Origin of the sequence: Radiobacillus sp. PE A8.2 (genome assembly GCF_045635475.1) — a bacterium.
In the GTDB taxonomy this organism is placed as follows: Bacteria; Bacillota; Bacilli; order Bacillales; family Amphibacillaceae; genus JBJGXI01.
In genome coordinates this window covers 1-57,671 of the sequence record NZ_JBJGXI010000003.1, presented here as the reverse complement: position 1 = coordinate 57,671, position 57,671 = coordinate 1, and the positions used below count along the sequence as shown (strand labels likewise).

Annotated in this window: 63 protein-coding genes, 1 pseudogene and 1 other annotated feature (1 of these 65 running past the window's edge); of the genes and pseudogenes, 49 read left to right on the top strand and 15 right to left on the bottom strand. The window is 37.3% G+C overall.

Annotated elements, in window-relative coordinates; translation table 11 throughout:
• The 7 genes from lpdA to ACI6MV_RS02505 all read left to right on the top strand — a co-directional run.
• Positions 1-471: the 3' end of a dihydrolipoyl dehydrogenase gene (lpdA, locus tag ACI6MV_RS02535; protein ID WP_407268307.1), read on the top strand. The gene continues 954 nt to the left of window position 1, outside the view; the window shows 471 of its 1,425 coding nt (coding positions 955-1,425); the start codon falls outside the window, past its left edge; its stop codon occupies positions 469-471.
• Between the two features lie 11 nt (positions 472-482).
• Positions 483-1,481 (top strand): thiamine pyrophosphate-dependent dehydrogenase E1 component subunit alpha, encoded by a 999-nt coding sequence (locus ACI6MV_RS02530; RefSeq protein ID WP_407268305.1) that lies wholly within the window; start codon positions 483-485, stop codon positions 1,479-1,481.
• Between the two features lie 13 nt (positions 1,482-1,494).
• Positions 1,495-2,478, top strand: a complete 984-nt coding sequence (locus ACI6MV_RS02525) for an alpha-ketoacid dehydrogenase subunit beta (RefSeq protein ID WP_407268304.1) — start codon at positions 1,495-1,497, stop codon at positions 2,476-2,478.
• Between the two features lie 18 nt (positions 2,479-2,496).
• Positions 2,497-3,750 (top strand): dihydrolipoamide acetyltransferase family protein, encoded by a 1,254-nt coding sequence (locus tag ACI6MV_RS02520; protein WP_407268302.1) that lies wholly within the window; start codon positions 2,497-2,499, stop codon positions 3,748-3,750.
• Between the two features lie 106 nt (positions 3,751-3,856).
• A complete protein-coding gene (locus ACI6MV_RS02515; RefSeq protein WP_407268301.1) occupies positions 3,857-4,288 on the top strand; it encodes a BrxA/BrxB family bacilliredoxin in 432 nt (143 codons plus the stop codon).
• A gap of 95 nt (positions 4,289-4,383) precedes the next feature.
• A complete protein-coding gene (locus tag ACI6MV_RS02510; RefSeq protein WP_407268300.1) occupies positions 4,384-5,337 on the top strand; it encodes an aromatic acid exporter family protein in 954 nt (317 codons plus the stop codon).
• A gap of 54 nt (positions 5,338-5,391) precedes the next feature.
• Positions 5,392-5,913, top strand: coding sequence for a L,D-transpeptidase (locus ACI6MV_RS02505; RefSeq protein ID WP_407268298.1), 522 nt, complete (start codon positions 5,392-5,394; stop codon positions 5,911-5,913).
• A 112-nt stretch (positions 5,914-6,025) separates the two neighbouring features.
• On the opposite strand, the gene ACI6MV_RS02500 is transcribed toward ACI6MV_RS02505, so the two are convergent.
• Positions 6,026-6,451, bottom strand: a complete 426-nt coding sequence (locus tag ACI6MV_RS02500) for a hypothetical protein (protein ID WP_407268297.1) — start codon at positions 6,449-6,451, stop codon at positions 6,026-6,028.
• A 639-nt stretch (positions 6,452-7,090) separates the two neighbouring features.
• Positions 7,091-7,225 carry a stressosome-associated protein Prli42 gene (gene prli42 / locus ACI6MV_RS02495; RefSeq protein ID WP_407268296.1) on the bottom strand — a complete coding sequence of 45 codons (135 nt, stop codon included), beginning with the start codon at positions 7,223-7,225 and terminating at the stop codon, positions 7,091-7,093.
• Between the two features lie 144 nt (positions 7,226-7,369).
• Between prli42 and ACI6MV_RS02490 the strand changes: the two genes are divergently transcribed.
• The 4 genes from ACI6MV_RS02490 (at position 7,370) to ACI6MV_RS02475 (ending at position 11,306) form a co-directional block, all read left to right on the top strand.
• The gene (locus ACI6MV_RS02490) at positions 7,370-8,938 is read left to right on the top strand and encodes an acyl-CoA mutase large subunit family protein (protein ID WP_407268295.1); all 1,569 of its coding nucleotides are present in this window, start codon (positions 7,370-7,372) and stop codon (positions 8,936-8,938) included.
• 19 nt (positions 8,939-8,957) lie between these two features.
• The gene (locus tag ACI6MV_RS02485) at positions 8,958-9,368 is read left to right on the top strand and encodes a cobalamin-dependent protein (RefSeq protein WP_407268294.1); all 411 of its coding nucleotides are present in this window, start codon (positions 8,958-8,960) and stop codon (positions 9,366-9,368) included.
• 72 nt (positions 9,369-9,440) lie between these two features.
• Positions 9,441-10,565, top strand: a complete 1,125-nt coding sequence (locus ACI6MV_RS02480; protein WP_407268293.1) for a M20/M25/M40 family metallo-hydrolase — start codon at positions 9,441-9,443, stop codon at positions 10,563-10,565.
• A gap of 183 nt (positions 10,566-10,748) precedes the next feature.
• Positions 10,749-11,306, top strand: coding sequence for a cupin domain-containing protein (locus ACI6MV_RS02475; RefSeq protein WP_407268290.1), 558 nt, complete (start codon positions 10,749-10,751; stop codon positions 11,304-11,306).
• Positions 11,307-11,400: 94 nt separating this feature from the next.
• Here the strand turns inward: ACI6MV_RS02475 and ACI6MV_RS02470 are convergent, their stop codons facing one another.
• A complete protein-coding gene (locus tag ACI6MV_RS02470) occupies positions 11,401-11,877 on the bottom strand; it encodes a staygreen family protein (RefSeq protein ID WP_407268287.1) in 477 nt (158 codons plus the stop codon).
• 251 nt (positions 11,878-12,128) lie between these two features.
• Between ACI6MV_RS02470 and ACI6MV_RS02465 the strand changes: the two genes are divergently transcribed.
• The 7 genes from ACI6MV_RS02465 to ACI6MV_RS02435 all read left to right on the top strand — a co-directional run bounded on the left by ACI6MV_RS02465 (position 12,129) and on the right by ACI6MV_RS02435 (position 16,173).
• Positions 12,129-12,494 carry a DUF3221 domain-containing protein gene (locus tag ACI6MV_RS02465; RefSeq protein ID WP_407268285.1) on the top strand — a complete coding sequence of 122 codons (366 nt, stop codon included), beginning with the start codon at positions 12,129-12,131 and terminating at the stop codon, positions 12,492-12,494.
• Positions 12,495-12,527: 33 nt separating this feature from the next.
• Positions 12,528-13,397 (top strand): VanW family protein, encoded by an 870-nt coding sequence (locus tag ACI6MV_RS02460; protein ID WP_407268283.1) that lies wholly within the window; start codon positions 12,528-12,530, stop codon positions 13,395-13,397.
• 36 nt (positions 13,398-13,433) lie between these two features.
• Positions 13,434-14,141, top strand: coding sequence for a hypothetical protein (locus ACI6MV_RS02455; RefSeq protein ID WP_407268281.1), 708 nt, complete (start codon positions 13,434-13,436; stop codon positions 14,139-14,141).
• On the top strand, positions 14,138-14,881 hold the full coding sequence (locus ACI6MV_RS02450) for a hypothetical protein (RefSeq protein WP_407268279.1): 744 nt from the start codon (positions 14,138-14,140) through the stop codon (positions 14,879-14,881). Before ACI6MV_RS02455 ends, ACI6MV_RS02450 begins: the two co-directional genes overlap by 4 nt.
• 67 nt (positions 14,882-14,948) lie before the next feature.
• A complete protein-coding gene (locus ACI6MV_RS02445; RefSeq protein ID WP_407268277.1) occupies positions 14,949-15,113 on the top strand; it encodes a hypothetical protein in 165 nt (54 codons plus the stop codon).
• Positions 15,114-15,227: 114 nt separating this feature from the next.
• A complete protein-coding gene (locus ACI6MV_RS02440; RefSeq protein ID WP_407268276.1) occupies positions 15,228-15,881 on the top strand; it encodes a VanZ family protein in 654 nt (217 codons plus the stop codon).
• 52 nt (positions 15,882-15,933) lie between these two features.
• On the top strand, positions 15,934-16,173 hold the full coding sequence (locus ACI6MV_RS02435) for a hypothetical protein (RefSeq protein ID WP_407268275.1): 240 nt from the start codon (positions 15,934-15,936) through the stop codon (positions 16,171-16,173).
• A 211-nt stretch (positions 16,174-16,384) separates the two neighbouring features.
• On the opposite strand, the gene ACI6MV_RS02430 is transcribed toward ACI6MV_RS02435, so the two are convergent.
• A complete protein-coding gene (locus ACI6MV_RS02430; protein WP_407268274.1) occupies positions 16,385-16,879 on the bottom strand; it encodes a fasciclin domain-containing protein in 495 nt (164 codons plus the stop codon).
• 285 nt (positions 16,880-17,164) lie between these two features.
• Here ACI6MV_RS02430 and ACI6MV_RS02425 point away from each other — a divergent pair, with 285 nt between their 5' ends.
• The 7 genes from ACI6MV_RS02425 (at position 17,165) to ACI6MV_RS02395 (ending at position 21,716) form a co-directional block, all read left to right on the top strand.
• Entirely contained in the window at positions 17,165-18,061 is an 897-nt protein-coding gene (locus ACI6MV_RS02425) for a vanadium-dependent haloperoxidase (RefSeq protein ID WP_407268272.1), read from the top strand.
• 256 nt (positions 18,062-18,317) lie between these two features.
• A complete protein-coding gene (locus ACI6MV_RS02420) occupies positions 18,318-18,800 on the top strand; it encodes a DUF2975 domain-containing protein (protein WP_407268271.1) in 483 nt (160 codons plus the stop codon).
• 10 nt (positions 18,801-18,810) lie between these two features.
• Complete coding sequence (locus ACI6MV_RS02415) at positions 18,811-19,026, top strand: helix-turn-helix domain-containing protein (RefSeq protein WP_407268270.1); 216 nt, start codon at positions 18,811-18,813, stop codon at positions 19,024-19,026.
• A gap of 85 nt (positions 19,027-19,111) precedes the next feature.
• A complete protein-coding gene (locus ACI6MV_RS02410; protein ID WP_407268269.1) occupies positions 19,112-19,681 on the top strand; it encodes a hypothetical protein in 570 nt (189 codons plus the stop codon).
• 35 nt (positions 19,682-19,716) lie between these two features.
• A complete protein-coding gene (locus ACI6MV_RS02405; protein ID WP_407268268.1) occupies positions 19,717-20,490 on the top strand; it encodes a DUF817 domain-containing protein in 774 nt (257 codons plus the stop codon).
• A gap of 213 nt (positions 20,491-20,703) precedes the next feature.
• Positions 20,704-21,057 carry a DUF3221 domain-containing protein gene (locus tag ACI6MV_RS02400; protein ID WP_407268267.1) on the top strand — a complete coding sequence of 118 codons (354 nt, stop codon included), beginning with the start codon at positions 20,704-20,706 and terminating at the stop codon, positions 21,055-21,057.
• Positions 21,058-21,125: 68 nt separating this feature from the next.
• Positions 21,126-21,716: a YdeI/OmpD-associated family protein gene (locus ACI6MV_RS02395; protein ID WP_407268265.1), complete on the top strand. Its 591-nt coding sequence runs from the start codon at positions 21,126-21,128 to the stop codon at positions 21,714-21,716.
• Positions 21,717-21,792: 76 nt separating this feature from the next.
• On the opposite strand, the gene trhA is transcribed toward ACI6MV_RS02395, so the two are convergent.
• Positions 21,793-22,428, bottom strand: a complete 636-nt coding sequence (gene trhA, locus ACI6MV_RS02390; protein WP_407268452.1) for a PAQR family membrane homeostasis protein TrhA — start codon at positions 22,426-22,428, stop codon at positions 21,793-21,795.
• A 219-nt stretch (positions 22,429-22,647) separates the two neighbouring features.
• Here trhA and ACI6MV_RS02385 point away from each other — a divergent pair, with 219 nt between their 5' ends.
• The 6 genes from ACI6MV_RS02385 (at position 22,648) to ACI6MV_RS02360 (ending at position 27,443) form a co-directional block, all read left to right on the top strand.
• On the top strand, positions 22,648-23,151 hold the full coding sequence (locus ACI6MV_RS02385; protein WP_407268264.1) for a GNAT family N-acetyltransferase: 504 nt from the start codon (positions 22,648-22,650) through the stop codon (positions 23,149-23,151).
• A 21-nt stretch (positions 23,152-23,172) separates the two neighbouring features.
• A complete protein-coding gene (locus ACI6MV_RS02380) occupies positions 23,173-24,267 on the top strand; it encodes a Gfo/Idh/MocA family protein (protein WP_407268263.1) in 1,095 nt (364 codons plus the stop codon).
• Between the two features lie 34 nt (positions 24,268-24,301).
• Entirely contained in the window at positions 24,302-24,667 is a 366-nt protein-coding gene (locus ACI6MV_RS02375) for a hypothetical protein (RefSeq protein ID WP_407268262.1), read from the top strand.
• Between the two features lie 272 nt (positions 24,668-24,939).
• Positions 24,940-26,535 (top strand): xylulokinase, encoded by a 1,596-nt coding sequence (locus ACI6MV_RS02370; protein WP_407268261.1) that lies wholly within the window; start codon positions 24,940-24,942, stop codon positions 26,533-26,535.
• 255 nt (positions 26,536-26,790) lie between these two features.
• The gene (locus tag ACI6MV_RS02365; RefSeq protein ID WP_407268260.1) at positions 26,791-27,132 is read left to right on the top strand and encodes a DMT family transporter; all 342 of its coding nucleotides are present in this window, start codon (positions 26,791-26,793) and stop codon (positions 27,130-27,132) included.
• Positions 27,132-27,443 (top strand): DMT family transporter, encoded by a 312-nt coding sequence (locus ACI6MV_RS02360; protein WP_407268258.1) that lies wholly within the window; start codon positions 27,132-27,134, stop codon positions 27,441-27,443. The genes ACI6MV_RS02365 and ACI6MV_RS02360 overlap by 1 nt, the downstream gene beginning before the upstream one ends.
• Before the next feature lie 121 nt (positions 27,444-27,564).
• Here ACI6MV_RS02360 and ACI6MV_RS02355 read toward each other — a convergent pair whose 3' ends face one another.
• The 3 genes from ACI6MV_RS02355 to ACI6MV_RS02345 form a co-directional block, all read right to left on the bottom strand.
• Entirely contained in the window at positions 27,565-28,107 is a 543-nt protein-coding gene (locus tag ACI6MV_RS02355) for a hypothetical protein (RefSeq protein WP_407268257.1), read from the bottom strand.
• Positions 28,108-28,189: 82 nt separating this feature from the next.
• Entirely contained in the window at positions 28,190-28,759 is a 570-nt protein-coding gene (locus ACI6MV_RS02350; RefSeq protein WP_407268256.1) for a YdcF family protein, read from the bottom strand.
• 91 nt (positions 28,760-28,850) lie between these two features.
• Positions 28,851-29,159 carry a hypothetical protein gene (locus ACI6MV_RS02345; protein ID WP_407268255.1) on the bottom strand — a complete coding sequence of 103 codons (309 nt, stop codon included), beginning with the start codon at positions 29,157-29,159 and terminating at the stop codon, positions 28,851-28,853.
• 236 nt (positions 29,160-29,395) lie between these two features.
• On the opposite strand from ACI6MV_RS02345, the gene ACI6MV_RS02340 reads away from it, so the two are divergent.
• From ACI6MV_RS02340 to ACI6MV_RS02325, 4 genes are all read left to right on the top strand, one after another.
• A complete protein-coding gene (locus tag ACI6MV_RS02340) occupies positions 29,396-30,859 on the top strand; it encodes a YcdB/YcdC domain-containing protein (RefSeq protein WP_407268254.1) in 1,464 nt (487 codons plus the stop codon).
• A gap of 146 nt (positions 30,860-31,005) precedes the next feature.
• Positions 31,006-31,563: an AAA family ATPase gene (locus ACI6MV_RS02335; protein ID WP_407268253.1), complete on the top strand. Its 558-nt coding sequence runs from the start codon at positions 31,006-31,008 to the stop codon at positions 31,561-31,563.
• A 74-nt stretch (positions 31,564-31,637) separates the two neighbouring features.
• Positions 31,638-31,853 (top strand) — a binding site (T-box leader).
• Positions 31,854-31,899: 46 nt separating this feature from the next.
• Positions 31,900-33,588, top strand: a complete 1,689-nt coding sequence (gene argS / locus ACI6MV_RS02330; RefSeq protein WP_407268252.1) for an arginine--tRNA ligase — start codon at positions 31,900-31,902, stop codon at positions 33,586-33,588.
• 30 nt (positions 33,589-33,618) lie between these two features.
• Complete coding sequence (locus ACI6MV_RS02325) at positions 33,619-34,680, top strand: DmpA family aminopeptidase (protein ID WP_407268251.1); 1,062 nt, start codon at positions 33,619-33,621, stop codon at positions 34,678-34,680.
• A 123-nt stretch (positions 34,681-34,803) separates the two neighbouring features.
• Here the strand turns inward: ACI6MV_RS02325 and ACI6MV_RS02320 are convergent, their stop codons facing one another.
• On the bottom strand, positions 34,804-37,470 hold the full coding sequence (locus tag ACI6MV_RS02320; protein ID WP_407268250.1) for a YhgE/Pip family protein: 2,667 nt from the start codon (positions 37,468-37,470) through the stop codon (positions 34,804-34,806).
• 178 nt (positions 37,471-37,648) lie between these two features.
• Positions 37,649-38,392, bottom strand: a complete 744-nt coding sequence (map, locus tag ACI6MV_RS02315; RefSeq protein ID WP_407268451.1) for a type I methionyl aminopeptidase — start codon at positions 38,390-38,392, stop codon at positions 37,649-37,651.
• Between the two features lie 271 nt (positions 38,393-38,663).
• Here map and ACI6MV_RS02310 point away from each other — a divergent pair, with 271 nt between their 5' ends.
• The 11 genes and pseudogenes from ACI6MV_RS02310 to ACI6MV_RS02260 all read left to right on the top strand — a co-directional run.
• Complete coding sequence (locus ACI6MV_RS02310) at positions 38,664-39,371, top strand: HAD family hydrolase (RefSeq protein WP_407268249.1); 708 nt, start codon at positions 38,664-38,666, stop codon at positions 39,369-39,371.
• A gap of 170 nt (positions 39,372-39,541) precedes the next feature.
• Positions 39,542-39,700 carry a hypothetical protein gene (locus tag ACI6MV_RS02305; protein WP_407268248.1) on the top strand — a complete coding sequence of 53 codons (159 nt, stop codon included), beginning with the start codon at positions 39,542-39,544 and terminating at the stop codon, positions 39,698-39,700.
• Positions 39,701-40,277: 577 nt separating this feature from the next.
• Positions 40,278-41,276 (top strand): tRNA dihydrouridine synthase, encoded by a 999-nt coding sequence (locus ACI6MV_RS02300; protein WP_407268247.1) that lies wholly within the window; start codon positions 40,278-40,280, stop codon positions 41,274-41,276.
• A gap of 215 nt (positions 41,277-41,491) precedes the next feature.
• Positions 41,492-41,794 carry a metal-sensing transcriptional repressor gene (locus ACI6MV_RS02295; RefSeq protein WP_407268246.1) on the top strand — a complete coding sequence of 101 codons (303 nt, stop codon included), beginning with the start codon at positions 41,492-41,494 and terminating at the stop codon, positions 41,792-41,794.
• A gap of 12 nt (positions 41,795-41,806) precedes the next feature.
• A complete protein-coding gene (locus tag ACI6MV_RS02290; RefSeq protein ID WP_407268245.1) occupies positions 41,807-44,191 on the top strand; it encodes a heavy metal translocating P-type ATPase in 2,385 nt (794 codons plus the stop codon).
• A 29-nt stretch (positions 44,192-44,220) separates the two neighbouring features.
• Positions 44,221-44,427, top strand: a complete 207-nt coding sequence (gene copZ / locus ACI6MV_RS02285) for a copper chaperone CopZ (protein WP_407268244.1) — start codon at positions 44,221-44,223, stop codon at positions 44,425-44,427.
• A gap of 348 nt (positions 44,428-44,775) precedes the next feature.
• The gene (locus ACI6MV_RS02280; RefSeq protein WP_407268242.1) at positions 44,776-46,044 is read left to right on the top strand and encodes a hypothetical protein; all 1,269 of its coding nucleotides are present in this window, start codon (positions 44,776-44,778) and stop codon (positions 46,042-46,044) included.
• A gap of 480 nt (positions 46,045-46,524) precedes the next feature.
• A complete protein-coding gene (locus ACI6MV_RS02275; protein WP_407268240.1) occupies positions 46,525-46,830 on the top strand; it encodes a PadR family transcriptional regulator in 306 nt (101 codons plus the stop codon).
• Positions 46,831-46,844: 14 nt separating this feature from the next.
• Positions 46,845-48,035: a chromate efflux transporter gene (gene chrA, locus ACI6MV_RS02270; RefSeq protein ID WP_407268239.1), complete on the top strand. Its 1,191-nt coding sequence runs from the start codon at positions 46,845-46,847 to the stop codon at positions 48,033-48,035.
• Positions 48,036-48,275: 240 nt separating this feature from the next.
• Positions 48,276-50,333 (top strand): putative bifunctional diguanylate cyclase/phosphodiesterase, encoded by a 2,058-nt coding sequence (locus ACI6MV_RS02265; RefSeq protein WP_407268238.1) that lies wholly within the window; start codon positions 48,276-48,278, stop codon positions 50,331-50,333.
• 198 nt (positions 50,334-50,531) lie between these two features.
• Positions 50,532-50,621: pseudogene (locus tag ACI6MV_RS02260) on the top strand (diguanylate cyclase domain-containing protein); the annotation flags it as partial.
• A 437-nt stretch (positions 50,622-51,058) separates the two neighbouring features.
• Here ACI6MV_RS02260 and ACI6MV_RS02255 read toward each other — a convergent pair.
• Entirely contained in the window at positions 51,059-51,412 is a 354-nt protein-coding gene (locus tag ACI6MV_RS02255) for a hypothetical protein (RefSeq protein ID WP_407268237.1), read from the bottom strand.
• 786 nt (positions 51,413-52,198) lie between these two features.
• The gene (locus ACI6MV_RS02250; RefSeq protein WP_407268236.1) at positions 52,199-52,969 is read right to left on the bottom strand and encodes a class I SAM-dependent methyltransferase; all 771 of its coding nucleotides are present in this window, start codon (positions 52,967-52,969) and stop codon (positions 52,199-52,201) included.
• 170 nt (positions 52,970-53,139) lie between these two features.
• Here ACI6MV_RS02250 and ACI6MV_RS02245 point away from each other — a divergent pair, with 170 nt between their 5' ends.
• Together ACI6MV_RS02245 and ACI6MV_RS02240 are read left to right on the top strand one after the other, a co-directional pair.
• Positions 53,140-53,382: a DUF2316 family protein gene (locus ACI6MV_RS02245; RefSeq protein ID WP_407268235.1), complete on the top strand. Its 243-nt coding sequence runs from the start codon at positions 53,140-53,142 to the stop codon at positions 53,380-53,382.
• A gap of 386 nt (positions 53,383-53,768) precedes the next feature.
• Positions 53,769-53,909, top strand: a complete 141-nt coding sequence (locus ACI6MV_RS02240; protein ID WP_407268234.1) for a DUF3941 domain-containing protein — start codon at positions 53,769-53,771, stop codon at positions 53,907-53,909.
• Positions 53,910-54,082: 173 nt separating this feature from the next.
• On the opposite strand, the gene ACI6MV_RS02235 is transcribed toward ACI6MV_RS02240, so the two are convergent.
• The 3 genes from ACI6MV_RS02235 to ACI6MV_RS02225 form a co-directional block, all read right to left on the bottom strand.
• The gene (locus ACI6MV_RS02235; protein ID WP_407268450.1) at positions 54,083-54,406 is read right to left on the bottom strand and encodes a bacteriorhodopsin; all 324 of its coding nucleotides are present in this window, start codon (positions 54,404-54,406) and stop codon (positions 54,083-54,085) included.
• 157 nt (positions 54,407-54,563) lie between these two features.
• A complete protein-coding gene (locus ACI6MV_RS02230) occupies positions 54,564-55,352 on the bottom strand; it encodes a YibE/F family protein (RefSeq protein ID WP_407268232.1) in 789 nt (262 codons plus the stop codon).
• On the bottom strand, positions 55,349-56,491 hold the full coding sequence (locus ACI6MV_RS02225; RefSeq protein WP_407268231.1) for a YibE/F family protein: 1,143 nt from the start codon (positions 56,489-56,491) through the stop codon (positions 55,349-55,351). Before ACI6MV_RS02225 ends, ACI6MV_RS02230 begins: the two co-directional genes overlap by 4 nt.
• 201 nt (positions 56,492-56,692) lie before the next feature.
• Here ACI6MV_RS02225 and ACI6MV_RS02220 point away from each other — a divergent pair.
• Positions 56,693-57,671: FAD-binding oxidoreductase (locus ACI6MV_RS02220; protein WP_407268230.1), on the top strand; the 979-nt coding region annotated here is incomplete at its 3' end.

Sequence of the window (57,671 nt, the reverse complement as noted above, 5' to 3'; positions counted from 1 at the left end):
GGTGACGTGATCGGTGGCATGCAACTCGCACATGTTGCTTCTCATGAAGGAATTACTGCTGTTGAACATATCGCAGGTACAAATCCTATCAAGCTAAATTATCAGCAAATACCGAGTTGTATTTATGCGAATCCTGAGGCCGCAAGTGTTGGTTTAACAGAAGAACAAGCAATCGAGCAAGGATATGACGTTAAAATAGGAAAGATGCCATTCAAAGCAATTGGAAAAGCACTTGTCTATGGTGAAACAGATGGGTTTGTTAAAATAATTGCAGATAAAAGCACCAACGATTTGCTAGGTGTTCATATGATTGGCCCGCAAGTTACCGAGCTCATATCAGAGGCAGGACTGGCAAAAGTATTAGATGCTACACCATGGGAAATAGCAGAAAGTATTCACCCACACCCGACGCTTTCTGAAGGCATAGCAGAAGCAGCGTTAGCTGTGGATGGCTTACAAATACATGGATAGGAGTGAATGAAATGAAAGTAACTACAAATAGACACGAGACGCTTGGCTTAACGGATGAGCAAGTATTGGATATGTTCCGCACGATGCTGTTAGCACGTAGAATTGATGAAAGAACATTATTGTTGAATCGTTCTGGAAAAATTCCATTTACGGTATCTTGTCAAGGGCAAGAAGGTACACAGGTTGGCGCAGCCTTTGCACTTGATCGGGAAAAGGATTACTTCTTGCCTTATTATCGTGATATTGGGGTTGTTTTGGCGTGCGGCATGACCGCGCAGGATTTGTTGCTGGCAGCATTTGCGAAGCAAGAGGATCCGAATTCAGGCGGCAGACAGATGCCTGGACATTTTGGACAAAGAAAAAATCGAATTGTCACAGGCTCTTCGCCCGTGACAACACAAGTTCCACATGCGGTTGGTTTTGCGTTAGCTGCGAAAATGGAAAAGAAGGATTTTGTCAGCTTTGTCACATTAGGTGAGGGCTCCTCCAATCAAGGTGATTTTCATGAAGGAATTAACTTCGCTGCTGTGCACAAGTTGCCGGTGATTGTACTTGTTGAAAACAACAAATATGCAATTTCTGTTCCGGCTAGCAAACAATATGCATGTGATTTGTTGTCAGATCGAGCGAAGGGCTACGGAATTCCTGGTATAACAGTTGATGGCAATGATCCATTGGCTGTATATGAAGCAGTAAAAGAAGCAGCCGAACGCGGGCGTCGTGGTGAAGGGCCGACACTGATTGAGGCAGTATCGTACCGGTTGTTACCACATTCGAGTGATGATGATGACTTAACGTATCGTACGAAAGAAGAAGTGGACGATGCAAAACAAAAAGATGCCATTGTTACGTTTGCAGCTTATTTAAAAGAAGCCGGTCTATTAAATGATACAAGCCAACAGGAATTAGAGGATGAAATAAAGGGAATAATCGATGCTGCTACAGATTATGCAGAGCAAGCAGCTTATGCGGACGCAGAAACCATTATGAAACACGTATACGCAGAGTGAGGAGGGGAAAACAATGCCAGTTATTTCTTATATTCAAGCAATAACACAAGCATTAAAGGAAGAAATGGAACGTGATGATAAAGTATTTGTACTTGGGGAAGATGTCGGTGTCCGTGGAGGTGTATTTCGCGCCACCGATGGTTTGCATGAACAATTTGGTGAGACAAGGGTACTTGATACACCACTAGCCGAATCAGCAATTGCTGGAGTCGGCATTGGTGCGGCAATGTATGGTTTGCGACCTGTCGCTGAGATGCAATTTGCCGATTTTATCATGCCAGCGGTTAATCAGATTGTATCGGAAGCGGCAAAAATTAGGTACCGCTCGAATAATGATTGGATTTGTCCAATCACAATTCGTGCTCCATATGGTGGTGGTGTTCACGGTGCGCTTTATCACTCTCAATCGATAGAAGCGATGTTTTCCAACCACCCCGGCTTAAAAGTCGTCATGCCATCTACACCTTATGATGTGAAAGGCTTATTAAAGGCTTCAATTCGTTCGGATGATCCGATCCTTTTCTTAGAACATAAGCGGGCATACCGATTAATTAAGGGAGAAGTGCCAGAAGAAGATTATACACTACCAATTGGAAAAGCAGATATTAAGCGAGAAGGAAATGATATTACCGTAATTACGTATGGATTATGCGTTCATTTTGCCTTGCAAGCAGCTGAAAAATTACAAGCAGAAGGTATTGACGTACATATTCTCGATTTGCGTACCGTCTATCCATTAGATCAGGAAGCAATCATAGCAGCAGCATCAAAAACAGGTAAAGTGTTACTCGTGACTGAGGATAATAAAGAAGGAAGCATAATTGGCGAGGTGGCAGCAATTATAAGTGAACATTGTTTATTTGATCTTGATGCGCCAATTAAGCGTCTAGCAGGACCAGACGTACCGGCAATGCCATATGCGCCAACATTGGAAAAACAGTTTATGATCAATCCAGAAAAGGTCGAGAAAGCGATGCGCGAGCTTGCAGAATATTAACGTAAAGGAGGAACTGTTGTGCCTTTAGAAAAAATACTAATGCCTCAGCTAGGGGAAAGTGTTACCGAGGGAACTATTAGTGGCTGGTTAGTGCGTGTTGGACAAACCGTCCATAAATACGATCCAATAGCTGAAGTAATGACCGATAAAGTAAATGCAGAAGTACCATCCTCTTTTACTGGGACAATTAAAGAAATTACTGTAGAAGAAGGGGAAACGGTTGCTGTTGGAGAATTGATTTGTTATATCGAAACAGAAGCAACAGGTGAGGTAACACCAACTACTGATAAAACAGAAAGCGGTGATGAGCAAGTGCTGTCTGACGATAACACGCAAGATCAATCGATGAAAAAACGCTATTCCCCAGCTGTTTTACGTTTATCGCAAGAACATGATATTGATTTGAGTCAAGTTGACGGGACTGGTAAAGGTGGAAGGATTACGCGTAAGGATGTAGAAAAAATTATCGAAACCGGCGGCACACCGAAACAACCAGACACTGTTGCAACAGAAGACCCGCAACAGCCAACACAGATCCCTGTTAAAAAACAAGATTATCCAAAAACACATACTGGTGATACGGAAATTCCGGTTACAGGAGTACGAAAAGCAATCGCCGAGAATATGGTGCGTGCCAAGAAAGAAATCCCTCATGCATGGATGATGGTCGAAGTTGATGTGACCAACTTAGTGAAATATCGAAATAGCCAAAAAGATGCTTTCAAAGCTTCTGAAGGCTTTAATTTAACGTATTTTGCCTTTTTCTTAAAGGCTGTATCTACTGCATTAAGAAAATTCCCGCAGATGAACAGCTCATGGGCTGGCGAAAAAATTATCCAGCATAAAGCGATTAATTTATCGATTGCAGTTGGAAAAGGTCAGGAGTTATTCGTACCAGTCATTCGCAACGTTGATGAAAAAAGTATAAAGCGGATCGCAAAGGATATTGACATGCTAGCGATGAAAGCAAGATCAGGAAGTTTGACGACAGCCGATATGCAAGGTGGTACATTTACGGTAAACAATACAGGATCATTTGGGTCAATTCAATCCATGGGTGTAATCAACTATCCGCAAGCAGCGATTCTTCAAGTCGAATCAATTGTGAAAAAACCCGTGATAATCGATGACATGTTTGCAGCGCGTGATATGGTTAACTTGTGCTTATCGCTAGATCACCGTGTGCTCGATGGCTTAATTTGTGGGCAGTTTATGTCTTACCTCAAAGAAATATTAGAAAATGTAAGTGAGTATAATACGCCAATTTTTTAATTGCACGATGACGTAGCTAGTAGGAACTGGGCAATTATATTGCATCCTGATACTAATCTTGGTACGATGTAGTTACTATATGTAAGTATGAGGAGTTGAAGAAGTAATGGATTTTAATTTATATATGAACGATATCGTAGATGGCGCTAGAAAAGAAATTACTGATGCAGGCTATGATGAATTGAAAACGCCTGAGGAAGTAGAACAAGCATTAACACGTGAAGGAACAACACTAGTGATGGTTAATTCTACTTGTGGTTGTGCGGGTGGTGTTGCTCGTCCAGCGGCGGCACATTCGATTCATTATGATAAACGACCTGAGCATCTTGTAACTGTGTTTGCAGGACAAGACCGGGAAGCAACAGAAAGAGCACGTCAATTTTTCGAAGGCTATCCACCGTCATCTCCATCGTTTGCTTTATTAAAAGATGGTAAAATAGTTACCATGGTGGAACGTCATGATATTGAAGGCTTTAGCCCAGTAGATGTTGTGAGTAAGTTGCAAAAGATCTTCGATGACAATTGTCAAGAAGTATAAGTAAGTTGTCAAAAACCCTTGTTAAGTGACAAGGGTTTTTTTGTTCGGTACAATAGCTAACAAATACATATTTTAATTAGTAAGGGGCCATTTACGTGAAAATTGGCTATCGTACCATCAAGACCGCAATTGGAACGCCAATTGCGATTTGGATTGCAGAACTGATGCAATTAGACAATTATGTTTCAGCTGGGATTATTACGATTCTTTGTATACAAACAACAAGAAAGCAGTCGTTTTTAAGCTCTTGGCATCGGTTAGGTGCATGCTTACTGGCGATTGTGTATGCTTTTGTGATTTTTGAACTTATTGGCTATCACCCATTGTCAATCGGATTGTTATTATTGTTGTTTATTCCTACAACGGTAAAGTTCAGACTGACACCTGGAATTGTCACAAGCTCGGTTATTTTGTTGCATTTATACATGTCAGACCATATCGATTTTTCGCTAATAGTGAACGAGTTAGCATTAATTGTGATTGGGATTGGGACAGCTTTAATACTTAATTTGTATATGCCAAGTATGGAAAATAAGTTAAAAGTAATGCAGACTCAGGTAGAAGACAACTTTGCTACGATTTTGAGGGAAGTAGCGATTTATTTGCGAGAAGGACGGCAAACGTGGACAGGAAAAGAATTAACGGAAACAGAAGAATTGCTTAATGATGCAGAAAAAGTAGTTTTACGAGATGTTGAGAATCATGTGTTGCGAGGTAATCAACCTTATTATGATTATTTTAAAATGCGAAAAAAGCAATTTGATTTATTACGAAGAATCCTTCCGCTTGTTAGTCGTATCGACGAGTCGTATGAACAATCTTACCGGATTGCCGGATTTTTTGACCAATTAGCAGCGGCTGTGCATCCAGGCGACACAGCAGCAATTCATTTGCAAACGATTGAAGATATGAGACATGAATTTGAAGCTGCTGACTTGCCAATAACGAGACAAGAATTTGAGACAAGAGCAAATTTGTTTCAACTCTTATTTGAGATTGAGCGTTATTTAGTTTTAAAGAAACAGATTATGTCCAAAAAAAGAATTTAGTAAAAACAATCAGATCGGATAAGCTAAATACAAATCCAGAAATGAGGGGTGTGTATGAAAAGCTTACCGATCTTATTTGCGTTGTTTTTATCGCCCTTGTGGCCACTAGTCGTAACACCAGCAGAAAACACACCTGTTGTGATCGTAAATAAACAAGTAAATCAATTAGCATATATAAATAATGGTGAAATAGTTGAGATATATGATGTAGCAACAGGAGCAACGGAGGAAATGACGCCAAACGGACTGCATACAATCATCGTCAAAGCGATTGAACCATATTATCGGAAAAAGAATATTCCTGGCGGTTCGCCAGACAATCCTTTAGGAAGTCGTTGGATTGGCTTTGACGCGAATGGTACCGATGGAAGAATATTTGGTATCCATGGAACAAACAAGCCAGAATCAATCGGAACGTATACATCTGCAGGCTGTGTGCGCATGAAAAATGAACAAGTTGAAGCTTTATTTGAAAAAGTGCCGATCGGGACGAAGGTGTATATTACACGTTCAGATAAAGGATTTGATGTGATTTTGCAGGAGATGAAGGAAAAGTTGCAGACTGGTGAGATTTAATTTTTGGGGACCCGTGGACTGATGTGGAATGAGGAATCTTTAGAACTAGGAGAATGTTAGTGAAAAAATCCATTCTTGATTAGTTTCAGAATGGATTTTTTCGGTTTACTACTTAAGCAAAGTTACAGCGACATCTAGAGAAAATTAACCTATTATTTTTCCTTAGCAACTCATCTATTGCCCAGAAGATTAAAGCTGTAATTGTAGCAAAAATAGAAGCTACATTCACCTCGACTACAAACAACGAAATTTCTGAACCCATTTTGAATATAATCCCAAATGATACCCCGAAAAACAGATGAACGATAAACGCAATCAAAATTCGTACGTTTCCGGTTAATTGTTTTCCTAAGTAATCTGAAAGGAACGTAACTGGAACACCATAAAGTATAATAAAAGGGGATATAAATAGACTAAACATTCCTGTCATTACTATTAACTCAAAAGGTTGCCTCCACTCTCCAAAAAACAATGAAAAAATAAGTAATAGAGAAACAGGGGTAGCTAATAAAACTGTAACAATCTTTCTTTTTATCATTAAAATCCCTCCTAATCTAGATTATTAAATTTTCGTCAGTTGAAGGAAGCAACGATGTTTAAATACGATATTCTAAGTGTATCATAAGCTTCAATATTCTGTATTGAGTTTCCTAGGGTTTTCTTTGAAATTGAGTTATTGCGTAACATATCAAGAATCAGACATAGTGCTTAGTGGTGTGCTAGAACATTGATATGGAAAAATACTTCGCGGGGAACACTGGAGTGAGGTGTGTTTTTCTATTATAATCCAAATCGTTTGGCAGCGGAGGCAAGTGTTGGGTTGGTTAGCCGTTGAAGGCCATCCGTGCCCTTATCTGTGACAAAATCGGTATTATTATAATTGAGCGGCTACGAGCGCACTTATTTAACTAATATTGTTGGTTCAGTAGGTTGTTATTGGTAAATAAGAGCTTTGGTGGCCGTCAAAACATCAAAATAGGAAATTTAAGAGAAATAAGCGCATATATGGCCGCTCAATCACTTAGCTTCTTAGCTGGTATAGCTAATGTGAGAGAGTTGTCAGTTTGGTATAAATCATAACCCAACAAAAAGACCAACAAATGTAACTTACTAATTTGTTGGTCTTTTTTAAATAGGTAACATCCTCTGTTTAAGGTTGTACCTAAACTTCTCATTTTTATATAAAAAGTGCTAATCCGTAGGTTATTGATGATAAAACCATGGCAATGATCATAATGTAAATAATAACTTTCATGCGTCGTTCTCTTTTTGACGGTTTTCTTGTTGTTTGTTGCTTTGCTTTAGTAGCCAATAGTCTCTCCTCCTTCAACCAATCTACTTTTATTATTTTACCTTGAAATTGCCGATAGGACAAGTCTATCTAGTGATAATAAATCTAGATCTTAGTGAATAAAATGGAAGTATGCCTTATGTTTTCTTTAAGAGAGGAGCAAAAATGGTAACGCAACTATTTACATTTTGTAAGATGGATTGGCTACGTCAGCTATTTGGTGAAAATACACATTTCCATGAAGCCTTTATTCAGGCAAAAGAATTGCCGGGGCAATATCCTTTTACGAGAGGTATTTATGCTAATATGTACCAAAGCAAAAAGTGGACGATGCGGCAGTATGCTGGATTTGGTTCGGCGAAACAAACAAATGCCCGTTTTCATTTTTTATTAGATAAAGGTCAAATGGGTTTATCCATAGCGTTTGATTTACCAACACAGCTTGGATTGGATTCTGATCATCAGCTTGCAAACGGTGAAGTGGGTAAAGTTGGTGTAGCGATTGACACTTTAGCTGATATGGAAGCGTTGTTCGATGGAATTCCACTTGATCAGGTAAGTACCTCGATGACGATCAATGCTCCAGCAATTGTTTTACTAGCTATGTATACTGTTCTTGCTGAACGACAAGGCGTTTCTTTAACAAAGCTAAAAGGAACGATTCAAAATGACCTTCTCAAAGAATATGTTGCAAGAGGCACATATATTTTCCCGCCACAATCCAGCATCCGAATAACAACTAATATCCTCGTTTATACGCATGCTAACATGCCCAAGTTTAAACCAATTAGTATTTCTGGCTACCATATGCGTGAAGCTGGTTGTACTACCGCGCAAGAACTCGCTTTTACATTTGCCAATGCAATGACTTATTTAGACGCTGCAATTGAAGCGGGTATAGCGGTCGATGAAATTGTCCCTAAATTATCATTTTTCTTTAGTGTTCATAATCACTTTTTTGAAGAAATCGCCAAACTACGTGCCGCTAGAAGAATTTGGGCAAAAATGATGAAGGAAGATTATCATGCCCAATCCCCGGAAAGCTGGAAGTTAAAGATGCATACGCAAACAGCGGGTTCTACTTTAACAAAACAAGAACCGTACACCAACATTTCGAGAGTGGCGATTCAGGCACTAGCAGCTGTACTTGGAGGAACACAAAGCCTGCACACGAACGGTTATGACGAGGCGATAGCTTTACCTAGTGAACAATCTACTTTAACAGCATTGCGCACCCAGCAAATCATCGCGCATGAAACCGGAGTTATTGAAACACCTGATCCACTTGGAGGATCTTTTTATCTCGAAGCATTAACAGATGCAATCGAAATCGAGGTAGTAAAGTATATGCAAGAAATCAAAGAGCAAGGCGACATGCTAGCAGCAATAAAAAATGGTTATGTCGAAAACCAAATTCAAGATGCTGCATATGAGGCACAAATTAAAATTGAAAATGATTACGATGATACAGGCGAAACATTTGCTAATGATTGGGAAATAGATTGGCCAATCGATACTCCTGAAATCGAATCTGCACAAATACGTCAATTACAACAGTTGAAAAATGCACGAGATGCTAAGCTCGTCGCCTTGTCCTTGTTACATTTAAGAAAAGCAGCGCAGGACGAGACGATTAATCTATTTCCGGTTGTAGTGGAAGCAGTTAAAGCTTATTGTACAGTCGGTGAAATTTGCTGCGTATTTCGAGAAGTTTTTGGTGAGTATCGAAAGTGATCATGGGGAGGTTTCGTATGTGGAAGAAATTAAAGTGTTAATCGCAAAACCTGGATTAGACGGTCATGACCGCGGCGCATTATTTCTCGTTCGGGCACTAAGAAGCTATGGGATGATGGTCTATTACACGGGAATTAGAAAAACACCACGCGAAATTGCAGAGGAAGCGATCGCACGACAAGTTGATGTGATTGGTTTATCCTGCTTATCTGGTGCGCATAATACGTTATTCCCAGAAGTAATCAAGCAACTACAGTTGTATAAAAACACAGCAATTCCTGTTATTGGTGGAGGCGTGATTCCTACTAAGGATATACATTTTCTTCAGCAACAAGGCATTAAGCGGATTTTTACGAGTGAGTCCTCAAGCTCTGAAATCGCAGCATACATTAGAGAACTCGTGCAAAAACATCAGACAGCTATGTCGTGATAATTGACATTAGCCTACCGATTCGCTAACGTACTAAGTAGTCATAGCTATAGCTAGAGGAGGACAACATCGATGCCTAAAGTGAATCAAGATCGACTTGTTAACGAATTTTTAGAACTCGTACAAATCGATTCAGAAACGAAGTATGAAGCAGAGATTGCAAAAGTATTAAAACAGAAATTTACAGATTTAGGATTAGAAGTATTTGAGGATGACAGCCAAAAAGAAACAGGTCATGGCGCAGGCAATTTAATTTGTTTGTTAAAAGGTACAAAATCAGAAGTTGATACCATTTATTTCACTTCTCATATGGATACCGTCGTTCCTGGGAAAAATATTAAGCCGAGCATAGAAGACGGCTATATTGTCACCGATGGTACGACAATTCTTGGTGCAGATGATAAAGCAGGATTAGCAGCCATCTTGGAAGCAATTCGTGTTTTAAAAGAAAATAACATCGAGCATGGAGATATCCAGTTGGTTATTACCGCAGGTGAAGAATCCGGATTAAGAGGAGCAAAAGCACTTGATCCGAAACATTTAAAAGCGAAGTATGGCTATGCAATTGATAGTAATGGCCAAGTTGGTGATATTATCGTAGCTGCTCCAACCCAAGCAAAAGTCCATGCAATCGTAAAAGGTAAGACCGCTCATGCAGGCGTTGCACCTGAAAATGGTGTGTCTGCAATTACAATTTCATCGAAGGCAATCTCGAAAATGCCTTTAGGTCGCATAGATGAAGAAACAACGGCGAATATCGGTCGCTTTGAAGGTGGTACGCAAACGAATATTGTGTGCGACCATGTCACGATTTTAGCTGAAGCACGCTCATTAGTACCGGCAAAAATGGAATCACAGGTAGAAAAAATGAAGCAAGCATTTCACGAGGCAGCTGTGGAAATGGGCGGTAGTGTAGAGGTGGAAATTGAAATCATGTATCCAGGCTTTAAACAAGCAGCTGGAGATCATGTGGTTGAAATCGCTAGACGCGCCGCAAAAACGATCGGCCGCGAAAGTAACCTTGTACAAAGCGGCGGTGGCAGTGACGCCAACGTGATCGCGGGACACGGTATTCCTACCGTTAATTTAGCAGTTGGATACGAAGAAATTCACACGACAAATGAAAGAATGCCAGTAGATGAACTGGTAAAAATTGCTGAACTTGTGACCGCTATTGTGGAAGAAGCAGGGAAATAGAGTTATTACTGAAAACGGGCTTCTATATGGGGCTCGTTTTTTTCTGGTTATATGGAGACAATTTCATAATTACCATATACAGCTAGCTAAACGTTATATAGGCTAGGTAATCATTAAAAAAGGAGTACATTCCCTTTTCCTCTACATAGGATAATGTTATAAACAGAGAAAGGGTTGAGGAAAATGTACTATCCTACAAATATGTATCCAAATCCATATCAAAATCCTTATTATGTTCAGGTACCACTATATAACTATGGAAGACAGCCTGTATATTCAGCTGTACCTGATCAGTATAATTATAATTCTTTTCATGCTTCCTATAGTGAAAGGATTCCGTTAACGGATTACGGACCAAACCCATTTACCATTAACATTAATGAAGCAACGAAGCAAAACAATACGTATCGTACGGCATTATGGACGGGAGCACATTTACAAGTCACGTTAATGAGTATCAAAGTTGGCGGAGATATTGGATTAGAAATGCACTCGGATGTTGATCAGTTTTTACGTATTGAACAAGGGCAGGGTGTCGTGCAAATGGGTAAAACTAAAAATAATTTGAACTTTAGAAGAAATGTCTACGATGATGATGCAATCGTGATTCCTGCTGGAACATGGCATAATCTGACCAATACGGGCAATGTTCCGTTAAAACTTTATTCGATTTATGCCCCGCCTAACCATCCATTTGGAACGGTTCATACTACGAAAGCAGCTGCGATGGATGCGGAATAAGACTCTATTTGCCTATAGAGGAGTCTAAACTAGCATGAATAAAGGATATATTTAAGGGTGTTGTCAACGTGACAACACCCTTATTTTAGAAATTTTAACGCATTGCAAGCAAATCAGTTAAGTAGGTGCGAGGAGTGCCATAGTAAATAAATTGTCTGTATTGCGGGTAAGTTGATTGAAAATAGATATAGATCGGGGCATCAAGAAGAGATGGGTAATATACAAAGAATTGTTGGTCCCCGTAAAGGATTCCTTTCAGTGCCAAATCCATTTCTTTTCTAAATATGTTAAAACGGATTGCTGCCTCTGCCTCGCTAAACTCACCTTGATCAACATATGCTTTGCCAACTAGGGAAAAGCGACATTGCCTATCTTTTGTCCATTTGGCTAGTACCTCATCTCGCATTTTCCAATTAATATTATCATAATTGTACACATATCCAATAGCTAAAAATAATTCGGCAGTAGCGTCGGAATGAGTGAGCGTGTATTTTCTACCTTCGACTGGTTGCGCGTAACTAGCAGGTGGAATAAAGTTCACGGATAACTTTTGTGGGTTAAAATTAGACATAGATTTTCTCCTTTCTTCGTATGTCGATGTACTTATTGTTATAAGGTGCACACGAAAGCCCAGTTTTCTGGTTAGTCTATGTATATTACTTTCTATTGCATTGTGTGTGCTTCGATGCCGTTTTTATAGGCAAGTCACCAGGCGAGTTTGTGGGTGTATAATATGGAATGTGTAAAGTTTAACTGTAATTTTATGTTAAAATATATAGAGAGTGAAGAATTGTCTCTAGCAATATTTGCAGGAGGGATTAGATGAAGAATTCAACAAACATTCGAATAAGTACTGTTTTGCTCATTTTACTAGTGTTATTTACTTCTGGATGTGTAGAAAAAGATGCAATCTCAACAGATCCGTCCATTGAAGGATATGTCTTCGATATTAAAGAGGACAGGGTATTAGTTGCTTATGATATTACAACAGAGAAATACAATCAAATACGTGATAAAAAATTAGAAGATTTGAGTGTAAGTGATGCGTATGTTCCACTTATTTCTTTAAGCTATGAGAAGACAAGTCGTTTAAATAAAGGCGATCAAGTCGATGTATGGATTGATGGTGGAGTCGAGGATTCATACCCGCAGCAAGCTAGTGCTAAAAAAATTGAAGTGAAGGATTAAAAATTATCCTTCAATACTAGTAGGAGGCTTTGTATGGAATGGAACTGGCGGCAATCACAAAAATTGAAACCTATTAAAAGAAGCAAGCTAAGAATATACTTAGGTGCAAAATATTATCGGCTTAGAAGAATAATAGAATGGTATACAGATGAAAAGAAGTATGTATCGACAATTGATGAAAATCTATACCCTTATCAAATTAAACAACACCAAACAGTATTGCGCAGGCAACTGAAAGATGTAGATATGTGGTATCAAGAAAATAAGATTATTAATTTGAAGATTGCTGTAAAGAAGCTGAACGGAGTAGTTATTAAGCCAGGGGAAACATTCTCTTATTGGAAGCTAATCGGACGGACTACGAAGCGAAAAGGATATACAAAAGGGATGGTTCTTCATTATGGGAAGTTTAAACCAGGTGTTGGTGGAGGATTATGCCAACTTTCCAATCTCATCTATTGGAACACATTACATACGCCACTAACCGTTACAGAACGACATCGTCATAGTTATGATGTTTTTCCGGATTCTAAACGAACACAGCCTTTTGGAAGTGGTGCAACATGTTCATACAATTATTTAGATTTACAGATTCATAATAAAACAACAAACACGTTTCAACTTTGTTTAAAATTGACTGATGACTATTTAGTTGGAGAATGGCGCGCATTAAATCCTGAAATGAAGTTATATGAAGTTTATGAAAAAGAACAAAAAATCACGCATGAACATTGGGGTCATTATGTTAGACATAATATGATATATCGTAAAGTTTTCAATGGACAAAATGAACAAATTGATGATGAGTACATTACGGAAAATCATGCATTGATGATGTACAATCCTCTGCTTGAGTACGATGGTGATGTTAATAATCCTAAATCAAGCAATGAAACGGGCTGAAAATTCATAATATAAAGTAGAAACGAAGGTGAGTGGATGGGGAATTTCAATGCAGTGACAATCATGATGAGCTGCTTAACATTGGTTGTAATCGTAATTATAATTTTTTTGAAATATAAAAAGCTACAAGATAAACCAAAACTATGGAAGGTTTTTCTAGTTTTATTATTTGGGATGTTTGCTATTTCTTATAATTGGAATTTCCAGGACGTGGTGGTTCGATTACCAATACTACCTTTAGGTGTTTGGATCTTATTGTTTGTTTTTCGAAATAAGAAAGAACGATGGTTAGTATATCGTCCATTTGCATGGCTTGGATTTTTTTCGCTATTTTTGTTTATTTTGACGACGTTGCTTACGATTCCGATAAATAAAGTGTTTTACCCTAAGGACGAACTTTCAACCTATATTGCAAATGTAGACGATGCATCAATTATTGCAACACATCCATCAGCAGAGAGCCGTTCGCTGAATAAAGAAAATCTGGCAAACGAAATAAGCGAAATGGAGCAAGAGGAAATCTATAGTGATCAATGGTATGGAGAAATGACTAGAAACATAGATACTGCAGCTATAGATGAACGGTTTCCATATCAACTAACAGGATCTTCAGCAAAGTTTGGAAGTGGAGTTGTACGTGTCATTTATGTGGAGAAAGACGGCAGAGGCTTGCTGATTACGACGCCAAAAGGACAATACTACTTCCGTTCTGATGACTCACTGTTTAGGGGAGGCAATCAATGACTAAAAAAAGACTATCTATCATCTCAATAAGCATAATTATTTTATTAGCCTTATTCTTAATATATTGGTTTTATTTTGCGAAGCCGACCTTGTTGCCATCAGATGAACAAATGGTAGAGAAAATGAATCAAGTTTTTCCGATTGCTAATGTAGAAACGATTCAGGATACGATTAAACTTGATGCTGAGCACGTATTTGTTCCATTTATATCTACGGATAACCACTATGGTGTGAGCTATTGGGAATGGAAAATGCACAGCTGGAAACCAGTTAACATTGATACAGTAGGAGAACCGATGGTATGGAAGATTGATCGTAACGATCCCACTTCCAATCATATCCTGTGGAACATCCACCCGGAGGATAAGGTTAGCTACGCGAATTTCTATTTGATTCGCGATCGTAACTACCATATTTCATACGGAGAACATACGTATGTTCCAAAGATTCAAATGGAAGAAACCGTGAATTTTGAAGAGAAATCATACGGTGTGCTGCAGATGCCTGATAATTGGCGTGCATTTATGAATACAGCAAATAAATTAGCATTAGCCCAAAACTCTCAGAGGTATTCTTCTAGTTTACTGCAGGACGTTAGCGTATATATAGGTTGGACGCCATTTGAGGAAAACAATGAAGTAGCTTTCCCGGAAAACTCTGTGAACGGAAGTGGTTATAGTAACGGTAATGTTGATATGAATTTCGTGATGTTTGTGGGAGAATCTGATTTGGAAAAGTAGACATAAATGTGGTAAAGGTAAGAACTTAGGTTAATCATTTGTGAGAACTAGCGAGGGGGATTAAAACTTGGATGATTGGATAATTGCTATAGGTCTTTTGTTATTGGGTGCCTTAACTGAATTGATTGCTTCGAAAATTATTAAAAATAAAAAAACAAAAACTTTAGTCGTGACTTCGATTTGGGTTGTAGTATTAATAATAGCTTTATCGTTATGGTTTATGCGCAGATAATTCAATTGCTTGTAACCAATTCATGAAGTGTCAGGATAGCCTGGTGTGTGAACATGCAAAAGTACATAATTTTAGTGATCCGGGACATAACGTTGATTTTGGGAGGATAAGAGTGTGGGGTTAATATCAATATATTTACAAAGTATGATCAGCTATATGTTAGTTTTGTTCCCGTTTTACCTTGTAGTAAGGTTTATTTTCTTGAAGAGAACACGAAAAAAAATAATTTTAACTCATGAAGCTGTTTTAGCTATTTTTGTTATATATGTTGTCGGATTGGCTTCACAAACAGTTATACCATATTGGAGTATGGGAATAAATAGTCTTACTGGAGAGTTCTATTTTCTTCTTAATTTATCGCCTGAAAACACACATGTTAATTTGCTGCCATTTCACACCATCCAAGAATATATTAATGGTTCAAACCCAAATGTGGATGAATGGGAGAGTGTGTCACTTTTAAATATTATGGCAAATATACTGTTGTTTTCGCCTATGGGTTTCTTTCTTTCCTTGTTTTTAAATAAGAAAAGTCTATTTATAAGGGTTTTGATGATAGGATTTTTAATAACTTGTTCAATTGAAGTTATTCAATTTTTTATCGGAAGAAGTACAGATATCGACGATGTTATTTTGAATACAATTGGAATTATGATAGGTTATTGGATGTTTTTATTATGTAGCTTAGTTATCGTAAAACCTTTACTAAAAAAACGCATAAAATCAGATGATGAACTGGAAAATACGTTTTTAAATATGGAAGATTAGTTTAAAGGTGGTATAATAATTAATATAAATCCTTAGAAAGGAGGAAACTGCTGTGGAAGACATTTTAAAACAAATTTTAGGGGAGCTAAAAGGAATTAAGACAGATATTGGCGTGCTTAAGACTGGACAAGCAAGAATAGAAAGTGGGCAACAAAAATTACAGCAAAACTTAATAGAAAGTCTTGGGAGTTATACAGAGAAAATTACTGAACATGTTGATGACAAAACAGAAGTATTGAATAAGAGTGTTTACAAAGTAGAATCTGAATTAAAGAGATTAAGCAGACAGTAGAGGAAACCAAACTTAATTACTGGATTTTTTTCTTGCTTTCTCATGTTTAGCTTAAAGTAATGACTAGTTTTAGTGGAAGGGTTCACAAATACCTCACAACGTCCCCTTATAAATAATAAATTCAAATATAAAAAACGAAAAAGGACCACAATATGGAGTCCATGTAGTCCCTTTCTTATTTAGTCCAATGATAAATTTTTTAACTAATTCCTTAAGGTATCAATACCTTATCAATAACATGGATCACGCCATTAGACGCTTCTATGTCAGGTGTAACAACATTCGCTTTATTAACTCGAACAGGATTTAGTGAAATTTTCACATTCTTCTCCGCTAATGTTTTGACTTTCTGTCCGTCTTTCAGGTCACCAGACATTACTTTGCCTGACACAACGTGATATAGCAGAATTTCCTTCAAATCTTTTCTTTCTAATAGTTGTTCTGCAGTTATGTTTAATTCCTTTAATAACTTTTCAAATGCCGCATCAGTTGGGGCAAATACTGTAAATGGTCCTTCTCCTTTTAGCGTATCAACCAAATCAGCTTTTTCTAGAGCTGCAACCAATGTTTTGAAGTCACCTGTTTCTTTTGCGATATCGACAATATCTTTTGGACTTTCTGAATTCTCTTCTGCCAATACACTAACTGCAAATGCCGGAATCATCATAACCACAAACAATAAAATCGCTAACTTTTTCTTTAACATGCGCTAATCCCTCCTAATATTAATCAACAAAAATATAAAGACGATAAAACCTAACTTATAATCGAGCTCATTTTTAAGATTTATCCTCCCAATATTTTGCTTCTAAGGTAGTATCTTAAAAATTGACACTTTTATCCTAAAATACAGAAAAAAATTTACTTTTTGATTCGTAGATAAGATTGGTTTTCGCGATAGGTAAATGGGTGGTTTACCTGTGCTCATGTCTATTACATTCTGGTCATATGCACATAACATAATAAAAACGAGGAATGTGGTGAAAAAAACATGTCAAAAAATAAGAGGCAATATGAGTTATGGACGGATATACCTTACTCTGGAGAAAATCACCCTCCCGATAATCCAGAAGAGCCATTGGCGGGTTCGTGGAGAACTTATTTTATTCGTCATGATCAAGATGTTGGATTTGAAACATTAGATGGGAGACCGATAAAACTAGAGATAGAAAGTCCTGTTTCCGTTGATTTCGAAAAAGAATTAAAGGTAGTACAACGTGTATTGGATAATATTACAGAAGATCAAATAACAAAAGCACAATATTGGGGAACTGGCGCACCGACAAAACAATGGACGCCAGTGGCAGATCGGTTAATTGACACTTACGGTGTTGAGGCACCGAGAGCTGCTAGAATTTTAGCAATATTACAGGCCGGCATAAATGATGCATTTGTAGTAACGTGGTATTTAAAATACAAATGGATTGTAGCTCGACCAAACCAGCTTGACCAAGACTTAGTTACTATTATTTGTACACCAAGACATCCATCCTATCCATCTGGGCATGCAGTTGTTTCAGGTGCTGCAGAAACAATATTAAGTTACTTTTTCCCAGCGGAACGTAAAAAGATTCGTGCGCTTGCTGAAGAAAATGCAATGTCAAGGCTCTTTGCAGGCGTACATTTCCCATCGGATAATAACCAGGGTCTTAGACTTGGCCGTCAAATCGGCGAAATAGTTATAAATGAAGTTGAAAAAGATCATAACAGCGCTGGGAACGCCATAGAAACGCCTTATCGTCATTCTAGAAATGCAGTCCTAATGCCTCCACCATACGAACAAGTCATTCCATATGAATTTGATTCACCATGTGCTAGCAGAACGGTTACGAGTATAACTCCACAACGAAATAATAATCTACCGAAACCGAAGCTTTATGTAAAATAACCTTAATAGCCTATGCAATCACAAGTTATTGGTTAAAAGATAGCGCATTTATTTTTGTGATAGTGGGTTCTAAATTTAGTATTTAAAGCTATAAAAAGAATAACTGAACGAAGAGCATTTCCTAATCTAAAGGGAATGCTCTTATTTGTGTTTGAATGGATAACAACAATAATGTATTAATTATTAATAATTATTTATTGTAAAACGATAAACATCGTGATAAAATCAAATCACAATAAATAGTGAGGTGTTCTTAATGAAACTTGGTTCTACACTCTTTTTAAAATTAGCCGTTATTCTTATTGGTTTTCCAATTCTTGCTTTGTGTATCTTTTTAGTACCAGAGATTGCGAATTTTGCAGCTGAATTATATCCAAATATTGCGGTCATGAAATATCTCGTTTTCATCCTTTTTTATGGCGCGTCAATTCCTTTTTACTTTGCTTTGTATCAAGCTTTTAAACTTTTAAGTTATATTGACAAAAACAATGCGTTTTCTCAAATTTCTGTAGGGGCATTAAAGAATATTAAATATGCTGCAGTTACAATTAGTAGCATGTTTGTGCTGGGAATGCCGTTATTTTATCTAGTAGCGGAGGTTGATGACGCTCCTGGTATTATTATTATCGGCATGATTCTTGTTTTTGCTTCAGCGGTAATTGCAGTATTCGCAGCTGTTCTCCAACGACTTTTGCAAGAAGCTATCAATATAAAATCAGAAAATGATTTAACAGTCTGAGGTGGATCATATGATAATAATTAATATTGACGTGATGTTGGCAAAAAGGAAAATGAGCGTAACAGAACTTTCGGAAAAGGTTGGAATTACGATGGCAAACCTTTCTATTTTGAAGAATGGCAAGGCAAAAGCAATTCGATTATCTACATTAGAGGGCATTTGTCAGGCGTTGGACTGTCAGCCAGGGGATATTTTAGAATACAGAAATGATGAAGAAACCTTATAAAAATTCCGAGAAGTAGGTGGTTGCGACACCTGCTTCATTGATGAGGGGTATTTCTTCTGAAAAAAATATTTAAAAGGTGAGGATTATGATCAAGCAAAAAAAGATTTATATCCTTTTAACTGATACAGGAACGGTTTTAACAAGATTAATAAAATCTTATACGAAAAAACCTTATAATCATGCTTCAATTGCCTTTGATGCTGAATTAAATAATGTGTATAGTTTTGGGAGAAAGACAGCGAATAACCCTTTCATTGGTGGATTTGTTAAAGAAAATATTCGTTCCGTCTTATTTTGTCAATCTGATTGTGCGATTTACAGTTTAAGTGTAACAGATGATGAGTTTCAAAAGATGAATCAATATATCCTAGAAATAGCTTCCAAAAAGGAAAAATACCGCTACAATTTTATAGGATTATTTGGTGTGCTCTTTAAAAAGCCAATAAAAAGAAGGAATGCTTTTTTCTGTTCTCAATTTGTGGCAGCGGTACTAAAGGAAAGTAATATCATAGACTTTGAAGAAAAAGAATTTTCTATGGTTAAGCCAAGTGATCTAACTGTTTTGGCAGATTTCCGGTTAGTTTTCGAAGGTAGATTACAAGAATTTCAAAATAGTGAAGCGGAAGATTATGTACCAATTATTCAGTATAGTTGATAAGAAAACCAACAACAACATGGGAGGTATAATCCATGAGAGCACTAAAACAACTTGTTCGTTTTGGATGGCAGCACGCGCTATCCTGTTTGTTTCCTGTCGTAATATTTGTCTCTTTGGCTATCACACAAATCCTACCACTTCCATTTTTGCCACGATATGACTGGTTGCTTATCATCTGTCTTCTAATGCAGTGGGCGATGGTACACTTTGGTCTTGAAACAAGAGATGAACTAAAGGTAATTACTCTGTTTCACCTTATTGGTCTTACACTTGAGATTTTCAAAGTGCATATGGGCTCCTGGTCTTATCCGGAAGAAGGATATTTTAAAATTTTAGGCGTACCTTTGTATAGTGGATTTATGTATGCGAGTGTTGCGAGCTATCTTTGTCAGGCGTGGAGAAGGTTTTCAGTTGTACTCGTGAAGTGGCCACCTTTTGTAATCGTTGTACCTCTTGCAGCTGCAATATATTTGAATTTTTTCACACACCATTATTGGATAGACGTTAGGTGGTGGTTAACTGGAATTGTCTTATTCGTCTTTTGGCAATCATGGGTCACATACGAAGTTGGCAGTACTCGTTACCGCATGCCGCTGGCAATCGCCTTTGTATTGATCGGATTTTTTATATGGATAGCTGAGAACATCGCAACGTTCTTCGGTGCTTGGGAATATCCTGGTCAAACCGAAGCATGGAGTCTCGTTCATGTAGGCAAGGTTAGTTCCTGGCTGTTGTTAGTGATTGTTAGCTTTCTAATAGTCGCAACACTTAAACAAGTTAAGGAACAGATTCCGAAACGAGGTTAAACGGACCACAGTCATGCAAAAAAACTAAACAAAGAAAGCGTCATGGACCGATTCCATATTTTTGTCTTAAAAAACGCTTGGGGTTTTATGTTAAAATAAAGGAGTGGCTAGCGAGAAAGTATTCCTTTGTGTAAAGAGGTTAAACTTTGGCTACTTATGAATTTTTCGCATCCAATAAGAATCTACCAAAGGTGAATTATTGGGGGACTGCAAATGTCAGGTTTAACTCAAATAAAAATCTTGTTAGTTTTAATCCTTAGCACTTTATTAGGCGGTTGTTCAGAGGATTTCTCTGAATCTAAAACGCCAGATATAAAAGGATGTATTTATAAAGTAGATGAAAAGAAGATGTTAGTTATCCAAGACATTTCCAAGGAGATTTTTGATGAAATTAAAGACTTACCGATGGATCAGATAAAAGAAGACAATCGACTAATTCAATTAAGTTATAATGACAGTCAGTCCTTTCATAAGGGTGATCTAGTAGAGGTTTGGTTAGAAGGGGACGAGATAATGACTACTAATCCAGCTCTGGCACCAGCAAAAAAGATTAAGTTAAAAGAATAGATTCGGGCGGAAATAAAAAGATTAACTGAGCAATCAAGAGAATCTAAAACTGAAACGAGGTATTATCAATGACTAGTAAAATGAATTCTAAAGTTGATTCATTTATCAGTAAAGCGAAAACATGGCAAGAAGAGTATGAAAAGTTAAGAAATATCGTTATTGATTGTGAGTTGACGGAAGAGTTTAAGTGGGGGAAGCCTTGTTACACGCTAGATGGAAAAAACATCGTTCTAATACATGGATTTAAAGATTATTGTGCGTTTTTGTTTCACAAAGGTGCTTTGTTGGAGGATACACATGGGATTCTAATCCAACAAACAGAAAACGTGCAGGCCGCTCGTCAAATTCGGTTCACCAATATTCAAGAAATAGTTGATATGGAAAGTATGCTAAAAACCTATATTATTCAAGCTATTGACATTGAAAAAGCCGGTTTGGAAGTGAATTTAAAAAAGACTTCAGAATACTCAATTCCTGAGGAACTTCAAATTAAATTTGAAGAAATCCCAGCGTTGAAAACTGCTTTTGAGGAATTAACGCCAGGAAGGCAAAGAGCCTATATTCTTTATTTCTCTAATGCTAAACAATCGAAAACCAGGGAATCAAGGGTTGAAAAATATTTGCAGCAAATTCTAGCAGGTAAAGGATTAAATGATTAGTATCGTTATAGAAAAAAACTTATTACTCAAAAAAGTCTAAACCAATATCTGATTTAAACTTAATACTTTCATTAGCTTACAGCAATGTCAAAATGCCAAAAAAGTGCGTTACCGTTCCTCCTAGCACAAACATGTGCCAGATCGCATGATGGTATTTAAATCCACGCCACATGTAGAAAATGGAGCCGATTGTGTATAGCAGTCCACCAGTTACGAGCAAAACGATTCCGGCAAAGGCAACTTTTTGTACAATAGGACTCCAGACGAATACGATCGACCAGCCCATAACAATGTACAGAATTGTAGAAGTAAACAAATATTTTTTCACGAAAAAGCATTTGAAAATGGTACCACCAATTGCCAGTCCCCAGATGATTCCAAATAATGTCCACCCTTGCCAACCTTTTACGACTGTAAACAAAAATGGCGTAAACGAACCTGCGATAAAAAAGTAGATGGAAGAGTGATCGAGAATCTCGAATACATCCTTCGCTTTTCCTTTTGGGAGTGCATGCACAAATGTTGATGAGATATAAAGCAATAACATCGTTACACCAAATAAACTGAAACTAACAACGTGCCAAACATTGCCGTACAGTGTAGCAAAAGTAATTAAAAGTGCTAATGCTGCCAGGCTAAACACCGCTCCAATTCCATGAGTAACTGAATTTGCTATTTCTTCGCCCTTACTAAATGTATGTGTTTTAGCCAATATAAACTTCCTTTCAATCTTTGCATCTAATTGCTTTATAATATATTTCATAGTTTTAGAATGTGCTTAAGCTTCATTTTAAACGATCCATATTAAAAGAACAGTTACGTTTGTCATGGTTTTTTGTGAAGATATTAGTATATTATGCTAATATTTAGTAGTAGCTAGTGAAACATTGTTTAACTGATGAAGTGAATTTGTAGAAATGAGGAATCAGATATGAATAGTCGAGTATTAGATGAGCAAGATGCTCAGGAATATCAAGCATTACGTTTACGTGCATTACAAACTAATCCAGAATCATTTGGATCAACATACGAGAGAGAAGTTGAATTTTCACTTGAAGCAGTGCAAGCACGATTGAAGCCAATGACGGATAAATTTGTGTTAGGTACCTTTGATGAACGTGGTTCGTTAGTTGGAACGGCTACTTTTGTGCGTGAGAGTGGCATGAAATTTGCCCACAAAGGAAATGTTTTTGGCATGTATGTTGCTCCAGAGAGCAGAGGGCAAGGAATAGGGACATTTCTTATAAATAAACTTATAATGAAGGTGAAAGATTGTGAGGGTTTGGAGCAGATCAACTTAACTGTCGTATCAAATAATTTAGCTGCAAAAGAATTGTACAAGTCAGTAGGTTTTGAAGTGTTCGGAACGGAAAGAAATGCACTGAAATATAACGGGGAGTACTATGATGAAGATTTAATGGTAATTCAATTATAAATCGGAACCCTAATAATAGAAATGGGGATAATCATGGAGAAAATATGCCGTTTTAGTATTATTGGTGGAAGTGGTTTTCGGGCACAATATTACTTGCGAATTTCTAAGGCTCTTCCAGATCTCTTCCAAGTGACTGGAATGGTTGTTCGGAATGAAGAGAAAGCAAAAGAGATGGAGAAACAGTGGAATATTCCAACGTATCCGACATTAGCAGCTTTATTAGATAAAGAGACTCCTGATTTTGTTGTTGTCTCCGCTAACCCACAAGCATGTGCAACCTACATACTAGAATTAGCTAAACATCAGATTCCAGCATTAGCTGAAACCCCTCCAGCACCGGATTTTGCGGGATTAATTATGCTTCATGAAAAACTAACTGAAAAGGGAGCGAAAGTACAAGTAGCAGAGCAATATCACTTTCACCCGATTCAACAAGCTCGATTATCACTGATTAACGAAGGGCGTTTAGGAAAAATCACAGAAGCGACCGTATCAATTTCTCATTTTTATCATGGAGTGAGTCTATTAAGAAAAATGCTAGCTGTTGGGTTTGAAGATGTGGAAATACGTGGGAAAAGGTTTTACTCCCATCTAGTTGCTGGACCGAGCAGGGCAGGTTACCCGGCAGAAGAGAAAATCGTAAAAGCCCCACGTGATCTTGTTTGGCTAGATTTTGGAGATAAACTTGGCATCTATGACTTCACAAAAGACCAACATCGCTCCTGGATTCGTTCCAATCATCTGTCCGTTCGAGGTGAACGTGGGGAGATCTTTGACAATAGAGTTAAGCTATTAAAAGATTTCAAAACACCAGTACATATTGACTTGAAGCGCATCAATAAAGGTGAATACGAAAATCAAGAAGGGTTATTTTTATACGGTATCTTAGCAGGTGAAGACTGGGCCTATAAGAATCCCTTTGTTCCAGCGCGGTTATATGATGATGAACTAGCAATCGCAACATGCTTGGTGAAAATGATAGATTATGTGCAAGGTGGACCGAGTTTTTACAGTTTACGTGAAGCTTCACAGGACTACTATTTGGGTATGAAAATGGAAGAAGCACTAACTACTGGAGAAACGATTAAAACATCTCGACAGCCTTGGGTGCAATAGGATTGCGCAGAAAAAATTCATGAGGATGAGATACATGAAAAAGGTAATGGTATTATTTGCTATAGCGATCATTACGTTTGTGTCAGTTTTGTTGTTTGATTTGAGTACGAAAACGCTTGAGGGAACCGTAACAGATGTTGACGATAACAATCAAGCGTTCACAACGGATTGCCCGGTTATTAAATTTAGCAGAAATGGCAGAGATGATATCGGATATTTGTGCCATGTGCAAATTAATCAAGATACGACAATCAGCAATAATGACGGTGAAACGTTATCCTTAGAGCAGGTTCACGAGGGAGCTAGTGTTTCGATTGTTTTAGCAAGAAGACAATTCATTACAGCGGGCAATAGAAGTATGATAGCGAAGGAAATTATTCTGTTACGAGAAGAGAATTAAAAGTTGAGCATAACTTACCACAGACATTGGCAAAAGGTTTCTAGTTCCTCTAAGACTATCAATCTACCAAAACTAAGTTACGCTTGAGTGTACGTATGAATTGTTGTAACATAAGACTATAATTTAATATGTACGTACAAGATGGTTCTTGTATGTAATGAAATGAATTGAATTGAATACCACTTTACTTTAGAAATGATGATACTCATAAGCACGTATATGAAAACGGTTGCTATAACTACTTGCTAAATCTATTTTTGGAGGAATGTCAAATGAGTCAAGCTGTAAAAAATGCAATTCAAAATGGTAAGACAGTACTTGGTATTGAATTAGGGTCTACACGAATTAAAGCAGTTCTGATTGGTGAAGATCATACACCAATCGCTTCTGGAAGCCATGATTGGGAAAATAGTTATGAAAATAATATGTGGACATATAGCGTTGAGGAAATTTGGAAAGGGCTGCAAGACAGTTACGCAAAGATGGCGAGTGATGTCGAACAGCAGTACGGCATTACTTTACAAACTGTAGGCGCGATTGGCTTTAGTGCCATGATGCATGGCTACATGGCTTTTGGGAAAGATGATGAACTTTTGGTGCCTTTCCGAACATGGCGTAATAATATAACCGAACAGGCATCGACAGAGCTAACAAATCTATTTAACTATCAAATTCCGCAAAGATGGAGCATTGCTCATTTATATCAAGCAACCATAAATCAAGAGGAGCATGTTAGTGACATTCGTTTTCAAACTACTTTAGCTGGTTATGTGCATTGGAAACTGACAGGTCAGAAGGTGCTTGGAGTTGGGGAAGCGTCTGGTGTATTTCCAATTGATTTAGAAACGAAAAGCTTTAATCAAACCATGATCGAACAATTTAATGCATCGATTGCACCGAAGAACTTACCATGGAAATTGGAAGATATTTTGCCGAACGTATTGGTAGCAGGGGAAAACGCTGGTGAATTAACAGAAGCAGGCGCAAAACTGTTAGATGTTACCGGAGAATTGGAGGCAGGTATTCCACTTTGTCCGCCTGAAGGGGACGCTGGAACTGGCATGGTTGCAACAAACAGTGTAGCGAAACGTACGGGTAATGTGTCTGCTGGAACATCGGCATTTGCAATGGTTGTACTGGAAAAAGATCTATCTAAAGTACATCCTGAAATTGATCTCGTAACCACACCTACAGGTAACTTAGTAGCGATGGCGCACTCTAATAACTGTACATCTGATCTGAATGCGTGGGTAGGATTATTTGAACAATTTTCTACAGCAATGGGCATGGAAGTAGATACAGACAAATTATATGAAACCTTGTTCAAGCAAGCCCTTCAAGGAGACCCAGATGGCGGTGGCTTACTTTCTTATGGCTATCTTTCCGGAGAGCATATGACTTATTTCGAAGAAGGCCGTCCATTATTTGTTCGATCTTCAGGCAGCAATTTCAATCTAGCTAATTTCATGCGTACCCATTTATTTAGTGCATTTGGTGCGATGAAAATAGGGATGGATATTCTTATGGAAGAAGAAAAAGTAAAGCTTGATGAAGTGTTAGGTCACGGTGGCATATTCAAGACAGAAGGTGTAGGTCAAAGTATGTTGGCCGCTGCATTTAATGTTCCCGTTTCTGTGATGGAAACTGCAGGAGAAGGCGGCGCATGGGGAATTGCGCTGCTTGGGTCCTACATGATTAACAAAAAGGAAAACCAAACATTAGAGGAATATTTAAATGAGAAAATATTTGTGAACCAATCAGTCAAAACAGTTTCTCCAGATCCAAAAGATGTAGAAGGTTTTGAACAATATATGAAACGTTATAAAAACGGGCTTGCAATTGAAAGAGCAGCAGTAGATCATTTATAAAGTTTCTGACACGACAGGTGTCTCCATAGAGAGAAAGTGGGGGAGTGATCTCCTGCTTTTTTCTAATTTCAAAAAACTACTTTCCAGGAACCATGCATCTAAACATTTTCAATTGAAATTAAGGGGGTTTTGCACTACACTTGCAAAGTTGAACTTGTTTACGAAATTCAGATTAGATCCTGCTATATCTGCTATTATGCTTTCATGAACAAAAACAAGCAGGTATCTTATTTCAATTGTTAAGGAGTAAAAATAATGAACAAACAATGGTTTTATGTTGTGATAGCTTCCATCTTTGAAGTGTATTGGGTGGCTGGTCTAAAATATTCAGAAAGTGTCTTAGAATGGAGTTTGACGATAATAGCGATTATTGTAACCTTTTTTCTTTTACCACTTGCTGCAAAAAATCTCCCAATTGGAACTGTTTATGCAGTCTTTGCAGGTCTAGGAACTGTCGGTACGGTGTTAGTGGAAATTGTTGTCTATGGTGAGCCTTTTCAACCATTGAAAATTCTTCTAATTGTTACGCTATTGATTGGGGTCATAGGCTTAAAGCTAGTATCAAGTGAGTCTTCAGAAAGTAAAGGTGTCGCATAATGGCGTGGTTAGCAGTTTTATTAGCAGGAATTTTTGAAGTTATTGGCGTGATAAATATCAAGCGATTAGCTATGAAAAAGTGGGATGCTATGATTTATCTAATCGTTACATTTAGTTTAAGTCTCTCGCTTTTGTCTTATGCGATGCAAACATTGCCGATGGGCACGGTTTATGGCATTTGGACAGGAATTGGAACCGTTGGGTCTACCATAATGGGAATGGTATTATACGGGGAACCGAAAGAATGGAGAAGATTGTTGTTTATTGTACTGATTCTTTCTTCGGCGGTGGGTTTGAAGCTTATTTCTTGAATAGAGTGAAGTTAGGTTATTCAGTGAACCGTGGCTGGTAAAGTAGATGGCAGTCATGTAGCTTCGGCCTAAGGGGTTACAGATGATGAATGTGCAAATACTAACATATAAGAGCCATTTCCTATTGGGAAATGCTCAACTTATTATCCGTAATATAATTGTCTAATTTATCCCTGAATTCGTTAATATCTTCCACTTGATTTAATTGTAATTTCGCTTGTCCACCATGATGATTATCTTTATCATTATAATAATTGTTATACACGATAATTTTAAGTTCATTTAACATCGTGTTCAAATCATCGAAACGGTTCGTACTTAGTTCTCTATTATTAGTGAACTCGACTTCGATCGTATGCATTATTGTTAAAAAATCTTCTGTAATTGGTCCAAGTTCTTGATAGCCTATGTCATGATCTAAGTCCTCAGAAAAGATTTGTATCTTTTCTAAATCAACTTTAGAATTCTGAATATATTGTAAAGATAAAGCTGGTTGTTCTTCATAATTCTCTAAAAAATCATCATAGGAAGTCAACACATCATATAAATCTGCGGCTAGAATATTTTCTAAACTATTCTTGTAGTCTTGGTATTTCATAAATCCTAGTATTAAGGCAATTGCCAATAAAGTGACGATAATAGCCCCGCTAACTGCTTTTATCATTGATATTCCTCCCTTGTACTTAGATATTCATCTGTACGTGTCGCATACAACAACTGTTGTTATTATGCAATCATTCATACGCTCAATATTGGAAAAGGTATTTATAATAAGCAGGGAATTCCCGAATTATCGAATATAAATCTCTAAATTCAAAGATTTCCGCATGCGCTCCATATACGTCTTCATGTCCAAATTTACTAAACGCTAATTTTGTTCGTGTGATATGAAAGTATTGTGTGATTACCATTACGGAGTCTAAATTTAAATCTTTCATTATTTCTGTAGTATTTTGAGCGGTCATGAATGAATTGTATCCGTCGTTATCTTCAATAATTACCTCTGACGGGATACCTTTATCTACTAAATATTGTTTCATTACTGTTGCCTCATCAAAGCCTTCTTTCCCTATCCCGCCACTAACAATGATGTACTTAAAATACTCGTCTTTATAAAGCGCTGCTGATTTATCTAATCTTGCTTGTAATCTAGTAGAAGGCTGACCATCTAATTCTACTTTATTACCAAGTACTACTGCTGTGTCAACACGCTCCAACTCATCAGTGAGCCCATCTATGACGATGATGATCGTATGTATGATAAACCATAAAAACAGGATGGCGAAAAGTAGTAAGCCAAATTTTTTAATAAGCATAGCCAATTTCACCCGCTCCTTTGCCAGAAAATAATACCGCTACTGCTTATTACTAAATCGCATCCTCTTTGAGAAAGATAGTTGCACACTATTACTTCACATGCTTTTTCCATTTTCCATATTCATAAGCTATGTTGATCAGTAGAAGGAATAAGAAGACTATTCCAAGGTTTCTATATTCTTCAGTGGTTAAATCGGCAAGCCAAAATAAAGCAAGATATAAAAGTAACGAAAAGGGAATACCCCATAGAGCACGTATTAACCTTCTTCTATAGGAGAGCTTATGGTAGTTCAGTATAAATCCTTTATCGATTTTTTCTATATCTTTGTACTTTACCGACATAATCATATATACGACTAGAACAACAATTAATGGAACAATTAGATATTGTAAAATCATTGTCTGCGCTCCTTTTTTAAAAATTCTGTTAATAATTTATTTTACCATGAAAATACCAATTTTTTCAAAACTATTTGTCGTCGATGTAAGTTATTTGAATGATCCATGCTGTTTTTTTAAATTATAAAAGCATAGATTAATAATGTACGTATGGTGTTAAATTCGTTGGAAAATGTTATTTGCGAAACCAAAATTTGTCATTATAATTAATTCAAATAATGATTATGGAGGAACAGATGAAAACAATGTTGCAACAACTTCAGCCTTTTTTACCAGCAACTGTCTATGATAGAGTTTCAGAATATGAAGAAGATACATTTGATTTAGTAGTGGTAGAGTCAGATGAAGAAATTGGGTCTTACTCGGTTAACGCAAAAGGAGAATTAATGACCTTTTGCATGTATGAAGAAGCACAACCTGGAGAAATACAAAAGGCGGAAATTGTTACGATCGCGGATCAATTTATCAACACATTTTATCCTGAACAACCACAAGAATATGAGTTATCGGCAGTGATAGATTTGGATAATCCTTATATGGTCATTTATGAAAAAAGGGAGGAAAAATACGGTTTATTTCTACATAGTACAGGATTTACTATATCAGTTTCCACTTCTGGACAAGTAACATATTTTACTAATTCAGATGAAAAATTTGAAGTTAAATATGCTGATGCGTTGATTTCAAAGGAAGAAGCACTGCAGAGATATATGGATAAATTGGACTTTGAAATTATGATTCAGCAACTGGATAATGAAATATATAAAAATGGCGATAATCAATATCATCTTGTATATGGGGTTTTGGAGCATGCCTTCGATATACCAGTCGATGGAACGGAGCCTGCTAGTGTACAAGAAAAACACGAATCCGAACCGATTCCAAAACAACCTGTTCCAACTGAAAGCATACATCAGCTCGTCGGCTTAACAGCTGAATATAAATTGCTAGATAAGCAGATAACGGAAGGGAAAAAAATAGAGCTATGGTCAACAAAGGACGAAGTGAAAAATTTCTCTTTTGATATGGATGAACAAGATAACGATATTGTGAAGCTTTGCTTTGATGAAAATACGTCAAGGCTTGTGCAGATCGTAAGCGGAGAAGCTATAGAAGAAAACGACGCGGAAATTGGGGAAGTGAAAGCCAGACAGGTTGCGTTTCAGTTGTTGTATAAACTCTTTTCAGATACAGATACAAGATTTCAGGTTGAAATGCTTGAAGATTTTTTAGACGATGAACTTGAGGATGAAGAAGTAATAGATGATGAAGTTGAAGAGTCCGAATCCGAAGAAGAGATCGATTTTTATGAAGAAGACATTGAATCTGAGCCTTCATATACGTTTTACTTTCACTTATTTTGTAATAAAGTACGCGTAGATCAACACGTATCTATTATGGAAGTGGGAAGGTATTCTGGAAAAGTGAATAATTTTAATCTTGATGTCCCATCTGATGCGCTATTTAAGAAGTTTCCGAGTTTACCTGTCCTTTCCAAGGAAGATGTGAAAAAAATTTACGAGAAACATGTAGAAATGGAGCTCATGTTTGTTCGTGAGTATGATGAAGATCAAAAATCAATATTTTCTTTAAGCTATGTTGCCTCTTTTCCAGACACTGTCGGCCATGTCCGTGTCATTGATGCGGTGAGCGGAAAGGCGTATTTTGTAGATGTGGGTGATGCTAGTTTTCTGCTATAGTGAAGTGTTTGCTCTTAATAATTTAGGGCCAGGTATTTTGTTATAAGACGCTTATAGTATTGATTCATGGGAACTATAAGTATGTGGTCTACGGTTTAGTTGACTGAAATGATATACTTTTAGAAAAATCCAGGCGTGAAAAAGCAGTGAGATTTGTTTTACTATTCGGACCTCAGGCAGTTGGAAAAATGACTGTCGGACAAGCGTTATCAAAAATTACTGATTTACAACTATTCCATAACCATATGACGATCGATTTGCTTGAGCCGTTTTTCGGATTTAGTCCTGAAATGTGGAGATTATCCACGCTGTTTCGTGAAGAAATATTTAAATCGTTTTCGAAAAGTGATCAATATGGAATGATTTTTACTTTTGTTTGGGCATTTAACGAAAAAGAGGACTGGGAAGCTGTTGAAAAAATGTCTAGTACATTTAGTGACCGAGGAGCCGAAATATTCTTTGTTGAGTTAGAAGCAGATGTAGAAGAGAGGCTAAAACGAAATAAAACAGCGAACAGGCTAGAGCATAAACCGACAAAAAGAAACGTCGAGCAATCAGAACACAATTTATTGAGCACGATGGACACAATGCGTTTAAATTCGGAACATGGAGAAATAAACAAAGAAAATTATTTGAGAATAAATAATTCGAAAATGAGTGCTGAAGAAGTTGCGACAATGATTAAAGAGCGGTTTGGTTTATAGGTGAGAACAAGCGAATTTCGATAAAGAGCTATTGCAATTTGTGAAAAAGTAGTTATAATAGTTTGAAATACATAAGAAATTCAATGACAAAGAGAGTAGTTGTTTGTAAAGGTACAGCGAGTCAGGGGTGGTGGGAGCCTGATTACGGCGCAAATGATGAACCGGACTTTGTAGATGCTCTTCTGAACATTAGTAGGATGAGCCGGGGTGTACCTCGTTAACAAATGGAGTGGTTTACATATAAACAAGCAGAGTGGTACCGCGGGCCAATGACAACACCCGTCTCTTTTCCTTATGGAAAGAGGCGGGTGTTTTATTATTTTAGGAGGAACTTGTATGAATTATAAAGCTATTTTTGCTGATGCGTTACACGATCAATTAAAGGAGCATGTTGAAGAAAATAAGCTAATACAGATGATTGAAAAACCGAAATATGAACATATGGGCGATATGGCTTTTCCTTGTTTTGACCTAGCCAAAATTTATCGTCAGTCACCACAAACAATTGCCAATGCGCTTACTAGTAAGATTGAGGTATCTGATTTTTTTGAAAAAGTTGAAGCCGTCAGTGGATATGTGAATGTATTTTTGAATAAACAAGAAGTGTCTGCTCGTGTGATAAAAGAAATCGTTGCAAACAAGCATCACTATGGAGATGCAAACATTGGCAATAACGGTGTTATTACAATTGACTTTTCATCACCGAATATTGCCAAGCCTTTTTCAATGGGGCATTTACGATCCACGGTAATCGGTAATTCACTAGCACATATTGTTGCTAAGTGTGGGTTTCAACCGATCAAAATTAATTATTTAGGTGATTGGGGAACCCAGTTTGGAAAATTAATTGTTGCTTATAAACTGTGGGGAGATGAACAAAAAGTAAAAGAAAATCCGATCAAAGAATTACTAAAATTATATGTTCATTTTCATGAAGAAGCAGAACAAAATGACAAATTGAATGACCAGGGGAGACATGCATTTAAGAAGTTAGAAGACGGCGATGAAGAAGCATTAGCACTTTGGAAATGGTTCAGAGAGGAATCGCTAAAAGAGTTTTCCAAGATTTATGAATTGTTAGGTGTTAGCTTCGATTCTAATCATGGAGAAGCCTTTTATAATGATAAAATGGAAAGCGTAGTTCAACTTCTAGAAGAAAAGAAATTACTGCAGGATTCAGAAGGAGCAAAAGTCGTACAAATAAACGAGGATGTACCGCCGTGTTTGATCAAGAAAAAAGACGGGACAACGCTGTATGCAACGCGTGACCTAGCTGCTGCAATTTATCGCCAAGATAATTATCACTTTGTTAAATCACTATATGTGGTTGGAAGTGAACAATCGCTTCATTTCAAACAGCTGTTTGTAGTATTAGAAAAAATGGGCTATCGGTGGCACCAAGGACTGACACATGTTCCTTTTGGAATGATGTTGAAAGATGGCAAGAAAATGTCAACACGAAAAGGAAAGGTTGTCTTGCTAGAACAGGTGTTACAAGATGCGATCAATCTCGCTAAGCAAAGTATTATCGAAAAAAATCCAACACTGGATGCAAAGGATGAAGTTGCCCGCCAGATTGGAACGGGTGCCGTCATATTTCACGATCTGAAGAACTTTCGACTTAATGATATTGAATTTTCATTAGAAGATATGCTACGTTTCGAAGGTGAAACAGGGCCATATGTACAATATACACATGCACGTGCCACTTCCATTTTGAAAAAGGGTAATTTACAGGAAAGTAATGTTCAGACTGAAATATCGGATGAAGAGGCGTGGGGGATTGTCACAAATCTGATGGCATTTCCGGATGTGGTCAAGCGTGCTTTTGATGCTAATGATCCATCTCAAATCGCAAAATACTTGCTTGATCTTTCCAAGGCATTTAATAAATATTATGGAAATGTGCGTATTCTTGATGATAACGAACAAAAACAAGCAAGATTAACACTTGTCTATTCGGTACAAATTGTGTTGAATGAAGGCTTGAGAGTTTTAGGTATTGAGGCACCAGATGCGATGTGATTATATTTATTAGTACGAGGGGGATAAACAGTGTCCAGTCAAAAAAGAATTAGAGATTATGGCGTCAAAGTAGGTAAGTTAGAAACAGGACAATACAACTCGATTACAGATGTTGAAGGAGTAACGGTAGGTCACGTAACAATTAGCGATAGTGGTACGCAAACGGGTGTTACAGCTATCTTACCTCACCAAGGAAATATGTTTAAACAAAAGCTGATTGCCTCAACCCACGTTATAAATGGCTTCGGTAAAACGATGGGAACGATACAAATTAATGAGTTAGGCACATTAGAATCGCCTATCATTTTGACGAACACATTGAGCATCGGAACAGCTGCTAACGCTTTAATTGGATATATGTTAGAACATAATCCGGAAATTGGAAGAACTACGGGAACAATTAATCCGGTTGTATGTGAGTGTAATGACATGCTGCTAAATGATGTTCGAGCAAGAGCTGTTACGCATGAACATGTAATCCAGGCGTTGAATAGTACGTCAAAACAGGTTGAAGAAGGATCGGTAGGAGCAGGGACGGGAATGCTTTGCTACTCACTAAAAGGTGGAATTGGTACTTCTTCAAGACTAATGAACATGGACCACGGGACTTACACAATAGGTGTTTTGGTGTTATCCAATTTTGGCATATTAAGTGATTTAAAGGTGAACGGTAAGGCTGTTGGGGAAGAATTGAAGGCGAGTATCCTCGAATCACGTGAGGAAAAAGATAAAGGATCAATTATTATGATCGTTGCTACGGACCTGCCTGTAACAGAAAGACAATTGAATCGGATTATCAAAAGAACGATAACAGGGTTATCACGAACAGGTTCGATGATTACTACTGGAAGCGGTGAAGTAGTTATTGGTTTTTCGACAGCGACTAAAATACCTCACGAAAAAACATCGGTTATGTCAATTCCAATGATTCATGAAGAAGATATCGATATAGCATTCCGAGCAATTGGTGAGGCTACCGAAGAAGCTGTGCTGAACTCATTAGTGACGGCAACACATGTGATTGGACGAGATGGCAATGAGCGACCTGCTTTTAAGGACTTGTTAAAGCAGTATGATATAAAGTTAACTTAAGAAGTGCTTTTTTCGGATCGAGCAGGTGGATGAATAGAGTAGCAATCCCATGAAATTCGTACCGATGACTGCATTATATTTCTACTCAGAGTAAAAAGGGGGACAATGTACCTGTCCCCATGGTTACTGAATTAACTTGCTTTTTCTTGCGGCTTCACTTACTTTCCGCAACCGTGCTGCCATTGGTTTTCGCAATAGTAAGGCAACAAAGAAGATGACGATAAAGATTGATGAAAGAACGAGCACATCTTTTAATGCGATACTTACGACAATTCCACCGACTGCTTCACGTAGCAAACTGATCGCGTACGTAAACGGAAGAAATGGATTGATTGCTTGGAAAAATGGTGGTGTTACTTGGATCGGGAATGTTCCACCAGAACCTGATATTTGTAGCACGAGTAGAATAATTGCTATTCCTTTTCCGATATTTCCAAAGATACCAATCAATGAATAAACAATCGTCATAAATGTTAAGCTGATTAGCAATGAAAATAGTACAAATCGTACAGGTGCAGCTACGTAGGCACCTAAGATAAACATATCTCCTAATGAAACGATTAGTGCTTGCGCAATGCCGATCGTAATAAACGTTAACCATCGTCCAACAAACATTTCGGACTCTCGGTAACGATTTTCTTTATTTTCCACTTCAATCGTTAACAATGACACGAGTAACAAGGCGCCAACCCATAAACTTAGTGTTGTATAAAAAGGCGTATTAGCTGAGCCGTAGTTCGGTATTGGAAACATTTTATTTTCTTTCAACTCGATCGGATTGGAGAGGAAATCACTCTCTGCTTCGATATCATTTTTTAGTAACTCGATGATTTCACCAAAGTCATAGTCTTGTTCGAAATCACGGATTTTGGTTGCTGCATTTCTAACTGTTTCCTCAAATTCAGGAAAATCTTCACGGATAAAATCAGCCAACTTATGCACAGCTGCCTCAGCTTTTGGTAAATCGTTGCGAATTACGTTGGCGGCGTTATGGATTTCTCCTTCAGCATCTGGCAAATCATTCTGGATAAACGCTGCAGCACGATGCACTTTCTCTGCAACAGCAGGAAAATCTTGAACAAAGAAATCGGCTGCTTTGTTTATTCCTGCTTTAATACTGTCCATATCGGTTGCAATTGTTGTTGCGGCAAGGTGAACCTGCTCTTCAATTTCTGGCAATTCATTCTCCAATGTTTGTAATCGCTCAGTGGCAGCTACTAATGCTGTGTTGGTATCGGCTAAAATCGCTTCAATTTCAGGAAGCATTTGTTCAGCTTTTGCCAAGTCATCAACTGCCGTTTCCGCTGTTTGACTAAACTGCTCTATTGCACTGTTAAGCTCTGGCATTATCACAGCATCATACTGGTTAACCAGGTCTGAAGCGGTAGCTTGAGCATCTGCTGCATAAACTTTCAACTGTTCAACTTCTGCACTGTCATGGGCAGGAAGAGATGCGGCGAACTCGTCTAATATTTGTAGTTCGGCTTGAAAGTTTTCTCCCAGTTTTTCGAGTTGGGCAACTTCCGCTGTTAGTTGCTCAGAATTTCTGTAATTGTTGAGCTGTGTTAGTAAACGGATGTTACTTTCTATGCTGGTAAGGCTGTTTGTTAGCTCTGCTTGCAAATTTGGAATTGTTGCAATCGCATCTTGTTCAGACAGTTGCTCGTTTTGATATTTAGTAGCAAATTGGAGCACATGCGTTGCTGTCTGCTCATAAAGCATTAGGTTTTGCTTCAATACAGGTGTAATACTTGCAAATACTTGTTCGTTAGCTTCTAAATAACGACTCGTTTCATTTGTAAAAGTATTCCCATCCGCAACAATTTGCTCAACGTTAGGCAATACTTGTTGTGCGCGAGCGACGATTTCAGCAGCTGCCTGCATATCTTCCAGTGTGGTAGAAACCGTTTCTTTTACAGTGGAAAAATTTTCATCAACTTCGACGACTGCTGCAGCAATCCGTTCCATTTCAGGCAACTTCTCCTGAATCGTTTGTATGTTCTCACCAACTTCTTGAATCATTGGTAATTTACTCTCTAACAATAAAATATTGTCACCAGCCTCCTCAATTTGAGGAAGCATTTCTTCAAGCTCTAGTACTTTTTTAGCTTGATTGCTTATTTCAGGAAGTTTTGCCTCGAGCGCAATCGTTTTTTCTCCGATTTGTTCTAAGTAAGGAAGCTGTTCTTCTAAAGCAAACACTTTCGTTTCCATGTTGCGAATGGTTGGAAGTTCGTTTTCCAACTCGATTCCAACGTCATTGAAAATAGTTAAGACTGTTTCACTGACGGTTTTCACGAAGTTACTTCCAACCTCTTGAACAATTGTTGATGCCCCAGACGACGTCATTTTTGGAGCAATTGCATTAATTTTTTCATTGACGCTATATTCAATCTCAGGTTTTTCCGGATTGTCTTCTAGTATTGTAGCGATCTTTTCTGAAAAATCAGCAGGTATGTATAAGCTGGCATAAAAATCACCGTGTTTAACACCACGCTCAGCTTCCTCATGGCTGACGAATGTCCAGCCAAGTTTATCGTTGCCTTTCAGACTTTCAATAATTTCATTTCCAACATTGATCGACTCACCGCGAACAACTGCGCCAGTGTCGTCATTTGTCACAGCTATGGCGATGTCACCTGTGTTCGAATATGGATCCCAAGACGCCATTAAGTTAAACCAAGCATATAGTGAAGGAAGTATCATTAATGCGATAATTAGAAATAATGCAACTGGACTTTTACTTACATTGATCCAGTCTTGTTTGTATATTTGCCATATGTTTTTCATGTTGATTAACACCTCTAGAAGTAACTTAGAATAAATACTTTATCACTATACACCTGTATGATAGAATTCACAATCAATGAAATTGACTAAAGGCTTGTAATAAAATAAGGTGACAGAATTGGGTTGTAAAAAGGTTATCGTCCAATAATGCGGGACAAGGGACCTGTCCCTTTGAATTTTATAAGGTAATCACAATTGGCCCATCTTTCGTAATGATAATCGTATGTTCGCATTGTGCTACCAAACTGTCTTCCGTTACGTATGTCCATTCATCGTCTTCGTATTGAAAAACTTCCTCTTCATTATTTGAAATAAAAGGCTCGAAAGCAATGACCATTCCTTCTAGTAAAGGTTCGTCATCGAATGGCTCGTGAAAATTATAAATATGGTCAGGTGACTCATGGATAGAGCGACCAATGCCATGTCCTGTAAGATTCATAATTACTTTTAATCCATTTTTCTTTGCGGTTTCTGCGACCGCTTTACCAAGTTCACTTTTCTTACAACCAGGTTTAATTTTTTTCAATCCGTTTTCAAATGCTTCTACAGCAGTTGCACATATTTTGCTTCGTTCTGGGTCTCCCTGCCCAACTACGAATGAAATACCGGTGTCGGCAAAATAACCATTTTTGCTGCCAGATACATCTATATTTACTATGTCACCTTCTTTTATTTTGCGGCTGCCAGGAATACCATGCGCCACTTCTTCATTAACACTGATGCAAGTGTATCCTGGAAAATTGTATACGCCCTTTGGAGCAGAGACTGCCCCATGCTCGCTGAATAAATTACCAGCAATTTCATCGAGTTTCTTTGTCGTAATACCTGGTACGGTTTTACTAACCAATTCCTCTCGAATGAATGCTACGATTTTACCTATTTCTTTTAAACTGTTTATATCTTCCTCTGTCTTTACAATCATCGTTGATCCCATCCGTTTCCTAAATATTTCTGTTAGTCAATTTCACCACTAGTCACACGTGCTCAATCTTATGTTGTTGTAAGTAATTGTGTACATTAATTATGAAACTGACTCACAAATGACTGTATTAACATTATCGTATTTTTAAGTCGAATTCCAGTCTTGCGGAACTAAATGCCATGGCTTTGGTGTGCGGTTTGACTACTAGGATTGTGACAAGCCTTTCTAGATATTAACCATGTTATGCTATAGATAGAGGGGGTATACAAAATTGGATACAATCATCTTTGACGTTGACGATACGTTATACGATCAAGCATTACCTTTTAAAAATGCGTGTGAGAAAATTATTACACGAACGCTGTCAGAACAGGAAGTTGCCCAACTGTACATCGCTAGCAGAAAACACAGTGATGCGCTGTTTGACAAATGGCAATCTGGACAATTAGCAACAGCGGATATGCACACATACCGAATTACGGCAGCATGCCAGGATTTACATATAGAAATCACCGAGCAGCAAGCAATTGATTTCCAAGAAGCTTATGTAACAGGGCAAAAAAGCATTACATTATTTGGAGAAGTAAAGCAGCTTTTAGATTTGCTATCCAACCAAGGTAAACAGCTTGCGGTGTTAACAAACGGAGAGCCAGAACATCAGTCTATGAAAATAAGACAGCTAGGTTTAACTAATTGGATTGCAGCAGAGAACCTGTTCATTTCTGGAGCAGTTGGACATGCAAAACCTTCTATTGAAGTCTTTTCTTATATAGAAAACAAACTTGGTTTAGACAAATCAAAAACAGTTTATATCGGCGATTCTTTTGAAAATGATGTGGTGGGAGCAAAGCAAGCGGGTTGGTACAGTATTTGGATGAATCATCGTAATAGAGAAGCACTTGAGGGGACAAGGATAAAGGCTGACCGTATCGTTTATAGCGCTAAAGAGCTTTTAGGTGAGTTTTTGAATCCGCGCTGAAGCTAAAAAACTAATAAGGGCTCTGGTGGCCACTAAATTATCAAAATTGCTATTTTACTCTTCTTTTAGAAATCCAATCAATTCAAATAGTTAGGAAGTTTAATTAAGAAGGTAACGGGAATGGTAGGTTATAAAGAAATTACTAATCTACTAACATGGAGGCGAGATGGATGCCAGATAAAGATCAGCACATCGAGTATGAAAAAAGAGAAAAGAAATCAGATCCTAGTAGGATCGCCACAACTTTTATTAAGTATACAGCTTATATAGTGATTCTTCTTATTGTTTTATGGTTCTTGATTCAATATATATTACCAATGTTTAGTTAAAGTACACTAAACGCTGATTATAAGCGTTATTTCTAAAAAGGTGTTAATCTCCAATTGGATTAACGCCTTTTTACCTTTGTGAATTGAAAAAAGTATAGTGATATTATGGAAAAAAACGTTAGTGCTAAAATGTTAAGCATCAAATTGTCTGCAAAATACAAGTTGGCCTAGTGTTCTAACTCATGCCCCCCTCTGAAAAGATTCATCTCAGTGGGGGAGGTTGTCGGGAATGGAATGATAAATTTTTACATGGCCTTGCCTATCAATCTAAATTTGAGTGTGTGCTTGAGGAAAATCCACGATAATATTACCCATTGCACAATCATCTAGTTTTGTATGGAAACAAGTAGCCTAGCACTTTGTAGGGAAATTATCTGTAAAAAAAGATTGATACATAGTGTGACGACGGTCATATATGAGATAACTTGTGAGTTAAGAGTTTGTACGTTAACTTTCGGTTGATAAATAGTGCTTATGCATGGTATAAGTATAAAAGGAGCAAAGACATCTTTGCTTTTTTATTTTTGGGTCAGCGTTTGTATCGATGCCCCGATAATGAGAGGATTGAAATTTAGATATGACAGATAATTTTTGGCTTGATTTACCTCGGCCGTTTTTTATATTAGCACCAATGGAGGATGTGACGGATGTTGTTTTCCGTCATGTAGTAAGCACGGCAGCTAGACCTGATGTATTTTTTACAGAATTCACTAATACAGAAAGTTATTGCCACCCCGAGGGGCAACAGAGTGTTCGTGGGCGGTTGACTTATACAGAAGATGAACAACCAATTGTCGCTCATATTTGGGGAGATAAACCCGAATTATTTCGACAAATGAGTATTGGAATGGCAAAAGAAGGTTTTCGTGGGATCGATATCAATATGGGGTGTCCTGTTCATAATGTGGCTGCAAATGGGAAGGGAAGCGGCCTGATTCGTCGTCCGGAACTTGCTGCAGAGCTGATACAAGCAGCAAAAGCGGGAGGATTGCCCGTAAGTGTGAAGACAAGGCTTGGTTACACGGAACTAGAAGAATGGCGCGGGTGGCTTACGCATTTATTAAAACAAGACATTGTAAATCTTTCTATTCATCTGCGCACAAGAAAAGAAATGAGTCTTGTAGATGCGCATTGGGAACTGATTCCTGAGATTAAGAAACTTCGCGATGAGGTGGCACCAGATACACTGTTAACGATTAACGGAGATATCCCAGATCATAAAACTGGCATGGAACTCGTGAACAAATACGGTGTTGATGGGGTGATGATTGGGCGTGGTATTTTTACAAACCCATTCGCCTTCCAAAAAGAGCCGAAAGAGCCTAGCAGTGAGGAATTGCTTGATCTCTTAAGGTTACATCTAGATTTGTATGATTATTATGCTAAGGAACTTGAAGCTCGTCCATTTAAAGCACTTCGTCGTTTCTTTAAGATCTATGTTCGCGGGTTTAGAGGTGCGGGTGAATTAAGAAACCAATTGATGGAGACAAATTCATCGGATCAAGTGCGTACATTACTTGATAACTTTGCATTGCATAATGCTGATACTAGTGTAGTTAGTAGCAGTGCGGACTGACTTTATGAACCGGTAAAATATTAGGATGTAATAGAAAACAGGCAGAAATGGTGCTTACCATATCTGCCTTATTTTTTTACGGAAAAAGTTAGTATGATGAAATGAACTAATTCGTCAAAACTATAACAAATGCTACACATAGAAGATACTTTTAGTTTGACAAAATACTATATGGGGGTATAGTATTTATGTAAAGAAAAAAGGAAGTGATTTATTTGGATGAATTCTTACACGATCACCCTAGTAAACCTAGAACGCAAGGTGAAAAACAAAAAGTAATTAATCGATTAAAACGTATTGAAGGTCAAGTGCGCGGAATACAGAAAATGGTCGAAGAAGACCGATATTGTGTTGATATTTTAGTGCAAATTAGCGCCATACAATCTGCTTTGAAAAATGTAGGTTTCTCTGTCACAGAACGACATCTCAACCATTGTGTTAGTGATGCTATCAAAGATGGTGATGGCAGAGCAGCGATCGATGAATTGATGAGCGTTATGAAGCAGTTTTCCAAGTAGGAGGAAACTAGTATGGGAGAAACAAATCATATAACGATTGGTATAACTGGCATGACATGTGCAGCATGTTCGACTCGTGTTGAAAAAGTATTAAATAAAATCGATGGAGTAGAAGCTCAAGTTAATTTAACAACAGAAAAGGCAACCATAGACTACGACTCAGACAAGATATCCATCGACGATATTTCGAAAAAAATTGAAAAGGTCGGTTACGGGGTTTTAACGGAAAAAGCAGAATTAGATGTTTTTGGCATGACATGTGTAGCTTGTTCCACCCGTATTGAAAAAGTACTGAATAAGCAAGAAGGAATTAAATATGCGTCTGTAAACTTAACAACAGAATCGGCATCGATTGAATATAACCCTGGTTTGATCAACGCTAAAGTAATAATGGAGAGAATTAAAAAACTCGGTTATGATGCAAAGCCAAAAGCTGAAGCAGAAGAAAAACAAACACATAAAGAAAAAGAAATCAACAAGATGAAGAAGAAGTTAATTTTTTCTGCTGTGTTAGCTGCACCGCTTTTAGTTACGATGTTCGTTCATTTATTTAATATGACGATACCGGATATATTTATGAATCCGTGGTTCCAATTTGCTTTAGCAACACCTGTTCAATTTATAATCGGTTGGCAGTTTTATGTTGGTGCCTATAAGAACCTTCGAAATGGTGGAGCGAACATGGATGTGCTAGTTGCATTGGGCACAAGTGCTGCTTATTTCTATAGTTTATACGAAGCCTTTAAGACGATTGGTAATCCTGGATATATGCCACACTTATATTTTGAAACGAGTGCCATCTTAATCACGCTTATATTATTTGGTAAGTATTTAGAGGCAAGAGCCAAAAACCAAACAACGCATGCACTCTCTTCTTTACTTAATTTACAAGCGAAAGAAGCACGCGTGATCAGAAAGGGTCAAGAAGTTATGATCCCAGTCGAGGATGTTGCTGTTGGAGATATCTTAGTCGTAAAACCAGGTGAGAAGATACCGGTAGATGGTGTAGTGGTAAAAGGAAGAACAGCTGTTGATGAATCAATGATTACGGGAGAATCGATTCCAATTGAAAAGGGAGTTGATTCAACTGTCATCGGCTCGACGATCAACAAAAACGGTTCGGTAGAAATGGAAGCAACGAAGGTAGGGAAAGATACTGCCCTTGCATCGATTGTGAAAATTGTCGAAGAAGCCCAAGGCTCAAAAGCACCAATCCAACGATTAGCTGACGTTATTTCTGGTTATTTCGTACCGATTGTTGTCGGAATAGCAATTCTCACATTTATCGTATGGATCTCATTCCTGGAACCTGGTCAATTTGAGCCAGCCCTCGTTGCAGCTATCGCTGTTTTAGTGATCGCATGTCCTTGTGCTTTAGGACTAGCAACACCAACTTCTATTATGGTTGGCACAGGAAAGGCTGCAGAAAATGGAATCCTTTTTAAAGGGGGAGAACATCTCGAGCGCACCCATGCATTAAATGCAATCGTGTTAGATAAAACAGGTACCATCACAAAAGGGAAACCTGAAGTCACAAACTTTACTGGTGACGAGGAAACATTGCAGTTACTGGCGAGTGCAGAAAAAGGCTCAGAGCATCCACTTGCGGAAGCAATCGTTGCCTACGCAACCGAAAAAAATATTAATTTAGTTGAAGTGGACGATTTCACTGCTATACCTGGGCATGGTATTGAAGTTGATATTTCTAAAGATCACATTCTTGTTGGAAATCGAAAACTAATGCATAATCACCAAATCGACGTTGGTGGAGCGGAACAAGCGTTGATGGATTATGAGAATGAAGGAAAAACAGCGATGTTAATTGCGATTAATGGACAATATCGCGGCATTGTTGCTGTTGCTGATACGATTAAAGAAACAGCATCACAAGCAATAAGAGAGTTAAAAGAACAAGGCTTAGAAGTGATCATGTTGACAGGTGATAACGAACGAACTGCACAAGCAATTGCAAAACAGGTTGGCATCGACCAAGTCATCGCTCAAGTTTTACCAGAAGAAAAAGCGGATAAAATAAAAGAAATCCAGTCGCAAGGTAAAAAGGTTGCTATGGTTGGAGATGGGGTCAATGATGCGCCCGCATTAGCAATCGCCGATATTGGAATTGCGATTGGTACCGGAACGGAAGTAGCAATTGAAGCTGCCGATGTAACGATTCTTGGTGGTGAGTTATTACTAATCCCAAAAGCAATCAAAATTAGTCATGCTACGATTAAAAATATCCGTCAAAATCTCTTCTGGGCTTTTGGTTACAATACAGCAGGAGTCCCAATTGCAGCAGTCGGCTTACTTGCACCATGGGTTGCTGGTGCAGCAATGGCATTAAGCTCAGTTAGTGTTGTCTCGAACGCATTGCGCTTAAAACGAGTGAAATTATAAGAGGATACATGTAAAGGAGGTGAAAGGTCATGGAGAAAACGTTACATGTGCAAGGCATGACCTGTGGTCACTGTAAAAGTTCAGTAGAAGGTGCACTAAAAGAACTAAATGGTGTGTCAGCTGCTGAAGTTAACTTAGAAGCAGGTAGTGTGGATGTTACTTTTGATGAAGCAAAAGTTACAGTTGAAGTTATGAAAGAGGCTATTGAAGAGCAAGGCTATGACGTTGGAGCCTAAATATAAGTAAAAAGCGGGTTTTCTATTTGAAAATCAGCTTTTTCTATCTATATGTAGCACAAGATTTTGCTCTCTTACCAAAAGATGATGATCACTAGAATATGTAATAATAGTGAATTTTCAAAAAAACACTTTTTGACCAATCTCATCAGAAATGAGTGGGAAGAAGATAGTTCATAAAAATGATAAACCAGTCACAAAGATTAATAAATCAACATCAGTGACTGGTTTTTGCTTTATCTGAAAAACAGGACTAATCCGAGCTGCTGAGAATCTATGAGAGAATGAATAACCTTGGTAATTTCTTGGAATGTTATAAAAGATTTCAAGACGAAAGAGAGGATACCTATGCCGCATCAGAAGTTTCAGTCAGCTAGCATAAGACCGCGCTATTCCAAAGGGGCATTATCTACATTTGGAGCTAACTCCGTTTACCCGCGCATTCCATGGGTAGCAGCTTGGTGGTCGTTAACTTTCCCGGGGTTTGGTCACGTATATATAGGAAGGTATCTACCTGGTTTTATTCTAATTATTTGGGAACTTGTGGTAAACTCACAGGCTAATCTAAACTTGGGTATAGCCTTATCCATGCTTGGCGAGTTCGAGGAGGCAAAGGCTGTCATAAACGAGGAATGGGTTCTGCTATATATGGGAGCTTATATATTTAGTATCTGGGATAGTTACAATTCTGCTGTTGAAATAAGTAAAAGTCACATTCTATCAGAAGTGGAAGATGCACCTGTCGTACCTTCAGTGGTTAGTGCTTTTGATATTGTTATCGTTTCTAAGAAAAAACCTTTGTTAGCAGCAGTTTGGTCAACTTTGTCACCAGGATTAGGGCAATTATATAGTGGTCATACGATTGCAGGGACATTTATTTTGGCATGGTGGATCTTTGTTACTTATAAGGCTAACGCCATCGGTAGCTGGTTTTATTCATCGATCGGGGATTTTACTATTGCAACTGTTATGGTTGACTGGCAGTGGTTTCTTTTCATACCTTCTATGTACGCCTTTGCCATCTATCAAGCTTATGCTGCGGTAAATGAAAACAACACATTATATGATATTGAGCAAACACGTTATCTTAGAGTGAGGGATGAAAACTTGGAACAACAAAGACAAAACACGCTAGAAAAAGATACGCTACAGATTTATGCCACATTTGAACATTCGCCATTTGTTGAGATGGCTATCCATGATATGGAGACGATCGGCGTACAATCAAAGGATATTGTTGCCATGCCTTTAGAAAACCTTGAAACCGAAACATATATCATTGATTCGCTACATAGGGTCGATGGCAGAAGTGTTTTGGACGGAGCTATGGTGAGTGGAACGATTTTTATGGTTCTTGGAACAATATATGGCTTCGTATGGTACTGGGGACCAGTAATTTGGGGGCTATTCGGTTTAGTAGGCGGTTTCTCCTTGGGATTATTAATCGAATTAGCTTTGCAAAAAAAGAAAATAAAGCTTTCTGGTAGTCGAAAAAATGAGGTTTTTATACAGGTAACATGTGACATTTCTATGAAGGAACATTTAATTAAAGTTCTTAAAGATAGGAAGGCAAATGCATATTTGGTTATGCCTCAGCGGATTACATCTGATACATAACTGCCGATGAAAAAAGCTGGAGCATCTATCTTAAGCACCAATTTGATAGCTGCTCTTTTAAATAAAAAAGCATATCAATGTAAATTCCATCCTCGAAATTCGTGAAATACTTTTTTGTAATTTTCTTCGACGTCAGGCTGAGTCCCATTGATGGAGGTGAAATTTACAGATGTGAGAGTGCTACCTCGGGATTTACCTTTGCAAATCTCACCAATTATTTTCTGTAAGACCGAACTTTTTAAACAGTTATTCAAATTGTGAAAAGCCAGGCATCAGTGCTAACGATCTAATTCCTTCTAGCCCCTTCCTGTTATGTCTCCATTTAAGTTTTCAAAAATATTCATGCGTAAGCGTTCACTTAGCTGTAAAGATACTGTTAAGTTTCCTATATTGTCCTTGAATTAGTGAAGTAACTTAATATATAATTCCGATATCGGTATTCGATATCTAAATTATATATTGTAAAATAGAGGTGATCTATTGGAAGATAAAGTATTAAGAAAACTGTTTCTAGGGTTCATACACATTCATATATTGCATCATGCCAACGAGCATCCTATCTATGGTGTATGGATGGTAGAGGAATTGAGAGAACATGGTTATACCATTAGTTCAGGTACCCTTTATCCTATATTACATGGCATGGAGTCTGATGGACTATTGAAAAGGGAAGAGAAAAACGTAGAAGGTAAAATTAGAAAATATTACTCCACTACAGATAAAGGAAATGCAATTCTTATAGAGGCTAGGAAAAAAGCTTATGAGTTATTTAAAGAAATAAAATAGGGAGGAAGGTAACTATGTCTAAGCAAAAAAATAAATTTCAAATGCTCATCGAAATTTTGTTGGCTTCCACAAAATTAGGTTTCACTTCTTTTGGAGGTCCAGTTGCTCATCTAGCATATTTTAAGGACGAGTACATTGACCGAAGAAAATGGTTAGATGATAAAACATATGCAGATATCATTGCTGTTTGTCAGTTCCTTCCTGGTCCTGCTAGTAGTCAGGTTGGTATTTCGATCGGTATGCTGCGTGGAGGATTGCTAGGGGGTCTCGTCTCTTGGATTGGATTTACAGTACCATCAATCATCGTATTAATTATTTTTGCGTTGATGTATCAAACCTTTGATTTAGGAGATGCGACTTTCATACACAGCTTGAAAATAGTTGCTGCAGCTGTTGTTTTACATGCACTAATAGGTATGGGGCAAAAGTTGACACCTGATAAACCTCGGATAGCAATATCGTTAGTTGCTGCTACTATCATGCTTTTATTTCCATCTGCATGGATGCAGATTTTAATTATTGTTGGTGCAGGTTTATTAGGATTAAAGTTCTTTCAAGATAAAGCCGAGTCAAAAGTACAGCCATTTTCCATTCGTATTTCCAAAAAGCTTGGTTTGACTTCTCTAGGAACCTTAATCAGTTTACTCATTATATTACCTTTGTTAAACAGAATCTCAGATAACCCGTTTCTAAACATTTTTGATATCTTTTTTAGAGTTGGTTCACTTGTATTTGGTGGTGGACATGTCGTATTACCAATGATTGAGCGTGAAGTAGTACCTAACGGGTTATTGACAGCGGACGAGTTTTTAGCTGGATATGGAATGGCACAAGCTGTACCTGGTCCATTATTTACTTTTTCTAGTTATCTTGGAACGATGATGGAAGGAGTAACTGGAGCGATCGTAGCAACAATTGCAATTTTTCTACCTTCCTTTTTACTAATTATTGCTGCTTTACCATTTCTAAATGAATTGCGTAAGCGTGTATCTTTCCAAGGCATTTTAATGGGTGTAAATGCGAGTGTTGTAGGAATTTTATTAGCCGCTTTTTATGATCCAGTAATCAGTAGCTCTATTTTTAGTACTGCTGATTTTGCTTTAGCTGTTATCTTATTCGGTTTGTTAAATATATGGAAAGTACCAGCTTGGTTAATTGTTCTATTAGGAGTTGCTGGTGGGTATGTCGTGCAGCTTATATCGTAATATTGTACACTACTATAACGCTTAGGACTCGTTTTCATCTTATCTCATTTTAGATTGTTAATTAAAGTTAAACGCGTTTAATACACCTATTCATTTCAAATTTATTATATAATGGACCATATATTTACGTTTTTTACTATTAGCTGAGTCAATTTTAAAATTACCTTATACAGTAGTTAAAAATCAGTATTATGAAATTGAATAAGCTATAAAAAATATCTCTGAATGAGGTTATTGCCTATGTTTACATTCCCTGATCCGAATCAGGTCATTTATCTTCATGGTGAATATTCTTTACCTATTGTCGCGTTATCGATTGTTATTGCTTGTTGCGCCTCTTATACCGCGCTTTCAATGAATGAAAGAATTCAAAAAAATAGCTTTTTTCATCGTAATATTTGGTTAACTCTTGCTTCCATTGCCATGGGGCTTGGGATTTGGTCCATGCATTTTATCGGTATGGCGGCATTTATGTTACCGGTATCCATGAAATATGATGTGTTCACTACAATTATTTCCGCTATTCCAGCAATTATAGCATCATTTTTGGCTTTCTATATTGCTAGTCGGCAAAAACGTCTACTAAGATCAACTTTAATTGCAGGAATGATAATGGGAATTGGGATTTCAACCATGCATTATCTAGGAATGGCTGCGATGAAGATGGAAGCCAACTACGTGTATCGGCCTTGGCTATTTGCCGCTTCTATAGGTATTGCAATTATTGTTTCCCTAATTGCAATCTATATATTTTCTTCAAAGCAACGTCTGATGGGAAATTTTTTAATTAAAGGAATAACAGCTATGATTATGGGACTTGCTGTTGCAAGTATGCATTATACAGGGATGGAAGCCATCGTATTTTACTTGCCTGAATCTTCAAGTCAGTTGATAAACCATGTGCATAACATGGATACGACGCTAATTATCGTAGGAGTTACTGTAGGTATAGCTCTCTTGCTTGGTTTTTCAGCTTTTTCAAGCATAGTAGATCGTTATGTTGATTATCGGTTAAATTATTTCGATGCACTCACGAAATTACCGAACCGTAGACAATTTGAAAAACTATTAAAATCTCCCTCTTCAACTGGATATATTGCTATCATCCATATTCATGGTTTAGCTGAATGGAATAGTGGCTATGGGTATGAATTAGGAGATGAGATAATTCGAACGATCGGACAATTGGCGTTAAAGCTTAAACCGACGTCAGTAAGTTTGTATCGAATAGAAGGAAATAGGTTTGCGTTATATACGAATCATTCACATGAATATAAAAAATTAACAATTACTTTGGAGCAAGTCTCATCTATTTTGGCTAAGCCGATCGTTGTAAAGGACCAATCGCTCACAGTAAAAACGGCATCTAGCTATGCAGTTACTCGTAAAAGTGCGGATGTTCCTAGGCTTTTTGAAAACGCCATGGCGGTGCTACAGCACCCTACCATAAATTATGAACATGAAGTTATTGAATATGATCCTGCTATTCATACGTATTCATTTGAGCAGAAATTAATTTTAGATATTGACCAAGCGATGCAGCATAATGATTTATTTGTCGTTTATCAGCCAAAGGTTTGTTTGAAAACAAAAGAAGTGTCTGGTTTAGAGGCACTGCTTCGCTGGAACCATCCTAGTCAAGGTCCGATATCCCCTGGAGTATTCATTCCGATTTTAGAAGAGCATGGAAAGATGTTTGATGTGACAGATTGGATAATTGATAGGGTTTGCCAGCAAATTAAAAAATGGAAGTATGAGGGACATATTAATTGGAAGGTGGCAATTAATATACCTGGTCCTTATGTTACGTCATCAAGGTTAATGAAGGCTTTACAAGATAGCATTGAAAAGTATGATATTGAAGCTAACCAAATGGAGTTGGAGATGACAGAAACGAGTGTTGTTTCAAATATAGAGAGTGCCATTCATGCAGTAAATAACTTACGAGCATTAGGCTTTCCTGTAGCACTAGACGATTTTGGAACAGGTGTTTCATCTTTGTCTTATTTAAAAAGATTACCAATAACAACATTAAAAATTGACAAAACATTTGTTGATGATGTTCCAAGCTCAGAAAAGGATTCTGCCATTATGAAGGCGATTATTTCACTATGTTATTCATTAAATTTAGAAATTGTAATTGAAGGTGTCGAAACAAAAGACCAAATTGAATTCTTACGCTCAACTCCTGAAGCGCTCATTGTTCAAGGATATTATTTTGCACGCCCGATGAGTGAGAAAGAAATCGATAAATGGTATGAAAATTTCAAGGGAAAAGAAGAGGTATTAGTAGATTAATATAAGTAACTGGGAAATACATTCCTCCGTCGATAAAAAAACTAATATTATGTTCTCTGAGACTATCGTCTTGGGGAACTTTTTTGTTAAATGGTTGGAAGAAGGGTTTCAAAAATAGTCGATCTTCAAAATGACCTCTCTTTTATCATGTTGGATAATGATTATTTTAGATATGTGAATAACTAGTTCGGTCATGCAGAAGGGGATCGTATTTTGGAAAAGGTAGCCCGAACTATTCAACAGTCTGTTCGCAGTGGTGATATTGCTGGCCGCTATGGTGGGAAGTAATTGGTTGTAATCCTTCCTAATACTTATTCAGAAATTGCTAAGGGTGTAGCAAACCGTATTTTAATGAAATACGTAAAATTCTTGTTAACGATTCTACTTGTTAACCGCAAGCGTAATTGTATCGAGTGTTGTTATTGGGAGATTAGTTGAAGTGTCAGCTAAACGATTTGGATAAAATGTAATTTGCAGTTGGGGTCTGAACATGATTTGAGGTTGCAATGAAGTAGGCGAATACACGACTGGCTGACACACTTATTGAAAAATGACATAGTTTAACTTTCATATCTTCAGAAGGTTTGTAAAAGATAATTAAAATCAGAGTTCTGTTACGATATGCCACTTTTACAATTATTAAAAATCTCGGAATCAAATTGAGAAGTAACTCGTTTGATTATTAGTAGACCCATATTATGTGAATAGAAATAGGGCAAAGAAATCTATTTAGCCCTATTAGTTTGTTTGTCGGTATTGTTATTTTTGTAATAGATAAGGAACTTATAAAACAAAAACGTTAGTGAAAGAACACAAATATAGACGGGTAATGAATAAACTATTTTCCAACCAGTGTAAACATACACATGTAGTCTAACTAGTAGTAGTTCAAATACAGCTGAGAATAATGCCCATGATAAAAAGTATAAGACTAGTTTTATTCTTTTAAAATTAAAATAATCCAAGTAATAGACAAATAAGTATCCGAAAGCTGGATACGCACCGTAGAAAATTACATCAAATAACTCATACTTATTAGTATCAGTTAAGTCATAGTAATTAAATGGCTTAACTCCCATTGAATGATCCAAAATTTTGGGAAATGAAATGCTGAGCAATACAATTAAAGGGGTTATCTCTTTTGGAATTCTTTTATGGAAAGATAAAAAAATCACAATGTTAAATACTACTGTAATAATTATAGCCCATTCATTAATATCAAATTTTTCAGGAAGGTATAGTAACATATTATTACCTCATTAGACGTTGTTTTCTGTACCAGTTCCAAAGTATAAATGTAAGAGCAACTGTAAATGTCCATTCCATTAATGAATGATGAATGTTAAAATTTTTGTTTTTTAGTACCCCTAAAAAAATAAATAAAAACTCTAACGAAGACATAAAGCAAATATTACAGAATAAAAGGACGACTTTTCCAATGCGACTTCTAAATCTAAGGTACATATCGAAAAAGATAATAACAATTAACGGGTAAAGCAATAGCCGCTTAAAAAAATGAGTCCAGAAATCACTTTTACTGTTTGACAAGCTTAGTAATTCTAAATTGACAATAAGAATAGATGAAACCGAATGTGTAATTAACCAAACTGTCATTCCAATAAATAGGATCTCAAAAAGATGAAGTTTCTTTTTATAGTTGCAAAAAATTATTAACAAGAAAACCAAAATAAAGACAAATACAGCAAGGATCATTGATCATCACCTTAAGTTAAAGAATGGCTTTAGTTTTGTCAAATTTGAAATAACTATACGTAAAGTTATTTATGAGAACTTGCAACGGGTAGTTGGAGAATGTTGTAAAACTACAGTCATATTTTTCACAAACCCTTTAATTTTAATCAAAATCAACGCTTCACAGCATTTACCAAAGCAGCCTCACCAACAAAGGCTATCACTTTACGATCTTCCAATTCAACACGAAACCTGTCCTTCACCTGATCTGAAGCATTTCGTATTATCTCAGTTAATGCTTGTTTCTCCGAGGATGGCATATTCATCCGATCACACCAACTATCGAAACTAAATCGTTTTTCAAAACGATGTAATGCTTGTATTTCAAATCCCTTTGTTTCAAGCATTGTGATCCATTCCGTCTTTTTCCAGGCACGATAATGACTATAATCTCGCAGTTTTTCAATCTTGTTATAAAATTCATCGTACGCATCAACTTCAGGTGCCACGTTATCATCCAACAAAAACTTTCCACCGTATTTTAATACACGATGAACTTCAGCAACGAAGCTTTCAACATTTGGAAAATGGTGTGGAGCAATCCGACAAGTAACGAGATCAAAGGATTCATCTTCAAATGGAAGTTGTTCGGCATCACCTTCCACAAACGCAACATTAAAATGTCCGTTAGCTTTAATAAACTTCTTCGCAGCAGCTAACATTTCTGGTGTTAAGTCCAGTGCTGTTACTTTTTTTACATGCGGGGCAAGCGCATTTGCCATATGACCGCCACCGGTGGCAACGTCAAGGACTAGCTCATCACCTTTTGGATTAGCCATTTCAATCATCTTTTTTAAATCCCAACCTGCACGATGTCCCATGCTTTCTACATAATGATCGGCACTTCTGCCAAACTGGTCTTTAACGTCCTTTTTGATATCCATATTAATTTCTCCTTTTCACAGCTTGCGTATGTATTCATTATATTTTATTTTGAAGATAAGTGAAAATACTAATAAGTTATGGATAATGATAAGAAAAAGCTATATATAGAACCGAACATAAGAAAAAGCTAATTGGGAATGATGAAAATGAAATAAATGGAGGTGAAAACATGAGCATGAGCCTAACTCCTGAACAACGACACCAAGTTGGTAAAGAATTAAATGACAACTTCAAGCTTTCTGGACTAACCCCAGATGTGATTCAAGCTGACCTAGCGTTCAGTCACGAGCAGTTTGAGGAAACAATAAAACTTGGCCCTACCTCTGATGAAGCAGCCATATCGCGATTGCGTGATTATTTGGATGAGAAGTTAAAAGAGCAGGGTAAAAAACCTTTTTCTGCTTCTGAATAATATCTGTATTATTAGGCATAATAATTTTTGTTGGAAGGAAAACAGAAATAAATGAGGTGTCAGTGAAAAACAACTTGGATGAACTTTAACCAAAAAGTTAAGGTAAGAATCACAATCTTCATGCAAATGAGGTGTTGGTGATCGACAAACAAGTGAATGTAGAAACCCATAGTGAATCCTTTTAAATGAGGTGTTAGCGATGGACGATACTACAGTATGTTTTAAGTAACTCGCCAAAGTATTTCAACCTTCCTTCAAAGGGACAAGGGCCATAACGTGCCCTTGTCTTTTTAAATTTCATTATTGATACCCAATATATCCATCACATAAATAATGTTATTCTGTTTCATACTAAATCTAACTTCTTTAGAAAGGAGCATCTTCTAATGTCACAAATAATAAATACGAATGATGATGATAAAAAACCAAGAGATAACAACGCCAAACGCCATGAGAAAAATATAAAGCGTGAAAAAAACCGTGAAAAAGGTGAACGACAATACTCTGAGAAAACCGATCACCTGTAAAAAGAGATTGGAAAATAAAAGTTGGCTAAGGCATTACAAGACCATCATTGATAAGATTGCTTCGGTAGTAAATGGAGTGTCGGTCCCTTAAATAAGCAAATGATTTTAGAAGAAATTCTAAAATCATTTGCTTAATTTTTTCATGCTAATTAATATAGTACTTATGTTCCGAATTACATCGTTAAGTTTGAATCTTTTACCTTTGATAAACCTAGCTTCCTTAGTCCCGATAAATCTAGAATACTAAATCCAACCTTTGAGAAAACAGGTAGAATGATAAAAGTAAGTAAATCTACAATGCTTTGCGTAATACCTAAACCAGATGGACCAATTAACCAAACTGTTGGATAAGCAATCCAAAACAATGTAAGATATAGAGCGGTTCTACTATAGTGTCTACCTAATTCCTCGGATAAAGGTGTTGCGATTTTTTTAAGAGGAAACCAAATGATATATAGGATTATTAGAAGTGCGATCACCCCGAGAAAATACCATATATTAATTAGTGGTCTTTACATACCGGGAAAATCAGTATATGTCTATAAATACCGGAAAAACCGGTATGTGTAGAATTAATAATATCCAATTGTTATCAGTCTTCATATAATAGCTACCTGATGGAGTCTGCTTCCCACTCGTAGACAAATCATTGCATCACTCACTCCCCTCAATCTCCTCTTCCTTCTTCAATCCCGCCTTCATCAAAACATACGCTGTGATCCAAGAAGTAATGGGAATAATGATTGCTATGCCGATGCCGGCGCACATAATCGTTATGATTTCCTCGGTAAACACTTTTGAATTGACGATTTGCCCAGTAGAATAATCAAGATCCTTAAACCAGATCAGTAATGCTAAATAACCACCAAAGAAGGCAAAAAATAACGTATTCGTATTGGTGCCAAGAATATCTCTGCCGATACTTAATCCGGATTTAAATAATTCTTTCTTAGTAATCGTTGGATGATGGTAAAATATTTCCCGCATTGGTGAGGCAATCGCAATCGCCATGTCTGTAATGGCACCAATGGTACTCATAATGATAACGGCAGCAGCAATTTTCATAAAATCGATGCCGATATAAAAGGAAAATATGTAAAGCTCTCCTACTTCTTCTTCGCTAAAACCTTGAATCATCGCTGTTTCTGTTAGGAACACGATAAGAGAGATTAATAAAACGATCGTGATTACCGTAGACAGGAATGCCGTTTTAGTTGTGCTGTTCACCTCATTAATATAAAAAAGTGTAATACAACTAATTGCTGCACTTGCGATAATCGTTACTAAGATTATATTTGCAGATGGATCTAACATAATAAAGATCGCAAAAAGAAGTACAACAAAATTAAAAAACAAAGCAATAAACGATCTTGCACCCTTTCCGCCACCAACAGCAACCATTAATAAAAATAATATTGCCGCCATTACTACTAGTGTATTCATACGCGCGCCCTCTTTCGATTAACAAAGAATAAAGCTGTATACAACCCAATTGGAATCGTTAATACAATACCAATCCCGCCAGCTAGAGCTCTCGTTAGTTCCAAGGAAAGATTAATCGTAAAAGTGTATCCGAGTGGTGAACCATTTTTTAAATACAAAATAAGCGTTGGAATCGAGCCACTAATATAGGCAAAAAATAAAATATTCGTCATTGTGACCATAATATCTTTTCCAATTTCCAGTCCGGAAGTTTTTAATGCGCTGATCGCAATTTTACTGTTTTTTTCAAATAGAGCGAAGATTGATGAAGACATCGTAATTGCCACATCCATGACAGCGCCTAAAGAACCAATCAGCAATCCTGCCATAAACATCATTTGCGGAGGACGGGTGAGAAATCCCATCTCCTCATAGCGCAAGCCGTTCCCGGATGTGAACACAATCACCAAATAAGTAATCAACAACAAGAAAAATGTTCCTAATAAGGTTGCAACTACCGCTGCATAGGTCTTCTCATTAAATCCGTTCACGAGTAATAAGGAAATTACCGTAAATAAAATAACACTAATGCCACAGATCAATAATAGACTTATCCCTGAGGTGTGAATGTAAATGTCTAATGCAAAGGAGATCAAAGCAGCATTTACGACTAAGCTTATGATCGAGAACAGTCCTTGTCTTTTTCCAATCAAGAGTAAAATTAAGACAAAAGCCCATGCGACCAACACGATAAATTTATCCCGTTTCACATCAGTTATAGTGCCAACTAAATTTGTATTCTTATCCGCTTTCTCATCAATGGAAACAAACAATTCATGGCCAACTTGATAGGCTTGATCGTAACCTCTAGAGGTAGAATACTCATTCGTTATATGGATAAGCTCGCCTTTTTGTTCACCATTTTTTATCTCAGCCACGATATCCTGTGTGACTAATGTATCTTCATTATTGTGATTATCTGTCACCTCGGTTGAATCTACTAAATTCGTTTCGGTGACCTTGGCAATAGTGCGCTCATAAAAAGCATGATTGTTATGTACAAATATGATTGAAATGATAAAACATATTGTTAGAATGCTGTACAGAAGAACTTGTTTGTACGTGATTTTTTTAAAAAATTTATTTATGAAAGCTTTCAATTAAATCCCTCCAAACAAAAACACATAGATTCATTATTCCATAAAAGTTGTAATTGGGACAAGAGGAGGGAGGGATAAGTGTTGGGGTTTTGGTTACTGATGATAAAATATCGGAAGAAATCCCTCATTGTAAGAAAAGCTATTAAAAGCTATACTTAACTAAAATTACCTTTCATTACCATAAATTTGAGGAGACCTATTTTGAAAAAAAGTTTAATACTTATTGCAATTTCGTATGGAATAGGATTAGCATTTTCTCTTTGGCTATATAACCACAAGCCATTAATTATGGAAGATGTTGGTCAGTTGTTACCAACTAAAATTAAAGAAGTTCATCGTGCTACAAGTGAAGCGGAGTTACAAAGCTGGGTGCAAGAAGCAATCAATAACGATGAGAAAATTTCTGTCGCAGGTATGCAGCACAGCCAGGGTGGGCATACATACTTTCCAAATGGCTTAGTGATAGATACGAAAAACTATGACAAAATTTTGGATTTTAACCCTAGTCAGAAAACAATTACGGTTCAAAGTGGAGCTACATGGGAGGATATTCAAAAGAAAATAAATCCTGATCACTTGGCAATTCGTGTCATGCAGTCACAAAATATTTTTACTGTGGGTGGGTCACTTAGCGTCAATGCTCATGGACGAGATATTCGTTTTGGCTCGCTTATTGACACCGTCGAATCTTTTCGACTACTCACTCCAGACGGGCAAATTATCAATGTAAGTCGAACAGAAAACAGTCAACTATTTCCTCTCGTCATCGGTGGATATGGTTTGTTCGGTCTTATTCTAGATGTCACGTTACATTTGACTAATGATGAACTTTACCAAATTCGCTCAATATCAATAGATTACCAGGATTATCCTGAATACTTTGTTAATGAGGTCAAACAAAACAAAGATATTCGTATGCATATTGCTAGATTATCAGTAGCTCCGGAAAACATGCTACGAGACATGTTCGTCACCGATTATCAATTAGTAGAGAATCAAGATCAGCTATCAGATTACGCAACATTAGATAAAGATACACTTGCCGCACCTCAAAAGTTCATGCTCGGATTGTCACGCTACAGTGATTGGGGCAAGGAACTGCTTTGGAATGTGCAAGACAAATTTTACGTCGGTCAAGATGGTAATTATATTACACGCAACAATGTTATGCGAGGCGACA

Coding starts and splice junctions, on each gene's coding strand:
- ACI6MV_RS02530 (WP_407268305.1), top strand. CDS start 483: ATGAAAGTAACTACAAATAGACACGAGACGCTTGGCTTAACGGATGAG.
- ACI6MV_RS02450 (WP_407268279.1), top strand. CDS start 14,138: ATGACTAAAAAAAGACTATCTATCATCTCAATAAGCATAATTATTTTA.
- ACI6MV_RS02305 (WP_407268248.1), top strand. CDS start 39,542: ATGCCAGATAAAGATCAGCACATCGAGTATGAAAAAAGAGAAAAGAAA.
- ACI6MV_RS02385 (WP_407268264.1), top strand. CDS start 22,648: ATGAATAGTCGAGTATTAGATGAGCAAGATGCTCAGGAATATCAAGCA.
- ACI6MV_RS02240 (WP_407268234.1), top strand. CDS start 53,769: ATGTCACAAATAATAAATACGAATGATGATGATAAAAAACCAAGAGAT.
- ACI6MV_RS02410 (WP_407268269.1), top strand. CDS start 19,112: ATGATCAAGCAAAAAAAGATTTATATCCTTTTAACTGATACAGGAACG.
- ACI6MV_RS02465 (WP_407268285.1), top strand. CDS start 12,129: ATGAAGAATTCAACAAACATTCGAATAAGTACTGTTTTGCTCATTTTA.
- ACI6MV_RS02265 (WP_407268238.1), top strand. CDS start 48,276: ATGTTTACATTCCCTGATCCGAATCAGGTCATTTATCTTCATGGTGAA.
- ACI6MV_RS02405 (WP_407268268.1), top strand. CDS start 19,717: ATGAGAGCACTAAAACAACTTGTTCGTTTTGGATGGCAGCACGCGCTA.
- ACI6MV_RS02475 (WP_407268290.1), top strand. CDS start 10,749: ATGTACTATCCTACAAATATGTATCCAAATCCATATCAAAATCCTTAT.
- ACI6MV_RS02505 (WP_407268298.1), top strand. CDS start 5,392: ATGAAAAGCTTACCGATCTTATTTGCGTTGTTTTTATCGCCCTTGTGG.
- ACI6MV_RS02370 (WP_407268261.1), top strand. CDS start 24,940: ATGAGTCAAGCTGTAAAAAATGCAATTCAAAATGGTAAGACAGTACTT.
- argS (WP_407268252.1), top strand. CDS start 31,900: ATGAATTATAAAGCTATTTTTGCTGATGCGTTACACGATCAATTAAAG.
- ACI6MV_RS02460 (WP_407268283.1), top strand. CDS start 12,528: ATGGAATGGAACTGGCGGCAATCACAAAAATTGAAACCTATTAAAAGA.
- map (WP_407268451.1), bottom strand. CDS start 38,392: ATGATTGTAAAGACAGAGGAAGATATAAACAGTTTAAAAGAAATAGGT.
- ACI6MV_RS02380 (WP_407268263.1), top strand. CDS start 23,173: ATGGGGATAATCATGGAGAAAATATGCCGTTTTAGTATTATTGGTGGA.
- ACI6MV_RS02345 (WP_407268255.1), bottom strand. CDS start 29,159: ATGATTTTACAATATCTAATTGTTCCATTAATTGTTGTTCTAGTCGTA.
- ACI6MV_RS02480 (WP_407268293.1), top strand. CDS start 9,441: ATGCCTAAAGTGAATCAAGATCGACTTGTTAACGAATTTTTAGAACTC.
- ACI6MV_RS02400 (WP_407268267.1), top strand. CDS start 20,704: ATGTCAGGTTTAACTCAAATAAAAATCTTGTTAGTTTTAATCCTTAGC.
- chrA (WP_407268239.1), top strand. CDS start 46,845: ATGTCTAAGCAAAAAAATAAATTTCAAATGCTCATCGAAATTTTGTTG.
- ACI6MV_RS02230 (WP_407268232.1), bottom strand. CDS start 55,352: ATGAATACACTAGTAGTAATGGCGGCAATATTATTTTTATTAATGGTT.
- ACI6MV_RS02375 (WP_407268262.1), top strand. CDS start 24,302: ATGAAAAAGGTAATGGTATTATTTGCTATAGCGATCATTACGTTTGTG.
- ACI6MV_RS02350 (WP_407268256.1), bottom strand. CDS start 28,759: ATGCTTATTAAAAAATTTGGCTTACTACTTTTCGCCATCCTGTTTTTA.
- ACI6MV_RS02515 (WP_407268301.1), top strand. CDS start 3,857: ATGGATTTTAATTTATATATGAACGATATCGTAGATGGCGCTAGAAAA.
- ACI6MV_RS02360 (WP_407268258.1), top strand. CDS start 27,132: ATGGCGTGGTTAGCAGTTTTATTAGCAGGAATTTTTGAAGTTATTGGC.
- ACI6MV_RS02490 (WP_407268295.1), top strand. CDS start 7,370: ATGGTAACGCAACTATTTACATTTTGTAAGATGGATTGGCTACGTCAG.
- ACI6MV_RS02425 (WP_407268272.1), top strand. CDS start 17,165: ATGTCAAAAAATAAGAGGCAATATGAGTTATGGACGGATATACCTTAC.
- ACI6MV_RS02470 (WP_407268287.1), bottom strand. CDS start 11,877: ATGTCTAATTTTAACCCACAAAAGTTATCCGTGAACTTTATTCCACCT.
- ACI6MV_RS02280 (WP_407268242.1), top strand. CDS start 44,776: ATGCCGCATCAGAAGTTTCAGTCAGCTAGCATAAGACCGCGCTATTCC.
- ACI6MV_RS02255 (WP_407268237.1), bottom strand. CDS start 51,412: ATGGGAGTTAAGCCATTTAATTACTATGACTTAACTGATACTAATAAG.
- ACI6MV_RS02430 (WP_407268274.1), bottom strand. CDS start 16,879: ATGTTAAAGAAAAAGTTAGCGATTTTATTGTTTGTGGTTATGATGATT.
- ACI6MV_RS02365 (WP_407268260.1), top strand. CDS start 26,791: ATGAACAAACAATGGTTTTATGTTGTGATAGCTTCCATCTTTGAAGTG.
- ACI6MV_RS02455 (WP_407268281.1), top strand. CDS start 13,434: ATGGGGAATTTCAATGCAGTGACAATCATGATGAGCTGCTTAACATTG.
- ACI6MV_RS02420 (WP_407268271.1), top strand. CDS start 18,318: ATGAAACTTGGTTCTACACTCTTTTTAAAATTAGCCGTTATTCTTATT.
- ACI6MV_RS02525 (WP_407268304.1), top strand. CDS start 1,495: ATGCCAGTTATTTCTTATATTCAAGCAATAACACAAGCATTAAAGGAA.
- ACI6MV_RS02290 (WP_407268245.1), top strand. CDS start 41,807: ATGGGAGAAACAAATCATATAACGATTGGTATAACTGGCATGACATGT.
- ACI6MV_RS02340 (WP_407268254.1), top strand. CDS start 29,396: ATGAAAACAATGTTGCAACAACTTCAGCCTTTTTTACCAGCAACTGTC.
- ACI6MV_RS02320 (WP_407268250.1), bottom strand. CDS start 37,470: ATGAAAAACATATGGCAAATATACAAACAAGACTGGATCAATGTAAGT.
- ACI6MV_RS02395 (WP_407268265.1), top strand. CDS start 21,126: ATGACTAGTAAAATGAATTCTAAAGTTGATTCATTTATCAGTAAAGCG.
- copZ (WP_407268244.1), top strand. CDS start 44,221: ATGGAGAAAACGTTACATGTGCAAGGCATGACCTGTGGTCACTGTAAA.
- ACI6MV_RS02500 (WP_407268297.1), bottom strand. CDS start 6,451: ATGATAAAAAGAAAGATTGTTACAGTTTTATTAGCTACCCCTGTTTCT.
- ACI6MV_RS02415 (WP_407268270.1), top strand. CDS start 18,811: ATGATAATAATTAATATTGACGTGATGTTGGCAAAAAGGAAAATGAGC.
- ACI6MV_RS02250 (WP_407268236.1), bottom strand. CDS start 52,969: ATGGATATCAAAAAGGACGTTAAAGACCAGTTTGGCAGAAGTGCCGAT.
- ACI6MV_RS02300 (WP_407268247.1), top strand. CDS start 40,278: ATGACAGATAATTTTTGGCTTGATTTACCTCGGCCGTTTTTTATATTA.
- ACI6MV_RS02355 (WP_407268257.1), bottom strand. CDS start 28,107: ATGATAAAAGCAGTTAGCGGGGCTATTATCGTCACTTTATTGGCAATT.
- ACI6MV_RS02245 (WP_407268235.1), top strand. CDS start 53,140: ATGAGCATGAGCCTAACTCCTGAACAACGACACCAAGTTGGTAAAGAA.